Origin of the sequence: Acinetobacter sp. PW68, from assembly GCF_020982655.1 — a bacterium.
GTDB classification, from domain to species: domain Bacteria; phylum Pseudomonadota; class Gammaproteobacteria; order Pseudomonadales; family Moraxellaceae; genus Acinetobacter; species Acinetobacter towneri_A.
Genome location: NZ_JAHZSX010000001.1, coordinates 980414 through 1036983, shown reverse-complemented (window position 1 = coordinate 1036983; position 56570 = coordinate 980414). Strand labels below are relative to the sequence as shown.

Here is a 56570-nt window from a genome sequence, read left to right as displayed (position 1 = left end):
CCAAGAGCATCTCCTATTTCGCCATAACCTTTCAAATATTGCAGCGGAAGAAGAGGTGCAAACAAAGGGATAAGCAGGCAAGCCGCACCACCAATGACTATGACCCAGAAAGCTATTTTGGTAACAGGAGAGTTATAGATATTCATTTTTACACCTTTTCAGAATTTTCTTTTCTGTACGCGCTAGGAGTTTTGCCAATTTTTTTCTTAAACAACTTTTGAAAGTGTTCATGTGCCGGATACCCAATGGCTTCACTCACTTCGGGAACAGACTTACCGGATTCTTTAAGCAGCTGCTTTGCTTTTTCAAGCCGACAATAGGTTAAATAATCAAGAGGTGTCATGCCTGACAGCTCCTTAAATTTGACGCTGTAGTTCGTACGCGACATCCCCGCAATCCCGGCGAGATCGTCAAGACCCCATTTTTTATCGAGACTATGATGAATAGCTTCCAAGGTTTTGCTGAGTTGCGGATTTTCGATCAGTTTGAAGAATCCAGCATTTTTATTGGATTTGTACATGTGGATTCTTAACGCTTGCACGAAGATAATTTCGGTCAGCTTTCTGACTAACGTGTTGCTTCCAGGAAGCCCTGATTTTGCTTCCTGATCTATAATACTTAAAAGCATGGCAAGCCAAGGCGAGTGGGAGTTATCAGCACTCTTGATATGCACGACATTTGGCAGCGAATTTAAGAATGGATGATCGGGTCCGCCATTAAAACAAAAATGTCCGCAAACGACGTTGGCTTTGAGCTTGCTCTGATCACCGTATTCCAAAACTTGAGCTTCGGTGAGGTTGGCTTTAGCTCTAAATTCGACCGCAGGCTCGGCCTTGATTTTTGGTGCACTGGCCATGGTGTGCTCCATCCCTTTGAAAAAGATCAAAATATCGCCCTGCTCCGCCAATGCTTTAAGTTTAAGTTTTGGCACCTCATACCAAAACTCGCCATGAGTCACGATGTGAAATCTCGCTAGATTCTCTTCCTGCGGGAGGCTGATGCCCCAGTCTCCCGCAAATGAGGTTCTATACCAGTAGCTGCTAGTAAGCTCTACCTTATCTAAAATTTCACTGAGAACATCCATATATAGCTCCTACGTAAACTGTCCAATAGGTCATGTTATACGAACTATTGAACATATTATATCTATTTTACATGCTGTAAAGTCAGTCTAGAGATGGATCCGGAAATTTGAACAACTCCTATAAGTGATATTCTGCTCCTCAAATGATGTTATAAACATCAATATATGGAGTATTTTATGGCACGTAGACCAAGAAGAAATCATTCAAACGACTTTAAAGCTAAGGTAGCACTTGCTGCGATCAAAGCAGAAAAAACACTTGCTGAATTGAGTTCTGAGTTTGATGTTCATCAAAACCAAATTATTGACTGGAAAAATCAATTGATCTCAGCTTCCTCGCAAGCTTTCGATCAATCAAAAGCTCCATCAGAACCCCCCATTGATCTTAAAAAGTTACATGCAAAAATCGGTGAGCAGGCATTAGAAATTGATTTTTTAGAAGGTGTGTTGAAGAAACTGGGCCGCTTCAACCACAAAAGTTAATCGATCACTCACTTCAGATTTCAGTATCTAAACAGGCTAAGTTACTGAAAGTCTCTCGTGGTTGTTATTACTATGGCCCAAAACCTGTGAGTGAATCAGATCTGAAGCTGATGCGCTGTATGGATGAGTTACATATGCAATACCCTTTTGCAGGTAGCCGTATGATGCGTGATTTATTGAATCGTCAAGGACATCATATAGGACGACGTCATACACGTACTTTAATGAAGAAAATGGGCATTAATGCGTTATATCGTAAACCAAATCTAAGTCAGGCCAATCAAGCTCACCGTAAATATCCATATCTGCTCAAAGGATTGGCTATTCAGCGCAGTAATCAAGTGTGGTGTACGGATATAACGTATATCCCTATGGCAAAAGGCTTTGTTTATTTATGTGCTGTGATTGATTGGCATAGCCGCAAGGTACTTGCGCATAGGGTATCGATTAGTATGGAGGTGGATTTTTGTATTTCGGCTTTAAATGAAGCGATTGAAAAATATGGATCACCTGAAATATTTAATACAGACCAGGGCAGTCAGTTCACCAGTGATGCATTTATTGATGTATTGAAATCAAATGGCATTCAAATCAGTATGGATGGTAAAGGTCGATGGATTGATAATGTGATGGTTGAACGATTATGGCGGAGCGTTAAATATGAAGAGGTGTATCTCAAAGCTTATAGCAGTGTCACAGATGCGAAAAAGCAATTGAGTGCATATTTTGAGTTTTATAATCTGAAACGACCTCATTCGAGTCTAGACAAATTGACACCAAATGAGTTTTACTATGATCAGCTACCCCAACAAAACAAGGTGGCTTAACTAGAGCGGAATATCACTTATAAATACGCTTTTAGTTGTTCAAACAAGTGGGACCACCTCTGTCTAATCAGTAAGTGGATGAAAACTAAGGAGGCTTTATGAAACTAGATTATGTGATCGTTGCCGGAGGGTGTTTTTGGGGTCTCGAAGACCTCCTTAGGAGTCTGGACGGTGTGACGTCAACGAAGGTGGGCTACTCTGGCGGAGATTTTGATGATCCTACCTACGCCGATATTATAACAGGGAAAACGGGGCACGCCGAAGCGGTTCGCGTGGAATACGACCAAGACGAAATATCTCTCGAAGAGATTCTACATTACTTTTTCAAAATCCATGATCCGACTACGAAGAATCGCCAAGGAAATGATGTTGGCACTTCGTATCGCTCGGCAGCGTTCTATCGTGACGATGCACAGAAAGCGATTATCGAAAACGTGATTGATGAGGTCAATGAGATCGGTCGCTTCGAGAATCCCGTGGTCACGACGGTAGCCTTGGAAAAAGAGTTTTATGACGCTGAGGAGTATCACCAAAACTATTTGAAGAAGAATCCCCACGGGTACACGTGCCATTTTGAGAGAGATTAAACCATGAATCAAACGAAAGAGGAAAAATGAAAGAACTTAAGAACGTTGTCATCTACACAAAAGACCATTGTCCGTTTAGTAAACGCGTGAAGGAGTACTTAACTTCTGAAAAAGTTGATTTTAAACAAATTCGCGTGGATGACGATCCCAAGACTTATGATGAGTTGAAGAAAAAAACCAACCTTCAAACTGTTCCGCAAGTTTTTGTGGATGGAAAATTCATTGGTAGCGCGACTGACTTCTTCGCGTGGATTGATAGCTAAAGAACAAACCCAAAAATAAAGGAGCAAATTTATGTTCAACTGGGAAAGCATTAACAACTATCTCGATAACGGCACTCCCGCTCCTCCTAGAAAAGTAGAAAAGAGCGAGGAAGAGTGGAAAAAAATTCTGACGCCCGCTCAATTTAATGTCATGCGGAAGAAAGGCACCGAGCGCCCTCACACTGGGGAACTCTGTTCATTTTATGAGGCAGGACGGTATGCCTGCGCGGGCTGCGACACTGAACTGTTTGATTCGAACGTTAAGTTTGATTCGGGAACAGGTTGGCCGAGTTTTTCTGAGCCCGTCGCCGACAACGTAATTCAATATGAACTGGACACGACTTACGGACGAAGAATCGAAGTGCTATGCAATGTGTGCGAAGCCCACTTAGGGCACGTTTTTCCAGATGGTCCTGAGCCCTCTGGGGCTCGATTCTGCATCAACTCGGAGTCGTTGAAGTTTGTAGAGTAATTTTAGAAAATGGAGGGGGTCGTGGGGATTAAGCTGTTCGGTCATAAGGACTGCCACAAAACCAAGATTTACCAGTCGTACTTGAAAGAAAAAGGAATCGAGTTTGATTTTTTAGATGTTCACGAAGACGACGCGGCAGCTGATGAACTGCGATCCCTTTATACTACTGGAAAGTTAAATTTCCCGACAATACTGGTTGGGACAAAGAAGCTGAGAAACCCCAAGTTCAAGGATCTCGACAAGTGGTTGGAAGCTTCGATGAAATAACGAGATCTTTTTTTTGAGGATTGTAATTAGCTTAGTAAGGAGTCAGATCAATGATTATAGCAGTTTTCCGCAGTCGTGTTGCCAAGGAGCACGGTGGGGAGTTTGAAAGAAGATACGCCGAGATGTCCGCGCTTGTCGAAGCCATTCCTGGTTACGGAAGCCATGAGCGGTTTTCTTCTCCTAACGGTGAAGATGTTCTAATTGTCGAGTTCCTTACCAGAGAAGCTTTCGATGCTTGGGATAAGCATCCCGAACACAAAAAAGCCAAGATGCTTGGCAAAGACTACATTTTTGAATCGTACGACGTGAAGGTCGGAGAACTTTTTGAACGGCACACAAAGCCGGAGGTGAAATTATGAAAACGAGAAACGTTTATATCGTAGGTGGAGCTCGGATTCCATTTATGAAATCTATGACCGCATATCGAGACGTCTCAAGTGAAGAACTAATGACGGCGAGCCTAAAGAGTTTAGTTGATAGATATAACTTGGAAGGAAAAACTGTGGGCGATGTAGCCTTAGGAGCTGTCATGCACAGCTCGGCTAACTGGAATTTGGCTCGTGAAGTCGTTCAATCCTCCGGTTTGCATCCAAACACTCCGGCATATAACGTGCAACGTGCTTGCGGAACGAGCTTGGAAAATACGATTCAGATTGCTCACAAAATTTCTAGCCACCAAATTGAAAGTGGCATTGCGGGCGGTGTTGATAGCAACAGCGATTTGCCCATTATGGTTAGTCGAACTTTCGCAAGAAAATTGATTGCGTTGAATTCTGCCAGAACGCTTGGTGAGAAAGTAAAAATCATTTTAGGAATTAAACCTAGCGATCTAAAGCCAGTGTTGCCCGCAGTGGTTGAGCCACGCACCGGAAAATCAATGGGTGAGCATTGCGAACTCATGGTTAAAGAGTGGAATATTTCTCGCCAAGAGCAAGATGAGTTAGCGCTGGCAAGTCACAGAAATGCAGCTCAAGCATATAAAGATGGGTTTTATGATGATCTCGTCTTTCCATTCCAAGGAAATAAGACCGATGGAATTTTGCGTGCTGATACAACTTTGGAAAAATTGTCGAAGTTAAAACCTGTTTTTGATAAATCAGAAAAAGGGACTTTGACGGCGGGAAATTCAAGCTCGCTCACAGATGGCTCATCCACCGTTCTTTTGGCTTCCGAAGAAGAGGCTAAAAAGAATAATTGGCCGCTGTTGGCCAAGATTGTGGATTCTCATACTTCTGCCGTGGATTACGTCGCTGGCGAAGGTTTGCTCATGGCTCCAACTGTGGCGGTCAGTGAATTATTGAAGCGAAACGGCTTAAAGCTTCAGGATTTTGATTTTTACGAAATTCACGAGGCGTTCGCTGGACAAGTGCTCTGCACGATGAAGGCGTGGGAGTCTGCTGAATACTGCAAAACACGTTTGGGACGATCAGAGCCTCTCGGAAAAATTGACCGCTCGAAGCTAAATGTCCGTGGAAGTAGCATTGCCCTTGGGCATCCGTTTGCGGCTACTGGCGCTAAGATCGTCGGAGTTTTAGCAAAGATACTGCACTCAGCTGGTCCTGGAAAACGTGGCCTTATCGTCGTTTGCACGGCGGGAGGAATGGGAGTGGCTACAATTCTTGAAAGTTAGGAGAAAAATATGTCGGATCTAAAAATGAATAAAGAAGACGGTGTTGAAAGCTATGAATTTGCAACCCCTGAAGCAATCGAAGAAGCATTGAAAATCGGGAAGCTTAGTCAAACGGTTTTCGGCATGGGTTGCTTTTGGGGACCGGATTCTAATTTTGGAGGGACGCAGGGAGTAGTGCAAACACGTGTTGGCTACGCTGGAGCATCAACTCTGGATCCGAGTTACCGCAACATCAACGGACACGCCGAAGTCGTCAGAGTGATCTACGATAAAGACCAAATCAGCTACAGGGAACTTCTTGGAAGTTTTGAATCATGGTCTGTTCATGGTAGAAAGCAGGGCCAGTATCGCCAGATACTTTTTGTTTTTGATCTGGAGCAAAAACAAGTAGCTGAAGAACTGATTCAAGCGATTGGAAAGGAGAAATCTCCCGAGGTGATTGAGGCCGGAGAACAAAATGGTTATTTTTGGCCCGCCGAAGATTACCATCAAAAGCATCGTCTTCGCAGAAACAAACAGCTTGTAAGTCTTGCAGAAGTAGATTTCGGTCCTCGCTGGGATGAACATCTGTATTTTACTAAATTAAATAGTACCGATAGAAAAGGCTTCAGTCTCTCAAGCTGGCTAAAAAAGTTGTCTCCGGAAATGCAGAAAGCTTACCGAATCGGTTAATCTGAAATTGCAGCTGGCTAAAGAACTCTATTTTCTATATGTAAAGAATGTGACGATCTCCTTCACATGGAGTCCAAGAGAGCATAAAAAATCTGTGTAAGTCGCATTACCCATGTATTTGAAAGGAATAAATAATGCCAATATCAGACCAGCTTATCGACCGAAGCAAGACCTCAGTTTTTATGAGGTCTTGAGATCAGCGCAGCATGAACAGATCTCTTACAGTGTGGCGAACACACTGGTTTGATTGCGGCCTTGGGTTTTAGCTTTGTATAACATCTGATCGGCGACTTCGAGCAACTGCTTTTTGTCGTCAAATAAATCAGCGCTGGCCAAACCTATGCTGACCGTTAATTGTCGTAATAACCACTCATGGTTAGCCACTACCAGCCTTAACTTTTCCAGTGTTTTATTTGCGGACGCTGTGTCTGTGCCTGGCAGGATCAGCACAAACTCTTCACCACCATAACGGGCGAAAAAGTCATAGTTCCTGCTATGGCGCTGAAACAGAGCCGCGACTTGACTCAGTGCCTCATCTCCTGCGGCATGACCATAGCTGTCGTTAAAACTCTTAAAGTGATCAATATCAATCAATGCCAGTACAAAAGATTGTCCTGTTCTTTGCCAGCGAGCAAATTCAGCTTCAAACTTGAGGTCAAAAGCTCTTCTGTTGTTCACCCCTGTCAGCGCATCCGTCATGCTGGTATTATGTAATTGTTCGCCGACTTTTTTCAGCTCCAGTATGGCGATCACTTGTCTGGACAGAGCCTGCAAAGAGCTTATCTGCCGCTGGTTCAGCTGCTTAGGAACATGATCATAGACACAAATAGTACCAATCACTGCACCTTCGGGATCAATCAGCGGCGAGCCAGCATAAAATCGGTAGCCAGGTCCTGAAATCACCATAGCATTGGTACTGAATCTGTGATCTAAAGTAGCGTCAGGGACCACCATTACCGCATCAGGTGTTTCCATTGCATACACGCAAAAGGACTCTTTAATTAATACAGAGGTACGCGAAATACCAACTTTTGCAATTAGATTCAGCTTTGTGTCATCGGTTCGCGTCACCATAGCCACTGGTGCATCACAGATATAACACGCCAGTTCAGTGATATCCCGCAGGTTCTGATCTGCTTCAGCAGGTGCTTTTAGTGTGGTTTCTGCACTAGCTGTTTGAGCTAAACTAAAGGTCATGTACTTCTCCGTTTTTCTACTGCATTTTTCAAAGATCCTGCATAGAAAAATGAATTAAATCGTTGATTTAACTCTAGCATAGATCTGTCAGACTTGAAGTTATCTCTGTAGCAATGGTATTGTTTTGTACAATATTCGCCTGCTTGATTTGAGTTTTAGCTGTATTTATAAACTTTTGGCTTTTCCGGTCGCAGGCTCTATAATTTGCTCGTTTAAATCCAACTCTTCGTCTAACGTCATCTATTTAGTGTGCATGCGGCCTCCGGAGCATTTTCCGTGGCTTATTTTACCGAAGCATCGGGATTGCTAAATAGAGCTGAACGCTGTAATGCGCTTTCGAACTGAGCTTTCCGTAACTTCGGCATTAGTTCATGTACCTTGCTTACTGGATGTTGGTTGACGCGCAGCAGCACGTCCGTCAGATAATCGTAAACGTTAATAGCAGTGTTGACCTTGCTTTGAATGACGCCAACATGCTTAGCACCAAGCTCCGTTCAGCAGAATCACAGCCAGTTTTTCAGTTATCCCAAGTGTCACTCTCAGATTAAAGGCCGCCATACCGGATGTAGTGCCAACAAGAAAACTAAAACACAACTTCGCTGATCATCGCTGAGTGTTTATAAATCGTCTCCCATCACCGGTATCGATAAGCAGATAAGCCTGGTTATGCCATTAGCAGTTCTTGAAGCATTCCTGCTTTCAATGTCGTCAACGTGATCACGATTTGAGTTGAGATAACGACTCTGTTGCTGAAGACTCTCAGTTAATTGCCACTCACCAGATTCAAGAACAGCACCCGCTAACTCGGCACATACTGTTGCAAAACCATAAAGCGCTTGATTATCGCGGGTAAAACGCAGCGGCATCGTCTGGCCTTTTACAAGAAGGGACCATTCCAAAACTCTGTACTTACCTTTTAATCGGTTACTGACAAAAATAGTTATACTTGTACCGCTGGCGCCAACAACTAAAAAGCTCGTGATAGCTAGTCCTATCAGAGACCATAACTCTGGTTTCCCACTTAGTAACAGTGGATTAGGCAAATGACTCCTCAAAACGAGATCAGCACCAAGGGTCAGCGCTGTTTTATACACTGCTTGTTCTAATAATGGAGTTGCATTGACCAGTGACGCAACAGCATCACAACTATAAGGTTCTAGAACTGCCGTAGCTCTCAACCATTCTGTTTCATGGGCAATCGCCAACAAATTTGACCAAATTCGAACCAGTGCCGCTATATGAATGGAGTTTTCATCAGTCAGGACGGTTTGATTAAGCTGCTTATCCAGTTCCTGATGCCAGTATTGGTATTGGCTTGTCAAAAGTACAAACAACTCAGATTGAAGCAACTTATTATTAGTTACCGGTCTTATCCTATTTGACATCTCATTGAATAGTTGTATAAATTTTTTGTCTGCTTGTTGCTCACGCTTTAGCAGATCTTGCTGTTGTTGAAGCATCTGTAAATCGTATTCAATGGCCTGCTTAAAAAGTGTGAGTAAGGAACAGTGTTGTGATGCCCGATCTGGGCTTGAAAAGTCCAACATACACAAAGTACCGAAAGTTTTTCCGCTAGGCCAAAGCAATGGCAGGCCATAGTAATAACTAAAGCCTGCTGCAAATGTTGGGTTATTGTTTTCATATCGGGTACCGATTGCATTTTCAACTAGTAATGGCTGGTTACTGGAAATGACTTGGGAACAATAAGTGTTAAGTGCCAATGGAACAGGTTCACCGCAATAAAAAGTTGGTACTGACACACTGCCAACAGCCTGACAAATTTCGTTTTTATCTAATCGATTAATCAGCACACAAGGCACTTCCGCGACTTGAGCCATCGAGTTTACAATGCCTTGCCAGCGCTCTAGGAGCAGAGCGGTTTCTATGCTCAAATCTACTGCCATTTGTTCCCTCAGTATTTAAATAGTCCCCTTTTGCATCATTCGATCTTGTTTATCTCAGAGTATCAAACAGGAAACAAAGTGATTGATGTCAATCAGGGAATTAGCAGCATTGATGCATTAAGCGGCGCACATACACTCTAAGTAAAGTGCTTAAGTCTGATTATGGCAAGAAATTGTTACTTTGTCAGGGATAGTCAACACTTTATTAGCGAGAGACTTGCTTGGCTGACATTTAAGACAAATCGCGAGATTCCAAATCTGCCACCAACAGTCGGAACTGAGTAACTCACTTGAGCTTTAAAAAGTAAAGCATTGAAATATTTATGGTATTTATACATCCTACCTAGCTCACAGCAGAGTTTAGCATCGTGCATTAATATGACCTTACACTAAAAATACGTACTAGTTGACGTCTATCAAACTCGTTTACGAGATAGTGTAGTGGTCGACAAATTTTGGCCACATCGTTATTGCCTAATAACCGATGCTCTCTTTAAATGCGAAATGAGTAGTGCACGCATTTTTAGCCTTTTGGCAAAACGTTGATGTCTCGAAATTTTCAAGCGCTGTGCCTTGTTTATTTTCAGAAACGTCTGCTTTCAGTGAGTTCCTGATGCTCGGGCGCTCTAAATTATGGGTATAGACAATCTGATTTGCCCTATATTTGCAGTTTTTCGTGAACCCTTAATTTCACAACTCTTTTAATCTGATATCCAAAGTCTGCATCCATACATAGCCCCTACGTAAACTGTCTAATAAGTCATGTTATACGAACTATTGAACATATTATATCTATTTTACATGCTGTAAAGTCAGTCTAATCAGTAAGTGGATGAAAACTAAGGAGGCTTTATGAAACTAGATTATGTGATCGTTGCCGGAGGGTGTTTTTGGGGTCTCGAAGACCTCCTTAGAAATCAGGACGGCGTGACGTCAACGAAGGTGTGTAGTGGCACTGAAATGGCGACTGCGCAAGACGTGAAGATGAGCTGTCTGATAGCAACGGATTATCAAGCAGAACCTTCTTAAATACAATTTATTCCACGCCAATACAGCGTGCTGTCTTTCAAATCACTAGGAGAAATTTATGTCACGTTTGAACACCCCTACCACAATCGACGCCGCGCCTACTGCTACCCATACCTCACTCAAGGCTGTGGAAAAACAACTGGGCCGCGTTCCTAACATGTTCCGCGTCGTTGCCAACAGCCCTGCTGCGCTGACTGGCTACCTGCAATTGAGCGCAGCATCAGCACAGGGCGGCTTGGGTACAGCGACTCTTGAGCGTATTGCCCTAGCCGTCGCTGAGATCAACGGCTGCGATTATTGCCTTGCTGCCCATTCCTTCCTAGGCCGTAAGGTGGCCAAGCTTGATGATGCTGAACTCACTGCCAACCGCAGCGGTGCATCAAATGACCCTAAGGCCGACGCAGCCGTGCGTTTTGCTGCCGCCGTAGTCCGCCAGCGCGGGCAAGTCAGCAATGACCAGGTCCAAGCGGTGCTGAACGCTGGCTACAGTGATGCACATGTAGTGGATATTCTGTTGGCTGTTGCCCTGAACACTTTCACTAACTACGTTAACGAAGTGACACAGACCGAGGTCGACTTCCCGGCCGTTCAACCACTAGGCATTGATGTCTAATCCATTGGTGCTCAACTACAGCAATTACCTAAGTTAGGTTCGACTCGAGTAAACATATAGTTTTTCTCAAGAGTCATATCATTTTAGTGGGCTACATAGAGTGAGTCCACATGGCTAAAAATAATTGGAGATATAAGATGACTATTCCCGAAATTGAAAATGGTGTCCAGACTACCAATACCCTTAGTAATAATCTCGGTGCAAAAATCACTAAGTTTGGTATAGGTGGCATCTACGTTGCCATGACGATAATATATTTGTGGTTTGGTGGCATGAAATTCACTAGCTACGAAGCAAACGGTATACATGGTTTTGTTAGTAATAGCCCTCTGCTTTCGTGGATGTATAGCTTCCTCAGCATTCAAGGATTCTCAAATTTTCTGGGTGTGCTTGAAATTTCAGTTGGCCTGTTAATCGCTGCACGAGTTTTCTCCCCTAAGCTCGCAATCTTGGGCGGTGTACTTTCAACCGGACTCTTTTTTACGACATTGTCGTTCATGCTGACTACACCCGGTGTTTTTGAGGCATCTCTTGGGTTTCCTGCGATCTCTGTGGTTCCTGGCCAGTTTTTGCTAAAAGATTTAGTCTTGTTTGTCGTGTCTATATTTATCGTAGGTACATCACTTACAGCACTGGAGCACAAAAACAAATAAGCCTCACCCGAAACAACTATAAGTTAGATGGCTCCTAAACACATTAGAGAGCCTTTATTTTTATCTTTTAAGTGCTTCAAGTACGTGCCTTACTAGAGGCTGTTGATCTTTGAGTGAAAAATGAACGGCATAGCAACAAGGTATAATGGTTTCGCCAAAAATCAAAAATACCACCGAGAACGGACGTTGCTATGCCAAGGACAATGCTAACAGATAACGCCTAGGAAGCCCTAAAGCAAATACTTAAAGAGACAGGGCGTGTTTACAATAAATATGAACACCGAAATACACTGGAAGGCATACTTTATCGTATGCGCACAGGCATTCAGTGGCGAGATTTGCCTGAAAGATTCGGTCGTTGGAACTCTGTATTTAAGCGCTTTAACCTTTGGTCAAAGAAAGGTGTGTTACAAAAATGGTTTCAAAGCATATCGTCCGATAATGATCCAGAATGGTTGTTTATTGATGGAAGTATTGTCAAAGCGCATCAAGACAGTAGCGGAGCCGCAAGCAGTTCAGATGAAGCGATAGGAAAAAGTCGGGGTGGGAGTTCTACAAAAATTCATCTCGCTGTAGATAGCGGTGGGCTTCCCGTTTATTTTGAAATATCGGGTGGTCAGATAAATGACATTGGTTATGTGAAAAAAACCGATGCAGAAACCCAGGTACTGTTTGAATTTATCGCGCATCGATATGAAAGCGGTAGCCTGATCATCACAGCCAATCACCCGTTTAGTGCATGGGATCAGATCTTCCCAGACAGCATGATGACGGTAGCGGCCATAGATCGGCTGATCCACCACGCGACAATTATAGAATTAGAAGGAGAAAGCTATCGAAAACAACATCAGTTAAAACAAGCTGGAAGTAGGAAAAATGAGAAAACCTAACCGGCCATCATAATTGACGCGAACCGGCCAAGATAGTTGACGCCGAACAATCGACTCTGCCTATACAGACAGGCTTATGACATTAAACACTCCCAACACGTGATTTTAGACCTAAAAACACATACGGTGATTCTACTAAGGAAAAGTTTAAAGTTTTGGAAAGGCAAGTGAACGAAATATATAGAGAGGAATAAATTATTGAAATGGTCAAGCGTCTAGTGATAAGCATTTGGAAAAAGTGGTCTATGGCATCAACGGCGATAACTTGGTCGAAACCGAGATGCATTGCATCAAATTATTAGGCGATAAACTCAGCACAAGGAATTTTGACAGTCAGATCAATGAGATTAATGCACGTATAGCCGTCTTAAATAAATTTACAGAATTAGATCGCCCCCATACCCACGTTTTCACTTGAATTTGAGTAATTACAGTAAATTCTATCTTTAAAGTCTTTATACAACAAAGCCTGTTAAAAATAATGTTGATTTAAGCTGCTTACCATTTGCTTACCAGAATCTAAAAACAAAAAAACCACTTAGGATTAATGCACCTAAGTGGTTGTTTTATATGGTGGGCCCAGACAGACTTGAACTGTCGACCAACGGATTATGAGTCCGCTGCTCTAACCGACTGAGCTATAGGCCCTAAAATTGAATTTGTTATAATTCAACAAGTTCAAGCGCAAAGAATACTAGCGAAGTTTTGTTAAAAAAACAAGCTATTTTCAGAAATTGCGGTATAGATAATCATCAGACAAATTTGATTATTATTGAAATAAAAAAATACACCTTCACTTTCCGAAAATTTGCCCGATGAAATTTTAAACGCTTCTCTTTACTCACTTCCAAAAACAACTCAAACATTGACCAGATTAATATCACCTACGGCAACGCAATAAGATAGAAACATTATTTAGCTTATTGAAAGATCAATACAATTTAGTAACGAGTAAAGCACGTAGTATTCATGGATTTCTTAGTGGAATATATGCTTCGTTATGTGCATATCAATTAACCCATCGGAATAAGCCAATAATTCAAATTATGGAATCATCGGCTTAAGCAGGATTCCGATTAATTAAAAAAGAGCTTTTTAAAGGGCCGCTTAAACCCATTTTGGAAAAAATCGGCGGCATTCCAGTCGACCGTAAATCTAGCAAAGATATAGTTTCGCAAATGATTGAACTTTTTGATCAAAATGAACATTTCAATTTGGTCATCGCACCCGAAGCAACTCGCGCAAAAACAGGTGAAGCCCGCAAGCCAATTCGTACAGGTTTTTGGCATATTGCCAAAGCAGCCAATGAGCCTATCGTTTTAATGTATGCCAACTCACAAACCAAACAAGGTGGGATTTTTGGCAAAATCTATCCGACAGATTTAGATCACGATATGGCACTTATCCAACAATTATATAAAGAACAAGTGGGCTTAGATATTGTCATTCCTGAGCCAAAAACAACTCAAAGCAACACTTAAAAAACCTAAAACTCTGCCCTTTATCTAAAAAAAGGGCTTATGTTAGAATGGGCGCAATTTTGATAGGCATACTGCCAATCTGTAAGGAGCATAGTTCGCATGGCGGGTCATTCCAAGTGGGCCAACATTAAGCATCGTAAAGCCAAACAAGATGCTAGTCGTGGTAAGTTGTTTACCAAATTTATTCGTGAATTAACAACTGCTGCAAAGCTCGGCGGTCCAGATGCGGCAAGTAACCCTCGTTTACGTGCTGTTGTGGAAAAAGCACTTTCAGTTAACATGACACGTGACGTCATTAACCGTGCCATCCAGCGTGGTGCAGGCGGTGAAGATAACGACGATCTTAAAGAAGTAACCTATGAAGGTTATGGTGTAGGTGGTGTTGCGGTTATTGTAGAAACCATGACAGACAACTTAAACCGCACCGTGCCAGATGTACGTCACTGTTTCTCTAAAACTGACGGTAACTTAGGCACCAATGGTTCTGTAGCATTCCTATTCACCAAACGTGGTGAAATTTCATTTGAAGATTCATCTTTAGAAGATCAAGTGATGGAAGTGGCTTTAGAAGCTGGCGCAGAAGATATTGAAGTGTCTGAAGATGGTATTTTGGTTATTACTACGCCAGAAGCTTTTGGTATAGTTCAAGATGCGCTAACAGCAGCAGGTTTGAAATCTGACAATGCTGAAGTGGTTATGAGTCCATCGACCAAAGCAGAAATTACAGACATCGACCAAGCAAAAAAAATCATGAAAATGATTGATATGCTTGAAGATTTAGACGATGTTCAAAACGTTTACACCAACGTTGAATTCTCCGATGAGGTTTTAGCACAATTAGACGCATAATCTGTCTAACTGTACTTCCTAAAAACGCACGTTATCGTGCGTTTTTAATAGATCACACAAAATAATTCTAATAAATTAAACTTTATTTAATAAACCATGACAGTTTAAAACATCATATTCTTTAATCACAAAGCTAGAATGCAAACCTGCCACATGCTCAATTTTACCAATCCTTTTTAGTAAAATTTCACTGTAATTTTCCATATCTCGTGCCACAACCTCTACAATAAAATCTGCAGCCTGTCCTGTCACCAAAAATGCGCGTATCACTTCAGGAATACTTTCTAATTCTTCCAAAAATTTGGCAAAAATATCAGTATCGTGTTTGCTCAAAGATACCTGCAACAACACATGTAAACTAAAACCCAGTTTTTGATAATTAATTTCACGCTTTAAACCTGAAATAATTTTATGATCGATCAGACTTTTAATACGTCGATGCACTGAACTTACCGACAAATTAACCCGCTCGGAAAGCTCATTCAAATTGACATCTTCATAGCTTAAAATTTCTAAAATATGCTTATCGTAACGATCCAATTCCATTTTAAGCACTCAATTTAATCAGATAAAAATTAAACACATACCGCCATTATACTTGAATTGTTTTGCAGACTAAGCATTTTTAATGAAAATTCTTTCCATGAGTAAAGCAAAATCTTTATGTTTTAGAAATAACCGCTGATCGCTAGAGCAACTACATTGACAAAGGGGATTTCATTGAACCTATTGTTTTGAAAGATTTAAATTCTCAACAATCCAATCAATAACGGCTTCGTTCATAAATTGTCACAATCATAGCCGTCTATTTTTTGCAAGTTTAAGAAATGTATTAAAAACAGAGGCGCTCAACAATAAGCACAATACGCTGCCAAACTCAGTACAGAATTTTAATTAGAATCACTAAAATTCTTTGTTCTAATTCTTGGCTCTAGGGTTTTAGCCATCAGTATACAAAAATAGGCGCAGATTGCACGTAGGTTTATTAAGGCAATAACATTCAAATACCGCGCCAATCTACACGTGCATTACGCTCAGTTTGATAAATACGAGAAACATATTGTCCTAAAGGCAAATCCAGCAAATACTTTTTATAATCTTTAAATTCTTCAGAAATGACTTCATCGTGTTCTTTTTCCCACGGCGTACCTGAAATTTCTAAAATAGGTGCAAGCATCGAACACACTGAAATATCGGCTAAACCTAAACGCTCACCTACAAAATAACGTCCATAATTATCAATCAAATGTTGATTTAAAATGACAATTAATTCATCCATCCGCTGTTTAGATTCTGCGACTTTATCTTGATCAAGTTGATAACCCTTAGATACCAAAGCTTTAATAATTGGCTTGGAATATTTAGAAAATTGACGCAAATAGCCTTTTTCACCAATTAAAATTTCCAGAGGTTCTTCACTTTCAGATAGTGTATGCGCCAAACCCCAACGACGCACATGCTGCCCCAATTCATCAGCCAAAGTATTTATGGCTAAGGCATGTTTATATTGCTCAGCATCACTGCGTAACAAGGCATGTTCGGGATAAATATCGTCCAAATATAACGCAATTTGAGTCGAATCTGCTATCCAACGCTCTTGATCACGTAAAATAGGTAATTTATTTTGCCCTGTTTTTAATTGGGCAAAAGCGCGATGCACACCTGGAATTAAGTTTTGCGCTTCATAATATAACTCTTTATGATCCAATAACCAGCGAGCTTTCTCACAAAAATGAGACAAAGGAAACTGGTATAAGATGCGCATAAAATCTCCATATTTAAATTTTGATATCCAAAGCAGTATCAATACTGTGCTTGTCATACTTTAGTCATAGCTTCTTATAATTACAATGTAATTTTTATTCAAAATTCAGGCGAGACAGTCAACACTACAAAATCAATTCCTGCTAGAAATTCAACAAACAACGCCAAGCACGTTGGATTGGAGAAACATCTGTTCGATGACCTGACTTTATCTGCCCTTTCATGTAAAATCGTGCCTAATTTTAAATAACACGTTGTGAGTTATTCATGGGTTTTAATTGTGGTATTGTGGGCCTGCCAAACGTTGGTAAATCTACGCTTTTTAATGCTTTAACCAAAGCTGCAATTGCAGCGGAAAACTTCCCGTTTTGTACCATTGAGCCAAATACAGGCATTGTACCTGTGCCAGATTCGCGCTTGGACAAATTGGCAGAAATCGTAAATCCACAACGTGTAGTACCCACCACGATGGAATTTGTGGATATTGCAGGTTTGGTTGCAGGTGCATCTAAAGGTGAAGGTTTAGGTAACCAATTCCTTGCCAACATTCGTGAAACCGATGCAATTGCGCATGTGGTTCGTTGCTTTGAAGATGAAAACGTGATTCACGTAAATGGTAAAATTGACCCATTAGATGACATTGCAACCATCAATACCGAACTTGCTTTGGCCGATTTAGAAACGGTAAGCAAAGCCATTACACGCTTAGCAAAATCTGCCAAAGGTGGCGATAAAGAAGCCGTAGCGACCAAAGCCGTTTTAGAAAAAATTCAACCTTTACTAGATGATGGCAAGCCTGCACGTGCAGCCAATTTAGATGACGATGAACGCAAATTGGTTCGTGGTTTTGGTTTATTAACCTTAAAACCAACCATGTATATTGCCAACGTGGCTGAAGATGGCTTTGAAAACAACCCGCACTTAGATGCAGTTAAAAAACTTGCTGCAGAAGAAAATGCGATTGTGGTTCCTTTATGCAACCAAATTGAAGCCGAAATTTCATTGCTTGAAGATGAAGACCGTGCAGAGTTCTTAGAAGCTCTTGGTATGGAAGAACCAGGTCTGAACGTAGTGATTCGTGCAGGTTATGCGCTGTTAGGTCTGCAAACTTACTTTACTGCAGGCGTACAAGAAGTCCGTGCTTGGACAGTGAAAGTAGGTGCAACTGCACCACAAGCAGCAGGCGTAATTCACACTGACTTTGAAAAAGGCTTTATCCGCGCAGAATGTATTGCTTATGAAGATTTCGTACAATATAACGGCGAAGCAGGTGCAAAAGATGCAGGTAAATGGCGCTTAGAAGGTAAAACTTATATCGTTCAAGACGGTGATGTTTTACACTTCCGCTTTAATGTTTAATTTTTTTATTGCTTAGTTTTAGAACAATGCTTGCAGCAAAGCATTGATTCAACAACAAACCTCGATGTAAGCATCGAGGTTTTTTTATGGGCGATTCTGCATCAGATCAGTGCAAAGCAACCTCAACTAAAACTGTACCACATTACCCTTTTGTTTCGGGTCGGTATTGCCCAACTCAGGGTGTGCCAAAGCATCAGCACATTGTTTTTTATCACGTTCATAATCAGCTTGTTTTTGCGCAAGACTGCTTGAACTGTCAATCGTCGCACGCGCCCAAATTTCCAAGCTAGTCAGGGCTTTACGACACAGCGCATATTTCCCTTCAGTTACAGAGTCGGTCATTTTGACATTAATACGCCAGTCGGTACTTAATTTACGGGCAGGTTTGCGGACTTTATCTTCAATTAAATTACGCTGTTTACGATACACGTACGGCTCAACTTCATTCATCAATTCCCACGCGGCTTGCGCATATACAGTCGCATCATTGGTGAGTTTTGGCGCAGGCTTGATTTCTACTGTTTTTTTCGGGTTGTTGTCATTGCTACACCCTTGCAATAACAGGCTACTGCATAACATTGAAGCAAGCAGGATTACAGGTGTTTTCAATTTCAACATATCGGTTCGCCCATACAAACAATTCGGCATCATGCTAATGAATTCAAGTATAATACACAATCTTCATTTGACCCATCGTTCAACTTTCTCCCACAAGGTGTGTCGTGTCCGTACACAATATTCAAACTGCGCCCGCAGCAAGTTTTTGGCAAGGTGCAAAAGATAGTCAGGCGATTATTTTCACCTATCTACCTGTTTCTTTTGCTTTTGGTGTTTCTGCTACTCAATTCGGCTTTAGCGCATGGGAAGCCTTATTTTTATCTTGCTCGATGTATGCAGGTGCAAGTCAATTTTTAGTCGTTGCATTATTAGGCAGTGGAACCTCAATTTGGATGACCGCCTTAACGGTAATCGCCTTGGATATTCGACATTTACTTTACGGCCCTGCCTTACAAAACCTGATTCAAGATCGTTTAAACCTCAAAAAAACCGCAATTTGGTCATGGGGTCTGACTGATGAAGTCTTTGCCTCAGGCATGATTAAACTGTCACAACGCCGTCAGGAATGGTCTGAATCATGGATGCTTGGACTGAGTTTATTTAGTTGGTTGTCTTGGGCATTGGGCTCATTGTTAGGCGGATTATTTGCTGACCAAGTCACTAAAATGCCACAGTTTTTGCAAGCGGCACTCGACTTTTTATTACCCGCGTTATTCCTTAGCTTCTTACTGGCCGCTTTTGAAAAGAAACAAACCTTTGTTGTGGGAATCACCATTTTAGTGTCTGCCGTGGCTTGTTATTTTATTGACTTATCTGCTGCAATTTTTATTGGGATTTCTTCAGGTATTTTGGCGGGATTATTTAAACACTATGTATTAAAACAGCCCGACCCTGAACATACAGGAGCAAAATCATGAGTTTGGAAATTATTTTGGTCGGGATTGTGGTCGGTATCGCAAATTTCGCCTCACGTTTTGGGCCATTTTTTGTGATTCAAAAGTTTCAACAAGGCTCACGGCAACGTGGTGCGTTATGGCTCAAAATCGCTTTGAGCAGTATTGGCATTGCCGCAATTAGCTCTATGCTCGTAGTTGCAACCTTGCCACCTTTGCTTGAAACACCCAATAAAAGTTTTGCGATGTTAATTGGCTTTTTAGCACTCACAAGTTTGTATTTTAAGTTTAAGAAAATCGTACCTGCCACACTTACCGCAGCCATCACCTATGGTTTAATTTATACCTATGTGCCATTTTCATTCTAATGTGTCTATGGCTTAGAGCTTAAATCGCCCAAATGATCTATTTCAAGATTCACTCTTAACTACTTTAAAGCACTGAATGCAATATAAGTAGATGACAAAATCATGATTTTGTTGCAAACAGGGCTTAACTCATTGAACAGTTCTGCTATGCTAAAAGCCCACTTTAGCAAGGACGATTCACATGAGCGTGACCATTGGTACTCCCCTTCAATCTTCTGCTTTTAAAGTTTTGCTATTGGGTTCAGGGGAACTCGGTAAAGAGGTGGTAATTTCACTGCAACGCTTAGGCGTAGAAGTACATGCTGCCGATCGCTACGACCATGCACCAGCCATGCAAGTCGCACATTATGCTTATACTTTAAACATGGCAGATGCCACAGAATTAAAACAATTGATTGAAAAAATTCAACCCAATTTAATTGTGCCTGAAATTGAGGCCATTGCGACATCCGTTTTACTTGAAATTGAAGCGCAAAATATTGCAACCGTCATTCCATCTGCCAAAGCAGTAAATTTGACCATGAACCGTGAAGGTATTCGTCGTTTAGCTGCCGAAGAATTAGGTTTACCAACATCAGCTTATCGCTTTGCCAATTCACTCGAATCTTTCCGTGCTGCGTGTGATGACATTGGTTATCCCAACTTTGTAAAACCTGTGATGTCTTCCTCAGGCAAAGGACAATCGCGTGTGACCTGTTTTGATGAAGTTGATACCGCTTGGGAATATGCTCAAACAGGCGGACGCGTCAATCAAGGCACAGTAATTGTGGAATCACAAATTGACTTCGATTTTGAAATTACCTTATTAACCGTACGTTCTAAAAACGCAGAAACTGGTGCGATCGAAACTTCATATTGCGAGCCAATTGGTCACCGTCAAGATGCAGGCGACTATGTAGAAAGCTGGCAACCTCAAGCTATGAGTGATGCTGCCTTGACTGAAGCCAAACGAATTGCACACAAAGTGACTACTGCATTAGGTGGTTGCGGTATTTTTGGTGTAGAACTATTTGTGAAAGGCGATAAAGTCTGGTTCAGTGAAGTATCTCCACGTCCACACGACACAGGTTTGGTGACATTGGCATCACAATTCCAAAGTGAATTTGAATTACATGCCCGCGCAATTTTAGGCTTACCTGTCAATACCACACGCCATAGCGTTGCAGCCAGTGCAGTGATTTATGCAGGTGTTGATGCAACAAATCTTTCATTTTCTGGCTTGAATCTTGCATTAGCACATCCCGATACAGATTTACGTTTATTTGGCAAGCCTCAAGGTTTTGAACGTCGTCGTATGGGTGTTGCGACTGCGCGTGCAGAAACCACAGAGAAAGCGCGTGAGCTAGCTCAGCATACTGCGGAGACTGTTCGCGTACATTTAAACGAAAATCAAAATTAAGCTCGTCATTGCATAACGGAATTGTCCATGATCATTACATTACCCTTGCTGAATTATGTAAAAAGCAACCATGACATTCAGGCCATTAACCAATGGCGCACCGATGTCGAAAATCAGCTACAACAATGTTTTGAAAATGGACAATCCATTCGTGAAGTGATTTTGGCGCGTTCTAACCTGATTGATGAAGCGCTCACCTTTTTATGGCAACATGCCGAATTAGACAAAACCGATTTAAGCCTATTTGCGGTGGGTGGCTATGGACGCAAAGAAATGCTCCCTTATTCCGATGTCGATATTATGGTGTTGTCGGAAGATGCAATCACAGCAGAACAAGAACAACTTATTTCGACTTTTATTTCGTCTTTATGGGATGTTGGCAATTTCAAACCTGCCATCAGCGTACGGACTATTCAAGACTGTGTGATTCAGGCAACCAGTGATTTGACTGTTGCAACCGCCTTGATTGAAGCACGTTTAATTACGGGAAATCAACAACTTACCAAATGGCCGCGTCGTATTGTTTCGCAAACTTGGACAGATAAAACATTCTTTGATGCCAAAATGGAGGAACAAAGCAAACGTTACGCGCAGCACAATGACACCGAAAGTAATTTAGAACCCGATATTAAAAATGCTCCCGGCGGTATTCGTGACATCAATCAGATTGGCTGGATTGCCAAACGCCATTTTCGGGTCAATCGTATTTACGACTTGGTACATTTAGGTTTTATTTCAGAGTTTGAATTAGGTGTACTCGAAGAAGCTGAAAGCTTTTTATGGGAAATACGTCATCATCTCCACCGTTTGACCAAACGTGATGAAAACCGTTTATTGTTTGATTATCAAAGAGATATTGCAGCAACTTTTGGCTATGTTCGAGAGGAAGGTAAACCACAAAACTACCCAATTGAACAATTTATGAAACGTTATTATCGCTCTGCACAGCAAGTTTCAACTTTAAATGAAATGTTGCTGGCCTACTTTAATGAGTCGGTCATTACCCCGCGTTTGCCTAATTATGAACGTAATATTGAAGAAATTAATGAAAATTTTAAACTGGTCGATGGCAAACTTGCCGTGCAGCACCACAAAATTTTCTCAGAAAAACCAAGTGCAATTTTAGAAATTTTCTATTTACTGGCCAATCGACCTGAAATTGAAGGAATTCGTGCACGAACACTGCGCTTACTAACACTTGCAGCCAAGCGAATTGACCAAAGTTTCCGTGATGATCCCACCCATCAAGCGCTGTTTATGGCAATTTTGCGCTCACCACACCGTTTGTATAATACCTTGGTGACTATGAAACGCTTAGGCGTTTTGGGCAATTACATCCCTGCTTTTGGACAAATTACAGGCTTAATGCAATATGACTTATTCCATATTTATACAGTCGATGCCCACACTCTACTATTGCTGCGCAATTTAAGCCGCTTCAAAGAACCTGAATTTGCGAAAGATTTTCCTGTGGTCAGCTCGGTATTTCAACGTCTCGCCCGTCGTGACATTATTTATTTGGCTGCGATTTTTCATGATATTGCCAAAGGTCGTCGCGGTGATCATAGTGAGCTTGGTGCGGTAGATGCGATCGAGTTTTGCCGTAAACATGGTTTTACCGAGCGTGAATGTAACCTTGTGGCATGGTTGGTAAAAAACCACTTATTGATGTCAGTTACAGCACAGAAAAAAGACATTTCCGACCCCGATGTGGTCAAAGAATTTGCCGAAAAAATGGGAGATATGGAGCATTTAGATTATCTCTATACCTTAACCGTTGCTGATATTAACGCGACTAATCCAACACTTTGGAACTCATGGCGCGCATCCTTAATGCGCCAACTTTACACACAAGCGCGTGATGTCATTCGTTCAGGGCTTGGGCGTCCAGTCGATTATCAAATGCTGATTGAAGACACTAAATTTGCTGCCAGCGAATTACTGGTCAATGATTTTGAACTGAGTGCTGTTGAAAAAGTCTGGCAAGAACTGGGCGATGAATACTTTATTAAAGAATCTGCAGATGAAATTGCATGGCATACCCGCGCAATTTTGGAGCATGGTGATAATCCTGCACCATTAGTGCTCATGCGCGCGCACCGAAAATCAGCACAAGATGCGGTACAAATCTTTATTTACACTCAAGACCAACCCAACTTATTTGCCACGACTGTCGCCATTTTAGACCGCATGAACCTTGATGTTCAGGATGCACGAATTATTACTGCGACCAAAGCCTTTAGTTTGGATACTTATGTGGTTTTAGACCGTTTTGGCACACTCTTAACAGACCCTGAACGTGAAGAAATGGTGATTGAGGCTTTGGTCAATGCCTTGAGCCAGTCAGATAAATATCCAGGTCTGATGCAACGTCGTATTCCGCGTCAATTACGCCATTTTGACATTGAAAATACAGTAGAAGTGACGTTCAATGCAGCACTAAATCAAAATATGGTTGAAATTGCCACACTAGATCATCCTGGTTTACTCGCCAAAATTGGTGGCTTGTTTATGATGCAAGGCTTAGATATTCACTCCGCCAAAATTGCCACCTTGGGCGAACGTGCCGAAGATATTTTCTTTGTCACCAAAAAAGATGGCAAACCAATGAATAAATCTGAAGCAGATACCTTTGCAATCCGGCTCAAAGCTGCTTTAGATGAGGCCTCTAATCAGGTCTGTGGTCAACATTAACTTCAATTTACGGAACATCCATGAACTCAAGTTTGTCTTTATTACATCCTTACCCTTTTGAAAAGCTAAACAAACTATTTCAGGACGTACAACCTGCAAATTTGCCGTTAATTCCACTATCTATTGGCGAACCTAAACATCCTGCACCTGAATTTGTCAAACAAGCTATTATTGATAATTTTCAGCATTTATCGACGTATCCGAACAGCAAATGTCTGCCTGAATTACGTCACAGCATTACCAATTGGCTGACACAACGCTTTCATTTAAAGCAAGTTAATCCAGACACACAAGTTCTCCCCGTTTCAGGAACACGTGAAGCGATTTTTTCCTTCGTACAAGCCTTGATTCGACGTGAAGATGCACCTTATGTAGTGATGCCCAATCCATTTTATCAAATTTATGAAGGGGCAACTTTATTGGCAGGCGCTCAACCCTATTTCATCAATTGCACCGAAGACAATAATTACTTGGGTGATTTTGATGCCGTACCTGCAGAAGTCTGGGAGAAAACCGCATTATTGTTTGTCTGTACACCAGGAAATCCAACGGGTGCAGTCCTTTCAAAAGCACAATTTAAAAAGCTGATTGCCCTTTCAGATCAATATAATTTTGTCATTGCATCCGATGAATGTTATTCAGAATTATGGTTTGACCAAGCGCCTACAGGTTTACTGGAAGTCTGTGCCGAACTTGGACGCGATGACTACAAAAACTGTATCGTATTCCATTCTTTGTCTAAACGATCAAACTTACCTGGTATGCGCTCAGGCTTTGTTGCGGGCGATGCAAACTTTTTAAAACCTTATTTGCAATATCGTACCTATCATGGTGCGGCAATGCCTGTACAACACCAATTAGCCTCTATTGCAGCTTGGGATGATGAACAGCACGTTGAAGATAACCGTATGCTATATCGCGCCAAGTTTGAATTATTTCAAACGGAGCTTGGGCATTTATTGCCATTAAAAAAACCAGATGCAGGTTTTTATTACTGGCTCAAAGTCGATCATGATGAAAACTTTGCGAAAATGTTGATGGAAAAAGCGCATATTAAAGTGCTTCCAGGGCGATATTTATCTCGTGAAACTGCACAAGGTAACCCAGGTGAAAACCATGTTCGCTTAGCTTTGGTTGCAGATTTGGCACAATGTGAACAAGTAATTCAACGTCTTAAAGCAATTTTATAAGTTAATGATTTCAATTATATTTAAGGCGATCATCTTATCGCCTTAATTATCTTATTTGCACAAGCGCGAACCTTTATCGTAAAGCCTTTTCAATTTCCGCCTGTAAATCCTCAGGTTTGGTGGTCGGAGCAAAGCGGTTCAATACCTTGCCATCTTTACCAATTAAAAACTTAGTGAAATTCCATTTAATTCCATTACCCAAAATACCTTTACTGTTGTTGGTCAGGTAACGGAAAATCGCATGTGCTTCAGGACCTTTTACATCAATTTTATTAAACATTGGAAAACTGACACCATAGTTTTTTTGGCAGAAGCTCCCAATTTGCTCATTGGAGCCCGGATCTTGCCCACCAAACTGATTGCACGGGAAGCCCAATATTTCTAGCCCCTGATCTTTGTATTGTTGATATAACTTTTCTAAACCTGCAAATTGAGGCGTAAAACCACATTTACTGGCTGTATTTACAATCAACAAAACTTTCCCTTCATAATCACTAAAGGCTTTATTTTGTCCATCTAACAACTCGGCTTCAAATTGATAAATGTTAGTCATGGATAATTTTCCTCATCATTTTTTTCTTCTGTTTTGAGTTCTAAAGAAGCCGAATTGACACAATAGCGTAATCCCGTTGGCTGTGGGCCATCATTAAAAACATGCCCTAAATGTGCGTCACAATGATGACAAACAATCTCGGTACGCTGCATACCATGCGAGTCATCCTGATGCTCCTCAATCACCCCTGGCTGAAGGGGACGAAAGAAACTTGGCCAACCGCAACCGCTGTCATATTTTGTTTCTGATGAGAAAAGCGCTGTACCGCAACAACGACAGGTATAAATACCCTCTTGTTGAGTATTCCAATATCTCCCCGTAAAAGCAGGCTCTGTACCTTTTTGACGTGTAATCCGAAATTCCTCTGGTGATAACTCTCTTTGCCATTCTCGGTCTGTTTTATTGAGTTTTCCCATCACTAACTCCTTTAAATCTTTGACATTCAGTGTCATGCTTCAGTACTTCTATATTTACGCTAGAGCTTGCAAAATATCTAGCTAAATTTCAGCATAGATTGTGATATTTCAGTAATCTATAATTTATTTATCTTCTTATCATTGGATGCAACTATGTCCGTACTAGGTAACACGACACCACGCGAAATAAAAAAATCATCAAAACTTGAGCATGTATGCTACGACATTCGCGGACCTGTGTTACGAGCGGCCAATGAAATGGAAGAGGCCGGCCATAAAATTATTAAACTGAATATTGGCAACCCTGCCCCATTCGGTTTTGAAGCGCCACAGGAAATTATTAATGATGTTGCATTGAACTTACCCAATGCAATTGGTTATACCGACTCCAAAGGAATTTTCCCTGCACGTAAAGCAATTTGTCAATACTATCAGCAAAAAGGCATTTTCGATATGCATGTCAATGATGTGTATATTGGCAACGGCGTATCTGAACTGATTGTTATGGCAATGCAAGGCTTGCTGGACGATGGCGATGAAATGCTGGTGCCTATGCCTGACTACCCGCTTTGGACTGCAGCAGTAAATTTATCGGGCGGTACTGCCATTCATTACAAATGTGATGAAGAAAACTTTTGGTATCCAGACATTGCTGATATGGAAAGTAAAATCACGCCAAATACGCGTGGTATTGTCATTATTAACCCAAACAACCCAACGGGTGCGGTTTATCCACGTCATGTGTTGGAACAAATTGTAGCATTGGCAAAAAAATATGACTTAATTTTATTTGCCGATGAAATTTATGACAAAATTATTTATGACGGCATTGAGCATGTTGCAGTTGCGGCTTTAGCAGGTGATCAGCTCTGTATTTCATTCAATGGCTTGTCTAAATCGTATCGCATCGCAGGCTTCCGTTCGGGCTGGATGGCAATTACAGGCGATAAATCACGTGCTGCAGACTACATTGAAGGTTTAGACATGCTGGCGTCTATGCGTTTGTGCGCCAACCATCAGGCGCAATACGCGATTCAAACGGCATTGGGTGGTTATCAGTCTATCAATGACTTAATTCGTCCAGGTGGTCGTTTATACGAACAACGTAACATTGCATGGGAAATGCTGAACGACATTCCTGGTGTGTCTTGTGTCAAACCTGAAGGCGCAATGTATTGCTTTCCGAAACTTGATCCAAACGTCTATCCAATTGAAGATGACGAAAAGTTAATGCTCGATTTACTCAAAGCAGAAAAAGTTTTGTTGGTTCAAGGTACAGGTTTTAACTGGCCAACGCCTGATCATTTCCGTGTGGTGTTCTTGCCAGCAGAAAATGAATTACGTGAAGCAATGACACGTTTAGGTCGTTTCTTGGCAAAAATCCGCTAAGACTTCACCGAATCTCTGTTGTAAAATGCCGTGTTAAACACGGCATTTTTTTTGGATTTGATTTTTATCTCTATTTTATCTTTACACGTTTTATTCATCACCACACAGTTACACAGCAAAGCAATAACATGCTACTTTGGGAGACACTTTTACACACCAGTAAAAGCATGCTGTAATAGTCACAAACAATTAAGTTCCAGGAATCGAGCATGCACTACCAAGTCCATCTTATTGATGCGCAAAAGCCATCACAAAACTATATTTGGTTGCTTGAACATTGTGCCAGCAAACAAGTGGTGGTCGTTGACCCGACCGATGCCAAACCTGTTGAAAATTTTTGTCAAAATCATGGTTTAGATATTGCACAAATTTGGTTGACGCATTGGCATCAAGACCATATTGGCGGTGTGCCTGAACTCATTGCAAAACGCAATTTACCCGTTTATGGGCCACGTGAAGAATTAAGCAAAATTCCGTTTATCACACATCCATTACTAAACCAAGACCATTTTAATTTTCATGATTTACAGGTTGATGTTATTTCCGTTCCGGGACATACCTTGGGGCACATAGTGTATTTTATAGATGCGTTGGATGTATTGTTCTGTGGCGACACTTTATTTGCGATGGGCTGTGGGCGCGTTTTTGAAGGTACACATTTGCAAATGTATCAATCTTTAAACCGTTTGGCTGCCCTGCCTCCGCGTACTCAAGTATATTGCACACATGAATATACATTGGCAAATGCCAAATTTGCACTGCATGTAGAACCAGACAATGTTTCCATTCAAGAGCGTTATCAACAGATTGAAAGTTTACGCATGCTTAATCAACCCACTTTACCGAGCAGCATCGAACTAGAACTAGCAACCAATCCATTTTTAAGAGCCGAAAGTGTCGAAGAGTTTCAGAAATTACGTGAACTTAAAGATAACTTTTAAATTGACGAATAGTTAATGAAAGGTGTGATATTTCATTTGTTACAGCAGCTTTGTTGCACAAAGATTTCATAACTATATGATTTTAAAAGTTTTGATTGCTTTTTGATCCAAAATTAAATTTATTTAAATCAGATGCTTACATATTTATGCAACAAAGCCCCTCTATGTTAATGCTGAAAATAAATACAGTCTATACTTAAAAATTATTAACAAAATATTTCCAAGTCATCTTTAGGCAATACATTTAAGACCTTAGAATAAATTGCACCACCCTAATAAAAACAATCAATATCAATAACTTATAAATTGATAATTCTTTTCAAATATTCTATTTTCTTAAAAAAACTTTAGATTTCGCAAAATCAGTGAAAAAAAAATCAAAGATATACATTGCTGCCCTTTAAAAATTAAAGAAATATCCCTATTAATATTTAAATGAATGGATGGGAGTTCTCTCGTGAAAAAAGTTGTTAAAGCAAAAAATTTAATTGCGTTTCGTATTTGGTTAGAAAAATTAGGCTATTCAGTCAAAAATTTGGCGGATGGTCACGGTTTCACTTTTAGCTTTCAAAAAGAGTATGGTTTGGTTACGTGTGAACTTTCAGGTAACGCTTTAGCAATGAAATTAGGCGAGGAATTTGAAGACCATTTAAAAGCATAAATATTGATACAATACCGATAAGTATGCGATAACGGTTGAACTTGATAGGATGCAAAAATAAAAATTCAAATCGTATTTCATCAACATTTAAAGATGATCTTGCCCATAACCTGTTTGTGGGTTTTTTATGCTGAATTTTAAATCTTGAAATGTATCAAAGCTTTGTCAAAGAGATGCAAGGATTCAAAGCTAAAATAACAGGCAATAAAAAAGCAAGGTCATTGCCTTGCTCTTTAATGTATGGTGGGGACGGAGAGACTCGAACTCTCACACCTCGCGGCGCTGGAACCTAAATCCAGTGCGTCTACCAATTTCGCCACGTCCCCAACATTGGGTACCAACTCAGTTGTTGGATTTTGATTTGGCAGAGGATCAAGGATTCGAACCTTGACGAACGGTTTTGGAGACCGTCATGCTACCATTACACCAATCCTCTATAACTTAAAATCAAGCTGGCTTGATATTTAAGTGGTGGGGACGGAGAGACTCGAACTCTCACACCTCGCGGCGCTGGAACCTAAATCCAGTGCGTCTACCAATTTCGCCACGTCCCCGATGGCTGTGTATATTATAGAGATCACTTCCTGATGACAAGCCTTTTTTATAAAAAAGCGCAATGACTGTTTAAATATAAAACAAAAACCTATTTTTTGATTTTTTCTTCTGCATATTCAGCCACTAAGCAATAATTTCAACTCAGCAATACTCGACGCACGCTGTGAATAGGGCTTTGCTAACATGTGATTCAATAGTGGTAAAAATGCCTGTAGATGCGCAGGAAGTTGAATATGCAATCTTTGACAGTGCAAATACGCCCAATCATGGTAACTGTTTGCCTGTAAGCGTTGTTGCGTTAACCATTCATAAAAAATAATGCCTAAAGCATAAATATCACTTTGTGCAGTTTTAGGCTGCCCGTGAAATAACTCTGGCGCCATATAACGCGGTGTAGCGGTTATCTCCTGACATTGAATATCTGTAACTTTCTGTACTTGCTCAAAATCTAATAACTTGATTTGTCCATCTAACTGTACAAGATGTTCAGCTTTTAAGTCGGCATGAATCCAATCCAATTGATGCAATGCTTCTACTGCTTCAAAGACACGCCAAAATATGTGTTTAATCTCTTCTATATGCTCAGGTAAATTACCCATCGCAAGAGCGGCTTTTGCTTCAGGCAAAATCAAAGCACGTGAATAGACCTGTAAATAATGAAATGAAATGTCATGTGACTGAATATGAATGGGTACAGCATCTATCAATTGACATGGCAATAAAAAAGATAAATGTGATGATTGCGCGTACTGTTTATAAAAGTTCCATTCTTGTGCAAAGCCCTGCTCTACTGTTGCATGAACACCTGGTTGTTGGGCTTTAAGCCAATAAAACTGCCCTTGATCTTCAAAACGATAGATATGCCGACCATGTTGCAAACTTTTTGCTTTACTACGCAACTCGAACTGCGCAGAGTCTAACTGTTCAATATCCAAATTCAAAACATTAAACAACACTTACGCTAGGGCGAATTTCTGCTGCGACTTCATTAGATACTGCTCTTTGAGGTGCAGTTAGTAACTCTAAGCAATGTTGCAAAGTTTTACCAACACGTGCATGCGTTTCAATTGATGAAATTTTGGGCCAAGTCGCGCGTTCGCCCTCACGCTGCAAAATTTTAAACAATTGTGGTTTCGGGTTTTGCAGCATATATGTGTAATGGCGCAGGTTGTAGCTTCCTACAATATTCACATCACCATAATAGCGCTGATCGACAATGCCATAACCATGATCTAGCAAACGACGCACTGGCGGTACAGCACCTGCACGCTCACGTACAAAATCCATTACCCCACGGCTAATCACTTTGCCCTGACGACGAATAATCCGTTCTGGCCAACTCAGCATATCTTTGCGATAACGCTTAATATCATCCTGCATAAACGGCACTACATGTGGATTGACCTGACTGGCAATAGTGTAATTAATATTATATAAACGTGCCATTTTTTCCTGCGGGAAATCGCTACGCACACTGCCATCCACCCAGCGGGTTTTACCCATATACGGAGTGTGTTCACCATCATAGCGCTTGTTAGTTAAACGTACTGGTGGGAATAAAATTGGCACAGCACACGAGGCCAACACCGCACTCCAAACCAACAAATCTGGCGCAGTAAAGCTATTCATAATGCGTGAGTCTTGCGATGCATCATAAGGCGCAACCGCCACATTAATATGTAAACCTGATTTTTGAAAAGCTTCTTGAAATGTTGTATCGCCTAAGTTCTTGATGAGGAATTTTTTTAAATAATGCACATCGGCAATTCCCCCATTGCCTTTAATAATTTCCCGCATTTGTCTAAATTGAAATGCTTCGTGGAAAAATGACTCCCCCCCCAATATATGTTGTACTTCTTCAGGTTTTGAAATGCCTAACATTGCAGTCATTATTGCGCCTGCACTCGAACCCGATAGCACTTTAGGCATTAAATCTTGTTCAAACAATGCCTTACAAACACCTGTGTGAAATAAACCTAGCGTTGCACCACCAGAGAACATCAATGCAGGTTGTCCGTATGCCGTTTGGCATTGCTGAAAAAAATCTATTTTTTCTGATTTGGTGAAAGCCTGACATTCATCTGAAGCGACAAAAGCCAAACTTTTGCTGACCTCATCAACATAATCTTCAATAATTTTTTTTGTACCCACATAAGTTGCAGTGAACAACATTGGATGGGCAATATTGGCGATGTCAAAAGTTAAACCTTCACGCAATATATAAATTAAATCGCGACTGCGGTCGGTAGTGCGGTAGCGGCGTAATAAATTTAAACGATGCGAAATAATTTCCGCGTCAAAATATGGTGAACTGTTGTCATATTTCCATTCTTGTGCACCAGTTTCTTCATCTATACGAATGGCAATACTTTTCCATTCTTCATAAGATTCGGCATTTTGTATTTGGCGCTTGAGCTTTTTTATGCGATAGGCTTGATGCGGATTAACATCTTCGGTAAAACCTTTAAATAACATAGCCTTCCTCAATCCTTTAGTTTATTCGCAGCACTACGCTTGCCTATGCCTACTATACACAACAATATCTAAAAATTTGTCGTACGCGTCAATGACTCAACACACTTTGATTGTCAACTCTAGGTCAATTGCGCTAGTCTTAAAGTGTAGCAATATGATCTGAATTTTTTAAGCTGAATTATCATGGCAAACCTAGATTTACCCGACAACATTTTATTATCACTTTCGCATGTACTCCAACAACTACAGCAAAGTTTACCTGCTTTAAAACAAGAAACCGACTTTTCTGCTATTGCATTCAAATGGCAAGATCAACAATTGATGGCGATTCAACAACCAAGAAAAATAGATTTAGATGATTTAAAAGGGATCGAAAAGCAAAAAGAAAAAGTCATTCAAAACACATTGCAGTTTTTAAATGGCTTACCTGCAAATGATGTGTTACTTACAGGTTCTCGCGGTACGGGCAAATCATCTATTGTACGAGCCTTGCTGACTGAGTATGCCAATCAAGGATTACGTTTAATTGAAATTGAACGTGATGATTTGTCTGAATTACCAGAAATTCAAAAAATCATTCAGCATCGCCCTGAGAAATTTATTGTCTATTGCGATGATTTAGCTTTTAACGCAGAAGATGAAAATTATCGTACTTTAAAAAGTGTTTTAGATGGTTCATTACAATCAGGTTCCAGTAATTTTATTATCTATGCGACCAGTAACAGACGTCATCTGCTGCCTGAATTTATGCACGAAAACACACCTGTCACTCGTGTAGATGTACCACAATATACTGAATTGCATCCCCAAGAAGCGATTGAGGAAAAAATTTCATTGTCTGATCGCTTTGGTCTGTGGCTATCGTTTTATCCAATGGATCAAAATCTATATTTAGAAATTGTGGAGCATTATCTACAAAAGGCGGAGATGGAACTCACCGCTGAAGCGCGTGCCGAAGCTTTACGCTGGTGTCAGGCGCGTGGGCAGCGTTCTGGTCGTGCCGCTTATCAATTCTCGAAGCACTGGATTGGGTCTGCGCAGTTAAAATCTTTGTAAAATGTTTCAATTCATTCAATGCCCAATAAACTTAATTGGGCATTTTCTTATTAAATGGCATATCTAAAATATCAACTATCCGACTGAAAATGTGATGCTAATACCGTCCACTCTGGTAATTCAGCATAATGCTGATCTGCAACGATTGTGGGTATCCAAGCAGTTTTCGACTGAAGACAAAAATTTAATCGCCGCTCTGGTTGAAGATTATTTTCCAGTAGACCTAAAGGAATCCACATATAATCCGTTTTTCCCACTTGATTAGGTACAGGGGATCCACATTGAGTACAAAAAGATGAGGTAAAGCCACTGTCCTTCTTATAAGTATGGACAGTATTCTTAGCGGATTCCCAGTTAAAATTTTGCTGAAGAACTAAGGTTGCAGCATTTGCACCAGTACCACTCTGCTTTCGGCACAAACTGCAATGACAATGATAAATTGTATGAATTTTCTGTTGAATGGAAAAATTAACCTGTCCACATAAACAACGTCCCGTATACATCTTTTATTCTCACAACTTATTTTTAATTCGTAGTTTGGCATAGAGTTTAAATAAAGCCGAACACCTTCAACAAGATTTATCATGTTGATACAAATGAAAAAAGAGGCTTTTACACCTCTTTTCATCAACCCGCTTTATGCTTCGTTTGGATTACTTAATTCCGTCATCGGCCAACGTGGTGTAGTCGTTACAGATAAACCATCTTGTTGCCCTGCTTTTAAACGCTGATAACCCGCAAAAGCAATCATTGCACCATTGTCGGTACATAATGCAGGTTCTGCATAATAAACTGCTGCACGAATTTTAGCTAAATCCGCTTCTAAACGCTCACGTAAACGAGTATTTGCGCTCACACCACCAGCGATCACCAAGCGTTTTAAACCCGTTTGTTTTAAAGCTTTTACCGATTTTTTCACCAAAGTATCAACAATCGCTTCTTGGAAACTTGCCGCAATGTCTGCATCACGGTTTGCATCACCCAACTTTTTCATTTGTACTGAAACCGCAGTTTTTAAACCACTAAATGAAAATTCTAAGCCTTGGTGCAACATTGGACGTGGAAATTCAAAGGTTGTGGCATCGCCTTGTTCGGCTAATTTGGCAATATTTGGCCCACCCGGGTACGGTAAACCCATCATTTTAGCAACCTTGTCAAAAGCCTCGCCCGCAGCATCATCAATCGACTCACCTAACAATTCATATTGGCCAATGCCATAAGCTGCCATGAGCTGTGTATGTCCACCCGAAACCAATAAAGCGACAAACGGAAATTCTGGTGGTGTCGCAGACAACAATGGTGCAAGCATGTGCCCTTCCATGTGATGCACCCCAATTGCGGGTTTATTTAAGGCAAAAGCTAAAGTTCGCCCAAATAATGCACCTGTCATGAGTGCGCCCATTAGCCCCGGTCCACGTGTATACGCCACGGCATCAATTTCAGATTTTTTGACTTGACTCTGCTCAAGCAATTGATTGATTAAAGGAATAAGTTTACGCACATGGTCGCGTGATGCCAATTCAGGTACCACACCACCATATTCTGCATGCAATTTAATTTGGCTATACAGTACTTGCCCACGCAAACCTAACTCGCTGTCATACAGCGCAAGTCCTGTTTCATCACAAGATGTTTCTAAGCCTAAAACGATCATAAAATTGCCTATAACCTGTATCAATTCTATTGCGAAACCTATTATAGACTTGTGATATGAGATGTAAATGAGTAAAATACTGACCTTCACTTGTGATCGTGGGCAATTTCGCCCAGATCTTATCCATAACTTAATGAGGATTCTTCATGCCACAAGTTAAATTGAAAGAAGGCGAACCAGTAGACGTAGCTATCCGTCGTTTCAAACGTTCTTGCGAAAAAGCAGGTGTTTTAGCTGACGTACGTAAGCGTGAATTCTACGAAAAACCAACTCAAGAACGTAAGCGCAAAAAAGCGGCTGCTGTTAAACGCTACCAAAAGAAATTGGCGCGTGAATCAGTACGTACTACTCGCCTTTACTAATTAATTTGTGATTGCCTGTCTGGATTAAATGATGACGACTTTAAAAAACCAAATCACTGACGTTTTAAAAGCGACTATGCGCGCTAAAGAAATGGATAAGTTAACGGTAATTCGTAGTCTACAGGCAGCAATTAAGCAAATCGAAGTCGATGAGCGCAAAGAGCTTGACGATGCTCAGGTTCTTGCGGTCATTGAAAAGCAAATTAAACAACGTAAAGAATCGGTTAAAGCCTTTGAAGGCGCTGGCCGAGAAGATTTAGCTAGTAAGGAACAAGCCGAAATTGAGGTGTTATCTCAGTTTCTACCAGAAGCTATGACTGAGGAAGAACTTGATTCCATGATTGCGCAAACCATTCAAGCGCAACAAGCTACTAGCATGAAAGATATGGGTAAGGTGATGAACTCTCTGCGTCCGCTCATAGCCGGGCGCGCCGATCCTGCACAAGTATCTGCAAAAATTAAAGCTAAATTAAGCTAATTAGCTCATCCCAAATTTGTGTTTATCCAAATATCCATTTAAAAGTCAGATTAAACCTGTTTAATCTATCTTTCGCTAATACTATTCAGTAAAATGCTAAACAAGGATGAGATAACTATTACTCACCCTTAGACACTTTTGCTTTAACTTTTTACTTTAAATCGCAGTTCACTTGATACTTTTTCAGCAATTGCATTTCTTTAGATGTACTGACCTGCTGAATCACATCCTGTTTATTAATATTTTGATAACGACGATCCAAATAGGCACGGTTTTCATCAGCTGCCTGATATAAACGATCGACATAACGACTAACAATGCCGCAAAACTGCTGCTGTTGCTGCGAATTAAAACCCTGCTGTTGTGGGTTTAAACCCCGTAAAAACTGTCGAATATCTTGTTTATATTGCGTATTAATTTCTTCGACAGCCAACACATACTGCTCTGCGCTCGCAGCATAAACATTTGGCAAGCTCATCCCCAAAATAAGGCATAAATAAATATATTTTTTCATTTTCAATACAGGGTAATTTCAACTCAATTTCGAGTTCTATTTTAGCATTGTATATTCAGTGAATGACTATTCTCACGACTCAATTACCAAAAAGTTCGGTTTGTATTGCGCAAAAGCTTGCTCACATGGTTCGGGAACTTTGCCTTGTATCACAGTTCCTAAACGCAAACGAATAATATCGGGTAAATCTAGCCGATAAGAATAAATCGGGCTGCCACATTCCTGACAAAATACTCGTGCTTTATTGGGACTATGAAAATATTCTTTTAGATATTTCAAGCCACGCACCACTTCAAAATGTTCACGTGCAACTGGACTATTCCATCCCATAATACCACCTTGCGCACGGCGGCAATGCTGGCAAAAACATAATATTGTTTTTTCAATTTCGGCATGGTAACGGTAATACACCGCACCACATAAACATTGTCCCTCAATCATTCTTAAACTCCTTTTCTTTATTGTTATGCCACCGTTTATACGCCCGACTTATATTTTTAACTGTCGCTCTCTTTGCATTTCAGTCACACGGTTTTTTATATTTGCCGACATCGCCTGATTATCTTTGGCTAAGCGCTGGGCGTGCAGTAATGATTTAATCGCCTCTTCTTCCCAACCTGACCAATACTGCACTTCTGCACGATACCGTAACACATTTACCGTGCGTAATGCAGAACTTCGGTCTGCATTTGCCGCTTGCTGCATTAAATTCCAGGCCGATAAATCACGCGGATTTTTTTTCAAGAAATCCTTCAAAATACTTTCTGCCTGTGCGGTTTGATTTTGACGAATCAAAACCTCTGCCCATTTATAATTCAGTGCACGATTTTCAGGCATAATTCGCGCAGGTGAGCTAATTGTTTTGAGCGCCAAATCAATTTTATTTTGTCCTAAATAAATGTCAGTTTGAATAAGTGTAAATAAATTATGTAAACGATTGTGATTTTTAGCCTGATCTATGGTTTGCTGCGCCAAAACAAAATCGCCTTGCTGGCTATAAAAATAAGCCAAAGCCAACTGTGCAGCAAAATGGTTACGGGTTGCAAATGCTTTGAGCTGTTGTTCTGTCGCCTGCTGAGAAACCACCAAGCTATATAACTTTAAAATTTCAAAGTCTTCATCACGCAGCGAGGTTGGCACAGGTGGTAATTGATTGGCACGTAAACGCGCCTCACTCATCCGCTCTGAGGTTAAGGGATGGGTAAACCAAAAGTCTGGTAAGAAGCTGACTCGGCTGGTGGTACGATGCATCACCTCAAAAAAGTCTGCCATGCTCTGTGGGTTATAGCCTGCGCTATACATATATTGCATGCCTATACGGTCCGCTTCACGTTCCTGATTACGGCTATAGGTCAATTGCTGATCCATTAAAGCGGCTTGAGAACCTATCATCACTGCTGCGCCTGCATCACCATCTGCTTGTGAGGCAACCAATGCTCCAACCACAACTCCAGCCAGTGCCAACAAGCCCTGTCCTTTAAATACCTCTTGAGATCGGCTGTAATGACGTTGCGATACATGGGCAATTTCATGCGCCATTACACCAGCAACTTCATCCATATTACGGGCAGAATTAATGAGCCCTGTATTTAACGCAAATAAACCGCCTGGCACGGCAAAGGCATTAATTTGTGGATCATTGATAATGAGTAGCCCAATAGGCTGCCCCAGTTGAGTTTGGCTGAGTAAATGCGAAAACGTATTGATTAATTGATCTTCTAGCCACGGGTTTTGTGTGACAGGCATTTTACGCTGCACTTCCCGATAGACTTTTTCACCAATACTGCGTTCTTTTTGCTGATCAATTAAACCCACACCACTGCCAATTTCAGGCACATTAAATTGTGCTGTGGTGGTTAAATTGGCACTTTGGGTAGTCGCAATACTGGCAAAACTCAAACCGCAGATCAGTAATACACGTTTCAATGGATGATCTCAAATACATATCTTGCATAATGATTGACTATAACATTGAAAAATGAACGCATTTGCAATGATGTGTTATCAATTTTTATCCAGTCACTTGTAACTTTAGGGCGTATAGCAAGCAGGATTAACCACATATTGTGGACGACGTCCTTCCAGCGCATCAACCAAATTTTTATAAGCTAAATTTGCCATTTTTTTACGAGTTGCTGTAGTTGCAGAACCAATATGCGGCAAAGTGACGACATTGTCTAACTCAAATAATGGTGATTCTTGCAGGGGTTCTTTGTCATAGACATCCAAAGCTGCGGCAAAAATTTTGCCTGCTTGCAAGGTCTGGATTAGTGCCTGTTCATCAATGACCGAACCACGCGAAATATTGACCAAAATTGCATGTGACTGCATTAAATCCAGTTCACGCTGACCAATTAAGGCTTTAGAATCCACATTTAAATCGACTACCAGCACCACAAAATCAGACTGTTGTAGCAATTCATCCAGACTCAAATATTCCGCATTAAATGCTTGCGCCACTTCCATTTTTTCACGACGATTATGGTACACCACGTTCATATTAAAACCATGAAATGCACGACGCGCGATAGCAGCACCAATATGCCCTAAACCTACAATACCAATAGTTTTACCATAAATGTTCTGTCCAAACTGCGCTGCGCCAACAGTACTTTTCCATTGTCCTTGTTTAGTCCACCGATCTAAATATGGCACTTGTCGTGCTGCACTCATCAATAAGGTAAAGGCTAAATCGGCTGTAGTTTCAGTCAAGACATGCGGTGTATGGCAGAGGCTAATCTTTTGTTGGGTTAAATAATCTACATCATAGTTGTCATAACCGACACTAACACTCGAAATCACTTTGAGTTTGTTTGCAGTATGCAAGTTGCTTTGATTAAGCAAACGCCCTGCACCAATCATGCCATCGGCATCTTGCACATGCTCAAGCAACTGTTGATTCACATCACCCAATTTAGGGCTGACCTGCACCACCTGATAATCTTGCTCTAGCTTACTTAAAATTTCTGCATCAATTTGACTAAACACCACCACTTTTTTACGCATGATTATCCCTTTTCCGTGTATATAATTGCTTAAATAGGTAAATTTTTGAATATCAGAATCGACTTAGGCTTTGAGCTGTCACGATGTGGCTTGGATCGCATCCCACAGGCTTTTTTTCAACAGTGGCTGATCTAGCATTTCTTGCAAACTGGCTAAATGCAAACACTGTTCAGATTTAAAATGCGGTAAATGACCTAAAATCAGCATGTTTTTATCTGCGCTTAAAACATCAACAAAACCTTGTACATAATTTTCTACCCCCATGCCGTCTTGTAATACTTCTAAGGCAAAAGGCCATTGTAATACATGATATTCAGCCTGCAGCGCATGCTGAATATTACGCCACAATTGTTGCTGATTCTGACTCAATGCAGTGCTTTCTACCAAAACAACACAATGCGGTAACTGTAAAGCTTCAATGCTAAAAGCTTCGACCTGCAGTATGACACGCGCTTCAGGAATATCATCTGGCGCAACCACTTCCACTGCTGTATGTTGAGGAGATGGTTCTTGCGCAGGCTTTTCGAGAATAGTTGACTGTTGTTGTTTTGATTGCTGATTGACTGTAGCTAGAACAATAATTTCACTGTGTAATTCAGGGGCAGCTAAATCGCGCCAAAGCGATGATTGTGGCAAAGTTTGAGCCACAGCCGTTCTAGAAACCCAAATATCGATCCCCAAACTGGCTAAAATCTCACGCTGATGCCCCATCATGTTTATCATCACCTAGCTAATTTTTCGCTGCACATTTTCATCACAGAAGAATATACAAGATAGCACCTATTCTACCTAGAAAGGCTGCACAATGCTGTGCTTTCTTTCACCCAATCTGACCTATTCGTATTTTTCTCAAAATCTGCTTTAAACACACCTAATCAATCAGTGTCACACAATCATCAAACTGTTTTGTTTTTGCATTTGCTCGACAATTTCTTCGGTTTTAAAACCTAAACGCCAATAGAGCAACTCCAAAACATCCAATTCATCTTGGGTGATAATACGGTCATTCCACAAACAAATTTCAGCAATGCCTAACACCATCAGTCGATCACGCAGCAGCAAACCTGCCATATCATTTAAAATTTCTGATAAATCGATGGGTTCATCTGAGATTTCTTCATAAGCAATCAATTCATCTGCAGTTAAAATACGCTCTAAAATACGTTCTCGTACATCTAACTGATTGACGCTATTAATCTGCTGCACATGCAATAAAGCATCAATTAAACGTACAATTTGCGGTTTCACTTCATGTAATGCTGCAGGCGTATGTAAGGGCAGCAAATTTAATTCAAACTTAATTCGCTCTAGCAGCAAAGCATCTAATAAACCAATCTCACCATCTTCCTGAATGATTTTTGCCAGTTTGGTTAAAAACTGCCGCGCGATACTCAGCGGCATACCGCTAATATTTTTACATGCATCATGGAAAATAGAGATATGTACTCGCCCATCCAAATTTAATAATGCATCTACAATTGCACGGCTTACTTCTGCTTCAGCAGGAATAAATTCACGATATTGGCGAATCATCAAAATGGCGACAATCACTTCACGCGAACCCGTTGCCGTTTGTAAGGCACGCTGAATCAAATCTGGACGCGGCATGTTATTGCGAATTTCAGGCTTGAGAGGCTTCATTGCATCATTAATTGCAAAGCTAATTGGTGATAAGCGCAGCAAAGGTAAAGGTTGTGGAGAGCTCCACGGTGCATAATATTCCGCATTCATTTCTTCTAGTGAGCGAAATAGGCTAAATAAAGGTTGATTGCGTAAACGCTTCAGATTTTCCAACTGCAAATCTTGTACTAAAGTTGGATCAAGTTCAAAAATACGTGCTTCGATACTTGGATGAATATTCATCCAACTTTGCGGGCTGAGCGAATTGGCAAAACACATATGCGAGATAGATTCAGAATATTCACTATGAATTTGCGAACCCGCATGATGCACATAAATTCGCAGCAAAGTTTGAATATTGGCATTGTTTTGAATCAAGCGTTTGGTTTTTAAATCATTTTTAAAAGTACGTCCGCTTAAGCTAATGTATTTAATGAAGCGAGTAATCAACACTCCCAAACTACCCAATAACCAAATGCCACCACCCACAGCAACAAAAAAAGTTGCCAGTTTATGTGGCGGTGCATCACGATGCTGTCCAAAGCCAAGTTTGGCGATGCTACTGCCCCACTTACTCAACGTGGTTAGACTACTGTAGAGGATTTTAAGCTTAGTATTATCAATGGTTTCACCGCTCAAAATATGGTTAAACTCATGGCTAAGTAGTCCATATAGCTCTTGTTCATCCAAGTTTTGTAAAGCACCCCAAGTCAAAATAATCACAATATCTTTATGACTAAAACCTGCAGTTAAGGCATTTACCCCAATTTCATCGGGCAATACATATACGGTGGGTGCTTGAATTTGAAAAGTATCTGCCAATTGTTCGCTCAGTTTAAGTGCAGTACTTTCTTCTGGGGTACTTTCAAACTGGGTTAAACGACGTGCACCCAATTGTTTTGCCAAGGAGTGACCGCCTGAACGAAAAACATAAAATTCCAAAATGACGGATACCGTCATAATCAGCACTAAAACTGTAATCCAGTATGGGCTTAGACTGTGCCAATAGATGGACTGGCTTGAATCCACATAATAAACCAACAGACCCAAAACTATGTTTAAGATAAACAGGGTCAAAGCGACTGCAACCAAACATAAAATTGCAGACCAAATCATATTTTTGTTTTTAATCAAGTAACTACTCACAGACCTCAATGTAAACATCCTGAATTACATTGTATTTGAGCCACCATCATAAATGAAAAAAGCGGGAATTTCCCGCTTTTCTCAATGAGCTGATCAGAAAAAGAATTAACTCTCTTTCACACCAGTTAAGTCTACTGACGCAGCATCAATATTGACATCAATATAACCATCTTTGCCTTTTTTAGCGAAGTCGTTACGCTTTTGTTCAAGATCATTCAGGTAAGCTTCATCAATTCCGCCAGCCACATACACACCATCAAATACTGAACAATCAAATTCAGTCAAATGCGGTACTTTATGGGTACGAACGGCTTGTTTTAAGTCTTCTAAATCTTGGAAAATTAGACGGTCTGCACCAATAATTTCACGAATTTCTTCGACATTACGATTAGACGCAATTAACTCATCTTTGGCTGGCATATCAATACCATACACATTTGGATATTTCACCATTGGCGCCGCCGAAGCAAAGAATACTTTTTTCGCACCTGCATCACGTGCCATTTGGATGATTTCGTTACAAGTCGTACCACGGACAATCGAGTCATCCACCAACAGTACATTTTTACCTTTAAACTCAAGCTCAACAGGGTTCAGTTTTTGGCGCACTGATTTTTTTCGCAATTGCTGACCTGGCATAATAAAGGTACGTCCGATATAGCGGTTTTTCATAAAACCTTCACGGAATTTAACCCCTAAAATATTTGCCAACTCTAAAGCCGAGGTACGGGATGTATCAGGAATGGGAATCACTACATCAATATCGTGCTGCTCGCCCCATTCTTTGGAAATTTTATGCGCCAGTTTTTCACCCATTTTTAAACGGGCTTTATACACAGAAATGCCATCAATGGTCGCATCTGGACGGGCAAAGTACACATATTCAAAAATACATGGACGATATTGAGGTTTAGCGGCACATTGCTGGATAAATAACTCACCAGCATCATTTATAAAAATTGCTTCACCCGGTGCGATATCACGCTCAACTTTAAAGCCCAGTGCAGTAATTGCCACAGATTCTGATGCAATAATATATTCCATACCCTGTTCAGTTTCACGTGAACCATAAATCAACGGGCGAATACCATTCGGGTCACGGAAGCCAACCAAGCCCTGACCTGTAATCATTGCAACGACACCATAGGCGCCCTTACAGCGCTCATGCACACGGCTGATCACATGAAAAATATCCTCAGGTGTCGGGTTTAATTTGCCAAGTTTTTGCAATTCATGTGCAAATACGTTCAATAACACTTCAGAATCAGAATCGGTGTTCATGTGACGTAAATCTGTTTTAAACAGATCTTCGTGAATTTCTTCGGCATTGGTCAAATTCCCATTGTGTGCCAAAGTAATCCCGTACGGCGAGTTCACATAAAATGGCTGTGCTTCGGCACTGCTTGAGGAACCAGCAGTTGGATAACGCACGTGCCCGATACCATAATTACCTTGCAATGCACGCATGTGACGCGTATGGAATACATCACGCACCATACCATTATCTTTACGCAAGAATAAACGCCCATTGTGGCAAGTTACGATCCCAGCTGCATCCTGTCCACGATGTTGTAACATCGTTAATGCATCAAACAACATTTGGTTGACAGGTAATTTACCAGCTATACCAACAACTCCACACATAGCAACCTCGCAGACCAGCTAGGGATTAATAAAAAGGATTATTCGTTGAGCCATCTGCACTAGAGCGATTTTCTTTTGCGTCAGATGAGATGTCGGAAGATGGCATGGCATCTTTCGACTTGATGTGCTGTAAAGCCCCATTGGCGGCGTCTTTAGATAGTTCGGTTGCCCACGGTGCATATGGCAACAAAATTTGCACAAATTTAGACTGTTTCCAATAAGGCGAGCTTTCTACCCAAGGAGCAATTCCTTGCATAGCAATAAGGACAATGAGCAAGCCTTTCAATGTACCAAATGCACCGCCTGCCAAACGATTTAATGGGCCAAGCTTCAAGCTCTTTAACACACCATTTAAAACAGCGGTAACAATCCAGGTCAGTACCACAATGACCAAGACAATAAATGCAAAGGCTGCAATTTTTTGTACCACAGGATCGCTGCTGAGAGCTGTCATCGAAGGTGCTAGGACAACTGCATATTTTGCCGCAACAATCAGGGCAAAAATCCATCCTACCAAGTTCGCAAAGGCTTTAATAAATCCTTGTCGCAAACCGTTCAACCCTCCAATCAGCAAGAGAATCAGAATAACGATATCAATGGTATTCATAAGTTACAAGGCGTTTACACAATCTTGAACCAGCTCAGGACCTGCATAGATTAAACCACTATACACCTGAACCAAGCTTGCACCTGCATTTTTTTTGGCAACAGCTTGTTCGCCCGATAAAATGCCACCTACACCAATTAAAGGAATTTCACCTTTCAGTGCTGCTGAAAATGCTGCCAAGCATGCGGTACTTTTCTCAAACACAGGCGCACCCGACAAACCACCTGCTTCATCGCCATGCGGCAAATTCTCCACGCCTTCACGAGACAAAGTGGTATTGGTCACAATCAGACCATCAATTTTGAATTGCAACAATTGTTTAGCAATAAACTGAATATCTTCTGGGTCTAAATCTGGAGCAACTTTTAATACCAACGGCACATAATGTTGATGTTCTTCTGCCAACTCCAACTGACGCCGTTTGAGGGTTTGCAATAATTCAGTCAGCGCATCACCACTTTGTAAACTACGCAAGTTTTTGGTATTCGGTGATGAAATATTTACAGTAATATAAGAGGCATAATTATAGACTTTTTCTAGACAAATCAGATAATCATCTACTGCATTTTCAACTGGTGTATCGGCATTTTTGCCAATATTAATCCCCAAAATGCCTTTAAATTTTGCCGCTTTGACGTTTTCAATCAGCTGATCGACCCCATCATTATTAAAACCCATACGATTAATAATGGCTTTGGCCTGTGGAATACGGAATAAACGTGGATGCGGATTGCCCGCTTGAGGACGTGGCGTAATGGTGCCAATTTCAATAAACCCAAAGCCCAAACCAGCTAAGGCATCAATATACGCACCATTTTTGTCTAGACCCGCTGCCAAACCTACTGGATTAGGGAATTCAATTCCCATACAAGTCAGAGGTTTCGCTACAGTCTTTTGACGCATCAAGCCCATTTTATGGCTCGATTTCAACAGTGATAGTGTCAGCTCATGTGCACGCTCTGGTGCTAAAGAAAATAACAGCGGGCGGGCTAGAGAATACAACATATCTGCAAAAGTCTACTGCTTTCTAAGTCGCCATATTATAGGCTTAGCCCGTTCAAAACGCTATGCTTGACATGAGTTTATTTTCCGAGTTTCGGATTTTATTTTTAGCCTTTACTGGACTGTCGCAGTTAATTTAATCTGCCCTGCTTCAGAAATTAATTCCATTTTTTCGATACTTAAACCCATTTGCGCCAATTGGGTTAAAAAATTTGCCAACACAGCATAATTGACATGACTCGCCACCAGTAGCATCTTGTCACCACTTTGCTGCGAAGCAACCGATAAACCCTGTTGCTGAGCCACACGCTGAATTTTATCGGCTGCACTGAGTTGTGCATCATTGGCAGGTTTCATGGTGACTGCATGACTTTGCATCACCACCACCAAATCTTTAAGATCATTCACCCGTTTTTGCTGTTTTTCGGCTGCGGCATGCATATACCACAACGCAGAACCCACAGCAGCAACGATCACAAAGATTGTGGTAAATACCACCAAAACACGTTCACGTGTATTTAAACGATCTAAATAATCTTGCACCAGTTCAATACGTTGATCGAACCAAGTTGACATTTTTTCAATGGCTTTCATTATTGTATTTTCACCAATCCTACTGCACCTGACGCGCTCGGCTGAATATTACCCAGCTCGACCTTAAAACCCTGCTGATTCAATTGCTGAGTGAGCGCTTGCAAGGTCGCTGCCGAGTTGGCATTCAATTCCATGTTCAACATATTGGCATCAAAACTCACACGATTAGCCACAATTTGATTTTGCATCAACACAGGGCCAACACGACTGAGCAATTGCAGCGCTTGAGTATCTGCATTTTTACTCATGCGTACCTGACTTTGAAACTGACTTTGAATATTTTGTTCGGTAATACGACTATTTGCACCAAACCAATATTGATATTGTTCTATGGCTTGAACCGCTGTTTGATCTGCTACTTTTTTAAGTTTGCTCCAACGCAGTGCATCATAGCTAAACTGTACAATTAAAATCCCAAGAAATACTGCTGCACAGGCTTTCCAATAACCTGAAACACCCGTGTCTTGCTTGGATTTTGGCAGCATATTGAATGGATGCTGTTTGGCTTTCACTAATGCAGGTACTACATAATGAAAGCTTTCTAATTGTTCTTGTGTTGCAAATGCTTCAATACTTTGCATTTGCTCTGCACTAAAGTTGGTGATTTTATAGTTTCGTTCTGCAGTTTGATAATCTAGATAAAGCGCCAGATCATCAACTGAATAACCTAAAAATTCACTTTCACGTACCAACAAGCGTCCGCAAATATTTCCAATCACCGTTTGCCCTACATCAGGTTGCGGCAAGATTAAAAAGTCAGGTAACAATGCACTGATTTTAACTGGCAACAAACTTAATACATGCAAATAGGTTTCAATACTATGCTTAGCAACTCCCAACACGGTTATTTGCTCAGGTGGCTGAAAATGATGAGCCACCTGCATCGCATCAATTGGCAATACGGTATATTCTTCTAATAAATACTTCACACCATCGGTACCCAATTGTTTATATTGAGCTTTAGGCAAAGTTTGTTGCATGATTTGCACATCACGGCTTGGGAAAAACACCACAGCATCTTTTCCTTGAAAAGCCTGCAATGCCTGAATCAAGGCATCAAGATTATCTGCCTGTGTCCAGTGTTCCCCATTTGACCATTGCCAAACCCCATTGGCTTCTGGCATCCATAAATACAGCATTATTATCGTTCTACCGTTGAATTATATTTAACTTTATACATTTATTTTATGCGTTTGGAATAAAACTTTTGATTTGGGTTGAAAGCCCCGCAGCAATTACTGCCTGCTCATAAATCCGTGCTTCTGCCAAATGATAGGGATGGAATGATTCTGAAGTCAAAATCTCTGCCATGTGCGCCACTACATTCATGTGACACACCACTGCAATTGACTCATACGGCAATTGTGACAACCATTCCACAGCAACTTTTGCATCATCTTCAGGTTTAATGGTATTGCAGACCACCACAGGCACATCTTTAAAATATTGCTGCAAATGTGCCAAAGTTTCTTGTGCACGCAGTAAAGGACTGACTACAAACACATCGGGCTGAATGATATTTTTTAAATAATCTGCCGTTTCTTGTGCTTGTATATGACCACGCTCAGTCAATGGACGCTGATGATCATTGCCCATAATCGCAGGAGCGGCTTCACCATGACGAACAAGAGTCAGTTGCATAGAATTTCCTTATACGATGATACACATTAAGTTGTGTCAATTTAACTCAAATTATACGCTCAGTATAACCTGAGAATATGACAATTCAGTTCACCAAACTGTCATATTTCAAGCAAGTTTTTATTTGCTGTGGCGCTGTTTTGATCGATGTAAAACTAAACTAGATGATGTGGCAAGACAAATTCCACATCACTACGATGTCCATTCTTCATTAAAGACAGTGCAATGTTCATGGGCGGCGCACCTTCAAAAATCACTTCATAAAGTGCACAAGTGATTGGCATATACACATCTAATTCATTCGAGCGCGCACGCACTTGCACGATGGTATTAATTCCTTCAGCTGTTTGCCCCAATTCTTCTGTGGCTTGTTGCAACGTTTTGCCTTTACCCAATGCATAACCTACTTGATAGTTACGACTCAATGGACTGCTACAGGTTGCAAACAAGTCACCAACACCCGACAAACCTAAAAAGGTCAATGGATTTGCGCCAAGTTTCACCGCAAAACGGCTCATTTCTGCCAATGCACGGGTTAAAATCATACTTTTAGTGTTTTCACCCACGTTATAGGCTGCAGCCATCCCCATTGCTACTGCATAAATATTTTTCAGTGCACCGCCTAATTCCACACCATTCACATCATCACTGGCAAAAACACGGAATAAGGCACTATGCAAAGCTTGCTGCACGGCATAACGCACCAACTCAGAATGACTGGCAATGACTGTACCTGCAGGCTGCCCCGCCACAATTTCTTTAGCAAGGTTCGGGCCAGACAATACGCCATACGGCACTTCTGGTAATTCTTCGCGGATAATATCGCTCATAAAACTAAAAGTTTTGGCTTCAATCCCCTTAGTTAAAGACACCACTGCTTGGGCACTAATAAAAGGCTTAATTTGACGCAACACACTACGGAACGAATGACTTGGAATAGCCACTAAAATAATGTCACGGTCACGGACTGCAGTTTCTAAGTCTGAAACAGCTCTTAAGTCTTGTTCCAACTGAAAATCTGGCAAATAACGTCGATTAATATGCGTTTCATTAATTTCTTTGGCAGTCGCTTCGTCACGAATCCAAATCATCGTGTCACAGCCATTACGGACTGCTGTATTGGCCATTGCGGTGCCAAAACTGCCACCACCCAATACTGTAATGCGTAACGCAGTTTTTCGATCTACAGCAACAGGTTCAACCAAATCGGTAAAGTTTACTTCTGACATTATTGTTATATCCTAAAAAATAGACTTATCCGTTCCAATAACGAACATAAGCTTGCGTATTTAACTCAGCGCGCGCAGCAATGGCTTTGGCTGCTGTTCCCACATAAATAATGCCTGAAATAAAATCATCTGCATTTAAGTTTAAAGCTTGTTTTAGCAAGTTCGACTCAACGACTGCCCCACTGCGCCACATACTGGCAAAACCCTGTGCCTGCAAAGACAATAAAAAGTTCTGTACCGCAGCACCTGTACTTAAAGTCTGCTCAAAACGTGGTACTTTTGGATGATCATGAAATTGCGTTAACGCCAACACCAAAAGTGGCGCACGAAACGGATGTTGTTTCACTCGCTCTAACTGAACTGCATCAGTTTCGCCCATATCTGTCAAAGCTTGAAAAAGTAACTCACCAAATGCTGCACGCTGTTCAGCAGTAATTACCACAAAGCGCGTAGGTTTTAAACGATGATGATCTGGCGCGGTTAAAGCGGCCTGAAATGCCATTTCAAGCTGCACAGCATTTGGTGCAGGTTCAACTAACTGCCCCATAGACTGGCGTTGATGAATATTCTGATGAACGATTTCTATCGCTGTATCCGTCATTAACTTATATAACTATTTCAAAAAGCTCAGTTAAGATTAGCATAAACTCAAAAAATTGCGCTATTTCCGTATGCTTATTTGCAAGATTCTGATTAGTATTCTGTATGTCTACACTTTTAAGATAACCCCGCACAAAACATCTAAAAATAAAGCTTTAACTCATTCATCTATAGCTTAAGAGCATAAAAATACATTATAGATTGGATTTGATGTGTATAAATGAATGACGAATTATCAACACAGCATATACAGTGTCTACATTTAAAAACGGCCAGATTATGTTGAACTAGATCAAATTATTATTTTCAATCTGCTCATTTGAATTGAAATATCATCAACTATCAATACGCGCGACAGCGTTTTAACCCTGAGGTAGATATGAAAAAAATAGTCACCTTTTCTAGCCTTGCCGTTTTTGCACTTTTAACAGCATGTGCCACCACACCGAATAATTCTCTTGCTATTCAAAAAGAAAACAACCTGTATGAAGTCACAGGTTTAGGTAAAAGTAATATTATTTCTAAAAACAATGCAATTACAGCTGCCAATAAAACCTGTGGTACGCGTGCCACTCCAGTCTTGGTCGATGAAAAAACATCTTATAACGGCGCACTCAAAGGTGTGGTAGATGAACAAACGGGACAAATGATTCAAGCAGCTGCAAATGTTTTAGGTACGATTGCAGGACGCAATACTGATATTGCTCGTGATGATGATTATCAAACTGTGCTGACCTTTAGATGTCAGGCAAAGTAAATACGACAAGACAACTCAACAACCCAATACAAAAAAAGTCGCTCCACTGAGAGCGACTTTTAAACTAAGAACAGCAAAATTTAAACTAAAAATAGCTTAAAAATTTAATGATTAGCAATAACCATCTAAACGCGTTAATGGCAATTTTTGACCAATCGCCTTTTCAATTTCTGGCAAATAGAATGCATCATCTTCAGACAAGAAGCTAATACTCACGCCACGTGTACCTGCACGACCAGTACGACCAATACGATGGACGTAATCATCAGACTGTTCAGGCAAAGTAAAATTCACTACATGCGACACACCATCGACGTGAATACCACGCCCTGCAACGTCAGTTGCAATCATGATGTTATGTTTACCATTTTTGAATTGATCAAGCATTTTTAAGCGTTTGTCTTGGGCAATCTCACCCGACAACATCACCACTTTATAGTCATCTCGCTTTAAATGATCATAAAGCTTACGCACCTGATCACGACGATTGGCAAAAATCATGACTTTTTCAATGGGCTCATCACGTAAAATTTCTTCAAGCAATTTATATTTATCGGTTTTAGCAACCATATATACCCGTTGCTCAACATCGGCATTGGTTTTCTTTTCAGGTTCAATTTCTACCGTGACGGGTTCAAATAACCATTGTTGAGCCAAATTTAATACATCATAACTAAAAGTTGCCGAGAACATTAACGTCTGACGCTGCTCTTTACGCGGTGAATAACGCACAATACGTTTTACCGCGGGAATAAAGCCCATATCTAGTAAACGGTCTGCTTCATCAATCACTAAAAATTCAATTTGATCGAGCCAAACTTCTTTTTGTTCTACAAAATCAATTAAGCGGCCTGGTGTTGCAACAATAATATCAACAAAGTTTTTATTGAGTTGTGATTTTTGCTTATCAAAATCTACACCACCCAACAAAGTCACCACATTTAAGTCGGTAAATTTGGTTAAATCTTTTGCGTCACTTTCAATTTGCAAAGCCAATTCACGTGTAGGTGCCAAAATCAAAGCACGCGGTTCACCACGATAACGCTGCCCTTGAATTGGGTTATTCAATAAATCGTTGATGACACTAATTAAAAAGGCAGCAGTTTTTCCTGTACCTGTTTGCGCACGACCAATGGCATCATGTCCAGCCAAAGTAAATTTTAAAACCTTTTGCTGAATTGGCGTCATTTCCTTGAAACCCAAAGCATCAATAGCCTGTTTCAATTGCGGATGTAAATTTAAGGTTTCAAAACCAGAAGACATAAATATATGCTCGAACTTATACAGACAAAAAACTGACCTATTATAAACAGAAATACAAATAAAAAACGCCCCAATCATGATTGGAGCGTTTTTTTAGAATAATCGAGAGATTAGTCTAGTGGCTGTACTTCTTCAGCTTGGAAGCCTTTTTGGCCTTTTACTACGCTGAATTCAACACGTTGGCCGTCACGAAGTGAACGGTGGCCGTCACCTTGGATCGCACGGAAGTGAACGAATACATCGTCGCCGCCATTGCGTTGGATAAAGCCAAAGCCTTTAGTGTCGTTGAACCATTTAACTACGCCTTGTTCACGAGCTGTCATAAGTTAATCCTCATTGATTAAAAAGAAGGACCACCCGGTGTTGCAAACAGCAGAGCAAACAAAGTTTAAAAATATTTTTATTTCTAAGCTTGTAATCATTCTGTATAACTATTAACAAAATCCCGGTTACATCCATTTGTAATAGGGCGACAAACAACGATTGTCTATCTAAAATCCTAAATACGCATCGAGCTTAACACGGGTTTATGACAATTAATAGATTTTTTTTGATTTATCTTGTTCAGTTTGAAACGATTTGAACAAATGGAAAATTTTGATTTCTGTTAAGTGACTTAGCACAATTTTGATCTATAAATTTTATTGCAAATATCTCACAAAATAAGCCAATTCTCTTGCCCTTATGCGCAGTAAGCCGCGCAATGAATAGCCCCGATGCTTCAGATGAAATTTATTTGGGATTTGTGAACGAATTTGCTAATATGATCATTCTGTTTTTTAAGGCGAAATTTTACTTCAATGCTGTGTGATGCCGAACAACCTATCATAGTGATTGATGCTATGGGACAACCTTGTCCTATGCCTTTATTGATGCTGAAACGTGCCCTTAAACATTCAGATTCTGCACGGTTTTTATTGAAGTCATCTGATCCGCACAGCCAGCAAGATGTGGCGCGTTATTGTCAGTTACATCAATACGGCTGTGAAGCAAGCCAGATTTCGGCAACAGAGTTTCATTATGTGATTGATGTTGCCAAGCCAAAATCATCGCAATAAGTGCATCTATTTGATTGTTCATTTGTTTTAATGACTTAATATTCGCCGCTTATCGCTATAAAGATTTACATATCTACACCAATTTTACTTATTTAAGTAGAATATTGGCATTAAGATAAAGACATCGGTTATTTTACCTACCCAATCCTATAAGGAGATCTCATGAGTGACAGCAGCAATCAGTTGATGCCCCTGTCATTATCTGCACCAGGGGTAAACCTCGGGGCTTATATTAGTACTGTTAACCAAATTCCTATTTTAACGGCTGAACAAGAAAAAGAGTTAGCCGAGCGTTATTATTACGATCAAGATTTAGACGCTGCCAAAATGTTGGTCATGTCGCACTTACGTTTTGTGGTGCATATTGCACGAAGTTATGCGGGCTATGGTTTACCGCAGGGCGATTTAATTCAGGAAGGCAACTTGGGCTTAATGAAAGCCGTGAAACGCTTTGACCCGAATATGGGCGTGCGTTTGGTGTCATTTGCCGTGCATTGGATTAAAGCTGAAATTCATGAATATGTTATTCGTAACTGGCGTATTGTTAAAATTGCCACCACCAAAGCACAGCGTAAATTGTTCTTTAATTTGCGTAGCCTCAAAAAATCGAGCAAAAAACTGACGCTTGAAGAAGCACAATCTATTGCCAATGACTTAAATGTGACTGCAGAACAAGTCTTGGAAATGGAAGGTCGTTTAACCGCTTATGACGCAGCTTTTGAAGCACAGGGCGATGATGACGATGAAGGTTCAACTTATGTTGCACCTGCATTGTATTTGGAAGATAACCGTTACGACCCTGCACGTTTGGTCGAAAACGAAGACTACGAAGAACAAAGCACTTCTGCTCTGCATGAAGCTATGGAGCAGTTGGATGATCGTTCACGTAATATTTTGCAGCGTCGCTGGTTAGATGATGATAAATCGACCCTGCATGAATTGGCAGCAGAATATAATGTTTCAGCAGAACGTATTCGTCAGCTCGAAAAAAATGCCATGGAAAAAATTAAAGTGGCAATGTCATCAAACTAAACTGACATTCTTCCAAATTAATGCAAGCACATCGAAAAATAAAATTGGGCAAACTGCCCTTTTTTATTGCCTTGGATTCGTACAACTGGCATACAGGCAGGCAATTCTCAGATTTTCCCAAGCTGAAAAATGTGCTAAGGTTAAGCGCAAAATTAAATAGGTCAATTTGCGTATGTGGATTGCAATTTCTGCCTTGAATTTAGCGGTTGCGGTGTTACTTGGTGCATTTGGTGCACATGGTTTAAAAGCCCGTGCGACTGAAATTCAATTGGGATGGTGGCAAACTGCAACAGATTATTTTTTCTATCATGCTCTTGGACTTTTGGCTTTAGGCATCTTGGCTAAAGTGATTCCACAACTTCCCATTAAAGCCAGTTTTATTCTGATTCAACTGGGTATTTTATTTTTCTGCGGTTCACTTTATATCATGGCATTGGACATTGTACGCGGTTTGGGCATGATTACCCCAATTGGTGGTGCGCTCATGATTGCGGGTTGGCTGACCTTAGCATGGCAAGCCATGAAACATACCAAATAAAGCCCAATCGTATTTTGTAATTTTAAGATGGATTCTCGGTCATGCAAATTTATCTGAACGGCGAAGCACAACAGACCACTCACACGACCCTTTTACAACTGATTCAGGCATTAGATTTAGAAGGCAAACGTTTTGCCGTAGAGCAAAACGAAAAAATTATTGCCAAAAGTAAACTTGCCGAAACCCCTATTTGCGATCAAGACCGCATTGAAATTATTCATGCCGTTGGTGGCGGCTAAACTCGGAGCACCCATGCAAGATACCTTTAAAATCGGTTCACGTACCTTTAATTCACGTTTATTGGTGGGTACGGGCAAATATAAAGATTTAACCGAAACAGATTTGGCGATTCAAGCCAGTGGCGCAGAAATTGTCACCGTTGCCATTCGTCGTGTAAACATTGGACAACATCCAAATCAACCCAACTTACTTTCCGTGATTCCACCAGAAAAATACACCATTTTGCCGAATACCGCGGGTTGTTTTGATGCCAACAGTGCCGTACGTACCTGCATGCTGGCGCGTGAATTGCTGGATGGTCACAACCTCGTCAAACTGGAAGTTTTGGGCGATGAAAAAACCCTATATCCCAATATCACCGAAACTTTGAAAGCTGCGCGTACGCTAATTGACGATGGTTTTGAAATCATGGTTTATACTTCAGATGACCCAATTGTGGCGCAAGAATTGGAAAGTATGGGCTGCGTGGCGATTATGCCATTGGGTAGCTTGATTGGTTCAGGCTTAGGGATTCTTAACCCGCATACCATTTCGATTATTAAAGAAAATGCCAAAGTACCTATATTGGTAGATGCAGGAGTAGGTACCGCTAGTGATGCTGCGATTGCCATGGAATTGGGGTGTGATGGTGTGCTCATGAATACTGCAATTGCAGCAGCACAAAACCCTGTACTCATGGCATCTGCGATGCGTAAAGCGGTGGAAGCAGGACGCGAAGCTTATCTAGCAGGACGTATGCCACGTAAACGTATGGCGAATGCTAGCTCACCTGAAACGGGTTATTTCTTTAAATAATCATAATAAAGTTGCACGGTCTTTTCCAAGTCCAGCAACTCAAATAAAAAAGACGTTCAGTATTAACTCAACGTCTTTTTTATTAGCTGATTCTGGCAAATAAAAGCTAATTAAGGAATCAAGCCTTCATCACGCATCGCAATTTGTACCGACTGCCGCGCAGCGACTTTATTACGGATTTCAACTACATGACTATAAGGGGTTAAATCATGCTCAATATGGTTTGACCAATTGGTGATGACAAACAAATATGCATCGGCTGGGCCGAAGTTATCATCCACCAAATATTCATGGTCTGATGACTCAATTTCTTGATCAATATATGTCAACAAACGATCAATTTCTGCATACGCTTTTTCTTTGGCTTCTGCATCTAATGGTCCAGCAAAAAATACCGCATAAGCATCATGTAATTCTGAGTTTAAATAACCTAACCATTCCAAAACTTTAGCACGACCTAAACCCGATGGCGGAATTAAGTCTTGCTTAGGGTCTTGCTGCGCTAAAAATGGCAATATTGCTACGTTTTCCGTCAAAATCAAACCCGGGTTAATTTCTAAAGCAGGTACATAGCCTTTAGGGTTAATTTCGTAATAATCGACACCCTTTTCTGTTTTATGGGTTTTTAAATCCACACGTTCAATATCAAAATCGACATTCACTTCATTTAAAATAATATGTGCTGCTAAAGAACATGCGCCTGGTGAATAATAAAGCTTCATATTTGATCCTTGTTATATAACTATCTCTTTTCTAAATCGCCTGTCACGAACTTGCAAGTGATTGAACCTATGAATTGCAAAAAACGTAAATGTCTTAAAAAGCCCTTACGCTTTGACTATCCTGCAAAATTCAGGCTTTTTCAAGTCTGTTTTAGCTGCTTTTTTTATCTCAAGATGTTTTATCATACAGCCCTTTAAAGTTTCATGAAATTGAGATAGTGATTAGCCTGAAAAAAGAAGAGTGGTTTTCCAATATCCGTACCAATGTTTTGGCGGGTTTAGTGGTGGGTTTGGCATTAATTCCTGAATCAATTGCCTTTTCTGCTATTGCAGGCGTCGATCCGCAAGTCGGCTTATATGCCTCATTCTGTATTGCGGTCACGATTGCATTTTTTGGTGGGCGTACTGCCATGATTTCTGCCGCGACAGGCGCCATGGCATTGCTTATGATTACCCTTGTTAAAGAACATGGTTTGCAATATTTATTGGCAGCCACTGTGCTCACAGGGTTGATTCAGGTTGTGGCAGGCTATTTTAAAGTTGCCAAACTGATGCGTTTTGTTTCGCAGTCGGTAGTTTATGGCTTTGTAAATGCTTTGGCGATTTTAATTTTTGTGGCGCAACTGCCTGAATTATCAAAAATGGATGGCTTAGGTTATTTGTTTGTAGGATTAGGCTTGGCGGTGATCTATCTATTTCCTTACCTCCCTAAAATTGGCAAAAGCATTCCCTCACCTTTGGTCTGCATTATTGTACTAAGTGTGGTTGCTTTATTACTTGGTTCAGATATGCGCACCGTAAGCGATTTGGGACAATTTCCTGATACGCTGCCTATTTTTCTAATACCTGACATTCCGCTAAATTTTGAAACTTTATCGATTATTTTCCCTTATGCC

The 56570-nt window shown here is 40.8% G+C and carries 62 protein-coding genes, 4 tRNA genes and 3 pseudogenes (2 of these 69 running past the window's edge); 35 read left to right on the top strand and 34 right to left on the bottom strand.

Annotation, left to right across the window (positions count from 1 at the left end; translation table 11 throughout):
* Together K1T76_RS04955 and K1T76_RS04950 are read right to left on the bottom strand one after the other, a co-directional pair.
* Positions 1 to 146, bottom strand: the 5' end (the start) of a protein-coding gene (locus K1T76_RS04955) for a hypothetical protein (RefSeq protein ID WP_004911216.1). It extends 595 nt beyond the left edge of the window; 146 of the gene's 741 nt are visible here — the first part of the coding sequence; its start codon is at positions 144 to 146; its stop codon lies beyond the left edge, outside the window.
* Positions 147 to 148: 2 nt separating this feature from the next.
* Positions 149 to 1084 carry an AraC family transcriptional regulator gene (locus tag K1T76_RS04950; protein ID WP_004911218.1) on the bottom strand — a complete coding sequence of 312 codons (936 nt, stop codon included), beginning with the start codon at positions 1082 to 1084 and terminating at the stop codon, positions 149 to 151.
* Positions 1085 to 1261: 177 nt separating this feature from the next.
* Here K1T76_RS04950 and K1T76_RS04945 point away from each other — a divergent pair.
* The 8 genes from K1T76_RS04945 (at position 1262) to K1T76_RS04910 (ending at position 6285) form a co-directional block, all read left to right on the top strand.
* Positions 1262 to 2394 (top strand): IS3 family transposase gene (locus tag K1T76_RS04945; RefSeq protein WP_230244399.1). Its coding sequence is split into 2 segments (ribosomal slippage): positions 1262 to 1514 and positions 1514 to 2394, totalling 1134 coding nucleotides; the frame shifts between segments, so codons are not numbered across the junction.
* A gap of 98 nt (positions 2395 to 2492) precedes the next feature.
* The gene (gene msrA / locus K1T76_RS04940) at positions 2493 to 2981 is read left to right on the top strand and encodes a peptide-methionine (S)-S-oxide reductase MsrA (protein WP_000762837.1); all 489 of its coding nucleotides are present in this window, start codon (positions 2493 to 2495) and stop codon (positions 2979 to 2981) included.
* A 26-nt stretch (positions 2982 to 3007) separates the two neighbouring features.
* Positions 3008 to 3244: a glutaredoxin gene (locus K1T76_RS04935; protein WP_009499586.1), complete on the top strand. Its 237-nt coding sequence runs from the start codon at positions 3008 to 3010 to the stop codon at positions 3242 to 3244.
* Positions 3245 to 3275: 31 nt separating this feature from the next.
* Positions 3276 to 3716, top strand: coding sequence for a peptide-methionine (R)-S-oxide reductase MsrB (gene msrB, locus K1T76_RS04930; protein ID WP_000483554.1), 441 nt, complete (start codon positions 3276 to 3278; stop codon positions 3714 to 3716).
* Between the two features lie 21 nt (positions 3717 to 3737).
* Positions 3738 to 3983: a glutaredoxin family protein gene (locus K1T76_RS04925; RefSeq protein WP_025467194.1), complete on the top strand. Its 246-nt coding sequence runs from the start codon at positions 3738 to 3740 to the stop codon at positions 3981 to 3983.
* A 50-nt stretch (positions 3984 to 4033) separates the two neighbouring features.
* The gene (locus K1T76_RS04920) at positions 4034 to 4342 is read left to right on the top strand and encodes an antibiotic biosynthesis monooxygenase family protein (protein ID WP_136695379.1); all 309 of its coding nucleotides are present in this window, start codon (positions 4034 to 4036) and stop codon (positions 4340 to 4342) included.
* Positions 4339 to 5613 carry an acetyl-CoA C-acetyltransferase gene (locus tag K1T76_RS04915; protein WP_000857678.1) on the top strand — a complete coding sequence of 425 codons (1275 nt, stop codon included), beginning with the start codon at positions 4339 to 4341 and terminating at the stop codon, positions 5611 to 5613. The genes K1T76_RS04920 and K1T76_RS04915 overlap by 4 nt, the downstream gene beginning before the upstream one ends.
* 9 nt (positions 5614 to 5622) lie before the next feature.
* Positions 5623 to 6285: a peptide-methionine (S)-S-oxide reductase MsrA gene (locus K1T76_RS04910; RefSeq protein ID WP_001281573.1), complete on the top strand. Its 663-nt coding sequence runs from the start codon at positions 5623 to 5625 to the stop codon at positions 6283 to 6285.
* 219 nt (positions 6286 to 6504) lie between these two features.
* Here K1T76_RS04910 and K1T76_RS04905 read toward each other — a convergent pair whose 3' ends face one another.
* Positions 6505 to 7482, bottom strand: coding sequence for a sensor domain-containing diguanylate cyclase (locus tag K1T76_RS04905; RefSeq protein WP_002119794.1), 978 nt, complete (start codon positions 7480 to 7482; stop codon positions 6505 to 6507).
* 617 nt (positions 7483 to 8099) lie between these two features.
* Positions 8100 to 9386 carry a GAF domain-containing protein gene (locus K1T76_RS04895; RefSeq protein ID WP_000257537.1) on the bottom strand — a complete coding sequence of 429 codons (1287 nt, stop codon included), beginning with the start codon at positions 9384 to 9386 and terminating at the stop codon, positions 8100 to 8102.
* Between the two features lie 852 nt (positions 9387 to 10238).
* Between K1T76_RS04895 and K1T76_RS04890 the strand changes: the two genes are divergently transcribed.
* The 5 genes and pseudogenes from K1T76_RS04890 to K1T76_RS04870 form a co-directional block, all read left to right on the top strand.
* Entirely contained in the window at positions 10239 to 10415 is a 177-nt protein-coding gene (locus tag K1T76_RS04890) for a peptide-methionine (S)-S-oxide reductase (RefSeq protein WP_005006244.1), read from the top strand.
* 58 nt (positions 10416 to 10473) lie between these two features.
* Entirely contained in the window at positions 10474 to 11028 is a 555-nt protein-coding gene (locus K1T76_RS04885; RefSeq protein WP_000088799.1) for a carboxymuconolactone decarboxylase family protein, read from the top strand.
* Positions 11029 to 11165: 137 nt separating this feature from the next.
* Positions 11166 to 11681 (top strand): YkgB family protein, encoded by a 516-nt coding sequence (locus K1T76_RS04880; protein ID WP_038349914.1) that lies wholly within the window; start codon positions 11166 to 11168, stop codon positions 11679 to 11681.
* Between the two features lie 239 nt (positions 11682 to 11920).
* Positions 11921 to 12571, top strand: coding sequence for an IS5 family transposase (locus K1T76_RS04875; RefSeq protein WP_198114842.1), 651 nt, complete (start codon positions 11921 to 11923; stop codon positions 12569 to 12571).
* Positions 12572 to 12620: 49 nt separating this feature from the next.
* Positions 12621 to 12989 (top strand): annotated as a pseudogene (locus tag K1T76_RS04870) (IS5/IS1182 family transposase); the annotation flags it as partial.
* Positions 12990 to 13142: 153 nt separating this feature from the next.
* On the opposite strand, the gene K1T76_RS04865 reads toward K1T76_RS04870, so the two are convergent.
* Positions 13143 to 13219, bottom strand: a tRNA-Ile gene (locus K1T76_RS04865).
* A 230-nt stretch (positions 13220 to 13449) separates the two neighbouring features.
* On the opposite strand from K1T76_RS04865, the pseudogene K1T76_RS04860 reads away from it, so the two are divergent.
* The 3 genes and pseudogenes from K1T76_RS04860 to K1T76_RS04850 all read left to right on the top strand — a co-directional run.
* A pseudogene (locus K1T76_RS04860) lies at positions 13450 to 13635 on the top strand (IS982 family transposase); the annotation flags it as partial.
* A gap of 12 nt (positions 13636 to 13647) precedes the next feature.
* Positions 13648 to 14052: pseudogene (locus K1T76_RS04855) on the top strand (1-acyl-sn-glycerol-3-phosphate acyltransferase); the annotation flags it as partial.
* 99 nt (positions 14053 to 14151) lie between these two features.
* Entirely contained in the window at positions 14152 to 14901 is a 750-nt protein-coding gene (locus K1T76_RS04850; RefSeq protein ID WP_070155957.1) for a YebC/PmpR family DNA-binding transcriptional regulator, read from the top strand.
* A gap of 75 nt (positions 14902 to 14976) precedes the next feature.
* On the opposite strand, the gene K1T76_RS04845 is transcribed toward K1T76_RS04850, so the two are convergent.
* Both K1T76_RS04845 and K1T76_RS04840 read right to left on the bottom strand, forming a co-directional pair.
* Positions 14977 to 15447, bottom strand: a complete 471-nt coding sequence (locus K1T76_RS04845) for an Lrp/AsnC family transcriptional regulator (RefSeq protein ID WP_019836237.1) — start codon at positions 15445 to 15447, stop codon at positions 14977 to 14979.
* Positions 15448 to 15901: 454 nt separating this feature from the next.
* Entirely contained in the window at positions 15902 to 16666 is a 765-nt protein-coding gene (locus K1T76_RS04840; RefSeq protein ID WP_230244395.1) for a glutathione S-transferase family protein, read from the bottom strand.
* 266 nt (positions 16667 to 16932) lie between these two features.
* Here K1T76_RS04840 and ychF point away from each other — a divergent pair, with 266 nt between their 5' ends.
* A complete protein-coding gene (gene ychF / locus K1T76_RS04835; RefSeq protein WP_230244393.1) occupies positions 16933 to 18024 on the top strand; it encodes a redox-regulated ATPase YchF in 1092 nt (363 codons plus the stop codon).
* 126 nt (positions 18025 to 18150) lie between these two features.
* Here ychF and K1T76_RS04830 read toward each other — a convergent pair whose 3' ends face one another.
* Complete coding sequence (locus K1T76_RS04830) at positions 18151 to 18642, bottom strand: hypothetical protein (RefSeq protein ID WP_230244385.1); 492 nt, start codon at positions 18640 to 18642, stop codon at positions 18151 to 18153.
* Between the two features lie 119 nt (positions 18643 to 18761).
* Here K1T76_RS04830 and K1T76_RS04825 point away from each other — a divergent pair, with 119 nt between their 5' ends.
* The 5 genes from K1T76_RS04825 to dapC all read left to right on the top strand — a co-directional run bounded on the left by K1T76_RS04825 (position 18762) and on the right by dapC (position 25126).
* Positions 18762 to 19499 carry an AzlC family ABC transporter permease gene (locus K1T76_RS04825; protein ID WP_230245622.1) on the top strand — a complete coding sequence of 246 codons (738 nt, stop codon included), beginning with the start codon at positions 18762 to 18764 and terminating at the stop codon, positions 19497 to 19499.
* Positions 19496 to 19843 (top strand): L-valine transporter subunit YgaH, encoded by a 348-nt coding sequence (gene ygaH, locus K1T76_RS04820; protein WP_230244378.1) that lies wholly within the window; start codon positions 19496 to 19498, stop codon positions 19841 to 19843. The genes K1T76_RS04825 and ygaH overlap by 4 nt, the downstream gene beginning before the upstream one ends.
* A 181-nt stretch (positions 19844 to 20024) precedes the next feature.
* Positions 20025 to 21242, top strand: coding sequence for a formate-dependent phosphoribosylglycinamide formyltransferase (purT, locus tag K1T76_RS04815; protein WP_230244376.1), 1218 nt, complete (start codon positions 20025 to 20027; stop codon positions 21240 to 21242).
* Between the two features lie 27 nt (positions 21243 to 21269).
* Entirely contained in the window at positions 21270 to 23936 is a 2667-nt protein-coding gene (gene glnD, locus K1T76_RS04810) for a [protein-PII] uridylyltransferase (RefSeq protein WP_230244374.1), read from the top strand.
* Between the two features lie 20 nt (positions 23937 to 23956).
* The gene (gene dapC / locus K1T76_RS04805) at positions 23957 to 25126 is read left to right on the top strand and encodes a succinyldiaminopimelate transaminase (protein WP_230244372.1); all 1170 of its coding nucleotides are present in this window, start codon (positions 23957 to 23959) and stop codon (positions 25124 to 25126) included.
* 73 nt (positions 25127 to 25199) lie between these two features.
* Here the strand turns inward: dapC and K1T76_RS04800 are convergent, their stop codons facing one another.
* Both K1T76_RS04800 and msrB (K1T76_RS04795) read right to left on the bottom strand, forming a co-directional pair.
* Positions 25200 to 25679 carry a glutathione peroxidase gene (locus K1T76_RS04800; protein WP_070155973.1) on the bottom strand — a complete coding sequence of 160 codons (480 nt, stop codon included), beginning with the start codon at positions 25677 to 25679 and terminating at the stop codon, positions 25200 to 25202.
* Positions 25676 to 26095, bottom strand: coding sequence for a peptide-methionine (R)-S-oxide reductase MsrB (gene msrB, locus K1T76_RS04795; protein WP_070155976.1), 420 nt, complete (start codon positions 26093 to 26095; stop codon positions 25676 to 25678). Before msrB (K1T76_RS04795) ends, K1T76_RS04800 begins: the two co-directional genes overlap by 4 nt.
* A 153-nt stretch (positions 26096 to 26248) precedes the next feature.
* Here msrB (K1T76_RS04795) and K1T76_RS04790 point away from each other — a divergent pair, with 153 nt between their 5' ends.
* The 3 genes from K1T76_RS04790 to K1T76_RS04780 all read left to right on the top strand — a co-directional run bounded on the left by K1T76_RS04790 (position 26249) and on the right by K1T76_RS04780 (position 29086).
* Complete coding sequence (locus K1T76_RS04790) at positions 26249 to 27484, top strand: pyridoxal phosphate-dependent aminotransferase (protein WP_004971448.1); 1236 nt, start codon at positions 26249 to 26251, stop codon at positions 27482 to 27484.
* 209 nt (positions 27485 to 27693) lie between these two features.
* A complete protein-coding gene (gene gloB, locus K1T76_RS04785; protein ID WP_070155980.1) occupies positions 27694 to 28425 on the top strand; it encodes a hydroxyacylglutathione hydrolase in 732 nt (243 codons plus the stop codon).
* A 457-nt stretch (positions 28426 to 28882) separates the two neighbouring features.
* Positions 28883 to 29086 (top strand): hypothetical protein, encoded by a 204-nt coding sequence (locus K1T76_RS04780; RefSeq protein ID WP_004971452.1) that lies wholly within the window; start codon positions 28883 to 28885, stop codon positions 29084 to 29086.
* 241 nt (positions 29087 to 29327) lie between these two features.
* Here K1T76_RS04780 and K1T76_RS04775 read toward each other — a convergent pair.
* The 5 genes from K1T76_RS04775 to K1T76_RS04755 form a co-directional block, all read right to left on the bottom strand.
* Positions 29328 to 29412, bottom strand: a tRNA-Leu gene (locus K1T76_RS04775).
* A 36-nt stretch (positions 29413 to 29448) separates the two neighbouring features.
* Positions 29449 to 29522, bottom strand: a tRNA-Trp gene (locus K1T76_RS04770).
* 33 nt (positions 29523 to 29555) lie between these two features.
* Positions 29556 to 29640, bottom strand: a tRNA-Leu gene (locus tag K1T76_RS04765).
* Between the two features lie 117 nt (positions 29641 to 29757).
* A complete protein-coding gene (locus K1T76_RS04760) occupies positions 29758 to 30582 on the bottom strand; it encodes a serine/threonine protein kinase (protein ID WP_230244370.1) in 825 nt (274 codons plus the stop codon).
* 4 nt (positions 30583 to 30586) lie between these two features.
* Complete coding sequence (locus K1T76_RS04755) at positions 30587 to 32116, bottom strand: DUF3336 domain-containing protein (RefSeq protein WP_230244368.1); 1530 nt, start codon at positions 32114 to 32116, stop codon at positions 30587 to 30589.
* Positions 32117 to 32299: 183 nt separating this feature from the next.
* Here K1T76_RS04755 and K1T76_RS04750 point away from each other — a divergent pair, with 183 nt between their 5' ends.
* Entirely contained in the window at positions 32300 to 33172 is an 873-nt protein-coding gene (locus tag K1T76_RS04750) for an ATP-binding protein (RefSeq protein WP_070155984.1), read from the top strand.
* Positions 33173 to 33243: 71 nt separating this feature from the next.
* Here the strand turns inward: K1T76_RS04750 and K1T76_RS04745 are convergent, their stop codons facing one another.
* Together K1T76_RS04745 and tsaD are read right to left on the bottom strand one after the other, a co-directional pair.
* Positions 33244 to 33675 (bottom strand): GFA family protein, encoded by a 432-nt coding sequence (locus tag K1T76_RS04745; protein ID WP_230244366.1) that lies wholly within the window; start codon positions 33673 to 33675, stop codon positions 33244 to 33246.
* Between the two features lie 134 nt (positions 33676 to 33809).
* Positions 33810 to 34826, bottom strand: a complete 1017-nt coding sequence (gene tsaD, locus K1T76_RS04740; RefSeq protein ID WP_230244364.1) for a tRNA (adenosine(37)-N6)-threonylcarbamoyltransferase complex transferase subunit TsaD — start codon at positions 34824 to 34826, stop codon at positions 33810 to 33812.
* Positions 34827 to 34972: 146 nt separating this feature from the next.
* Here tsaD and rpsU point away from each other — a divergent pair, with 146 nt between their 5' ends.
* Positions 34973 to 35188 carry a 30S ribosomal protein S21 gene (rpsU, locus tag K1T76_RS04735; protein ID WP_001136722.1) on the top strand — a complete coding sequence of 72 codons (216 nt, stop codon included), beginning with the start codon at positions 34973 to 34975 and terminating at the stop codon, positions 35186 to 35188.
* A 31-nt stretch (positions 35189 to 35219) separates the two neighbouring features.
* Positions 35220 to 35666 (top strand): GatB/YqeY domain-containing protein, encoded by a 447-nt coding sequence (locus tag K1T76_RS04730; RefSeq protein WP_104851814.1) that lies wholly within the window; start codon positions 35220 to 35222, stop codon positions 35664 to 35666.
* Between the two features lie 151 nt (positions 35667 to 35817).
* Here the strand turns inward: K1T76_RS04730 and K1T76_RS04725 are convergent, their stop codons facing one another.
* The 14 genes from K1T76_RS04725 to K1T76_RS04660 form a co-directional block, all read right to left on the bottom strand.
* A complete protein-coding gene (locus K1T76_RS04725) occupies positions 35818 to 36180 on the bottom strand; it encodes a hypothetical protein (RefSeq protein WP_230244362.1) in 363 nt (120 codons plus the stop codon).
* Positions 36181 to 36252: 72 nt separating this feature from the next.
* Positions 36253 to 36621 (bottom strand): GFA family protein, encoded by a 369-nt coding sequence (locus K1T76_RS04720; RefSeq protein WP_230244360.1) that lies wholly within the window; start codon positions 36619 to 36621, stop codon positions 36253 to 36255.
* Between the two features lie 48 nt (positions 36622 to 36669).
* Complete coding sequence (locus K1T76_RS04715; protein WP_435653745.1) at positions 36670 to 38106, bottom strand: M48 family metalloprotease; 1437 nt, start codon at positions 38104 to 38106, stop codon at positions 36670 to 36672.
* 105 nt (positions 38107 to 38211) lie between these two features.
* Entirely contained in the window at positions 38212 to 39186 is a 975-nt protein-coding gene (locus tag K1T76_RS04710; RefSeq protein ID WP_070155997.1) for a 2-hydroxyacid dehydrogenase, read from the bottom strand.
* Between the two features lie 78 nt (positions 39187 to 39264).
* Positions 39265 to 39900 (bottom strand): hypothetical protein, encoded by a 636-nt coding sequence (locus K1T76_RS04705; protein WP_230244358.1) that lies wholly within the window; start codon positions 39898 to 39900, stop codon positions 39265 to 39267.
* A 171-nt stretch (positions 39901 to 40071) separates the two neighbouring features.
* Positions 40072 to 41961, bottom strand: a complete 1890-nt coding sequence (locus K1T76_RS04700; RefSeq protein ID WP_230245620.1) for a M48 family metallopeptidase — start codon at positions 41959 to 41961, stop codon at positions 40072 to 40074.
* 96 nt (positions 41962 to 42057) lie between these two features.
* Positions 42058 to 43596: an amidophosphoribosyltransferase gene (gene purF, locus K1T76_RS04695; protein ID WP_230244349.1), complete on the bottom strand. Its 1539-nt coding sequence runs from the start codon at positions 43594 to 43596 to the stop codon at positions 42058 to 42060.
* Positions 43597 to 43621: 25 nt separating this feature from the next.
* Positions 43622 to 44203, bottom strand: a complete 582-nt coding sequence (locus K1T76_RS04690) for a CvpA family protein (protein WP_230244347.1) — start codon at positions 44201 to 44203, stop codon at positions 43622 to 43624.
* 3 nt (positions 44204 to 44206) lie between these two features.
* A complete protein-coding gene (locus K1T76_RS04685) occupies positions 44207 to 45208 on the bottom strand; it encodes a quinone-dependent dihydroorotate dehydrogenase (RefSeq protein WP_230244345.1) in 1002 nt (333 codons plus the stop codon).
* A 111-nt stretch (positions 45209 to 45319) separates the two neighbouring features.
* Positions 45320 to 45799 (bottom strand): type II secretion system protein GspM, encoded by a 480-nt coding sequence (gspM, locus tag K1T76_RS04680; protein ID WP_230244343.1) that lies wholly within the window; start codon positions 45797 to 45799, stop codon positions 45320 to 45322.
* Complete coding sequence (gspL, locus tag K1T76_RS04675; protein WP_230244341.1) at positions 45799 to 46938, bottom strand: type II secretion system protein GspL; 1140 nt, start codon at positions 46936 to 46938, stop codon at positions 45799 to 45801. The genes gspM and gspL overlap by 1 nt, the downstream gene beginning before the upstream one ends.
* A 46-nt stretch (positions 46939 to 46984) precedes the next feature.
* Entirely contained in the window at positions 46985 to 47440 is a 456-nt protein-coding gene (locus tag K1T76_RS04670) for a SixA phosphatase family protein (RefSeq protein WP_004971483.1), read from the bottom strand.
* 155 nt (positions 47441 to 47595) lie between these two features.
* Complete coding sequence (locus K1T76_RS04665; protein ID WP_230244340.1) at positions 47596 to 48669, bottom strand: NAD(P)H-dependent glycerol-3-phosphate dehydrogenase; 1074 nt, start codon at positions 48667 to 48669, stop codon at positions 47596 to 47598.
* A 25-nt stretch (positions 48670 to 48694) separates the two neighbouring features.
* Positions 48695 to 49270, bottom strand: coding sequence for a nitroreductase family protein (locus tag K1T76_RS04660; RefSeq protein ID WP_230244338.1), 576 nt, complete (start codon positions 49268 to 49270; stop codon positions 48695 to 48697).
* A gap of 378 nt (positions 49271 to 49648) precedes the next feature.
* On the opposite strand from K1T76_RS04660, the gene K1T76_RS04655 reads away from it, so the two are divergent.
* Positions 49649 to 50026 carry a hypothetical protein gene (locus tag K1T76_RS04655; protein ID WP_230244336.1) on the top strand — a complete coding sequence of 126 codons (378 nt, stop codon included), beginning with the start codon at positions 49649 to 49651 and terminating at the stop codon, positions 50024 to 50026.
* 111 nt (positions 50027 to 50137) lie between these two features.
* Here K1T76_RS04655 and rhlB read toward each other — a convergent pair whose 3' ends face one another.
* Both rhlB and K1T76_RS04645 read right to left on the bottom strand, forming a co-directional pair.
* Entirely contained in the window at positions 50138 to 51289 is a 1152-nt protein-coding gene (rhlB, locus tag K1T76_RS04650; protein ID WP_230244334.1) for an ATP-dependent RNA helicase RhlB, read from the bottom strand.
* A 110-nt stretch (positions 51290 to 51399) separates the two neighbouring features.
* The gene (locus K1T76_RS04645; RefSeq protein ID WP_004648643.1) at positions 51400 to 51612 is read right to left on the bottom strand and encodes a cold-shock protein; all 213 of its coding nucleotides are present in this window, start codon (positions 51610 to 51612) and stop codon (positions 51400 to 51402) included.
* 477 nt (positions 51613 to 52089) lie between these two features.
* On the opposite strand from K1T76_RS04645, the gene K1T76_RS04640 reads away from it, so the two are divergent.
* From K1T76_RS04640 to K1T76_RS04620, 5 genes are all read left to right on the top strand, one after another.
* The gene (locus K1T76_RS04640; RefSeq protein WP_004971495.1) at positions 52090 to 52347 is read left to right on the top strand and encodes a sulfurtransferase TusA family protein; all 258 of its coding nucleotides are present in this window, start codon (positions 52090 to 52092) and stop codon (positions 52345 to 52347) included.
* 162 nt (positions 52348 to 52509) lie between these two features.
* Entirely contained in the window at positions 52510 to 53379 is an 870-nt protein-coding gene (gene rpoH, locus K1T76_RS04635; protein ID WP_004971496.1) for an RNA polymerase sigma factor RpoH, read from the top strand.
* Positions 53380 to 53551: 172 nt separating this feature from the next.
* Positions 53552 to 53917: a DUF423 domain-containing protein gene (locus tag K1T76_RS04630; protein ID WP_230244332.1), complete on the top strand. Its 366-nt coding sequence runs from the start codon at positions 53552 to 53554 to the stop codon at positions 53915 to 53917.
* 41 nt (positions 53918 to 53958) lie between these two features.
* A complete protein-coding gene (thiS, locus tag K1T76_RS04625; protein ID WP_004971499.1) occupies positions 53959 to 54156 on the top strand; it encodes a sulfur carrier protein ThiS in 198 nt (65 codons plus the stop codon).
* A 13-nt stretch (positions 54157 to 54169) separates the two neighbouring features.
* Complete coding sequence (locus K1T76_RS04620) at positions 54170 to 54952, top strand: thiazole synthase (protein WP_230244330.1); 783 nt, start codon at positions 54170 to 54172, stop codon at positions 54950 to 54952.
* 110 nt (positions 54953 to 55062) lie between these two features.
* Here K1T76_RS04620 and K1T76_RS04615 read toward each other — a convergent pair whose 3' ends face one another.
* Positions 55063 to 55674 (bottom strand): glutathione binding-like protein, encoded by a 612-nt coding sequence (locus tag K1T76_RS04615; protein WP_230244323.1) that lies wholly within the window; start codon positions 55672 to 55674, stop codon positions 55063 to 55065.
* Positions 55675 to 55892: 218 nt separating this feature from the next.
* Here K1T76_RS04615 and K1T76_RS04610 point away from each other — a divergent pair, with 218 nt between their 5' ends.
* Positions 55893 to 56570, top strand: the start of a protein-coding gene (locus tag K1T76_RS04610; protein WP_230244316.1) for a SulP family inorganic anion transporter. It continues 774 nt past the right edge of the window; 678 of the gene's 1452 nt are visible here — the first part of the coding sequence; the start codon lies at positions 55893 to 55895; its stop codon lies off the right edge, out of view.

Excerpts from the sequence above, each read along its gene's own strand:
- K1T76_RS04830 (WP_230244385.1), bottom strand. The coding sequence starts at position 18,642 with ATGTTGAAATTGAAAACACCTGTAATCCTGCTTGCTTCAATGTTATGC.
- K1T76_RS04730 (WP_104851814.1), top strand. The coding sequence starts at position 35,220 with ATGACGACTTTAAAAAACCAAATCACTGACGTTTTAAAAGCGACTATG.
- K1T76_RS04920 (WP_136695379.1), top strand. The coding sequence starts at position 4,034 with ATGATTATAGCAGTTTTCCGCAGTCGTGTTGCCAAGGAGCACGGTGGG.
- K1T76_RS04665 (WP_230244340.1), bottom strand. The coding sequence starts at position 48,669 with ATGTCAGAAGTAAACTTTACCGATTTGGTTGAACCTGTTGCTGTAGAT.
- K1T76_RS04935 (WP_009499586.1), top strand. The coding sequence starts at position 3,008 with ATGAAAGAACTTAAGAACGTTGTCATCTACACAAAAGACCATTGTCCG.
- K1T76_RS04800 (WP_070155973.1), bottom strand. The coding sequence starts at position 25,679 with ATGACTAACATTTATCAATTTGAAGCCGAGTTGTTAGATGGACAAAAT.
- rpsU (WP_001136722.1), top strand. The coding sequence starts at position 34,973 with ATGCCACAAGTTAAATTGAAAGAAGGCGAACCAGTAGACGTAGCTATC.
- gspM (WP_230244343.1), bottom strand. The coding sequence starts at position 45,799 with ATGAAAGCCATTGAAAAAATGTCAACTTGGTTCGATCAACGTATTGAA.
- msrB (WP_070155976.1), bottom strand. The coding sequence starts at position 26,095 with ATGGGAAAACTCAATAAAACAGACCGAGAATGGCAAAGAGAGTTATCA.
- gspL (WP_230244341.1), bottom strand. The coding sequence starts at position 46,938 with ATGCTGTATTTATGGATGCCAGAAGCCAATGGGGTTTGGCAATGGTCA.
- purT (WP_230244376.1), top strand. The coding sequence starts at position 20,025 with ATGAGCGTGACCATTGGTACTCCCCTTCAATCTTCTGCTTTTAAAGTT.
- K1T76_RS04755 (WP_230244368.1), bottom strand. The coding sequence starts at position 32,116 with ATGTTATTTAAAGGTTTTACCGAAGATGTTAATCCGCATCAAGCCTAT.
- ygaH (WP_230244378.1), top strand. The coding sequence starts at position 19,496 with ATGAGTTTGGAAATTATTTTGGTCGGGATTGTGGTCGGTATCGCAAAT.
- thiS (WP_004971499.1), top strand. The coding sequence starts at position 53,959 with ATGCAAATTTATCTGAACGGCGAAGCACAACAGACCACTCACACGACC.
- msrB (WP_000483554.1), top strand. The coding sequence starts at position 3,276 with ATGTTCAACTGGGAAAGCATTAACAACTATCTCGATAACGGCACTCCC.
- dapC (WP_230244372.1), top strand. The coding sequence starts at position 23,957 with ATGAACTCAAGTTTGTCTTTATTACATCCTTACCCTTTTGAAAAGCTA.
- rhlB (WP_230244334.1), bottom strand. The coding sequence starts at position 51,289 with ATGTCTTCTGGTTTTGAAACCTTAAATTTACATCCGCAATTGAAACAG.
- K1T76_RS04745 (WP_230244366.1), bottom strand. The coding sequence starts at position 33,675 with ATGTATACGGGACGTTGTTTATGTGGACAGGTTAATTTTTCCATTCAA.
- glnD (WP_230244374.1), top strand. The coding sequence starts at position 21,270 with ATGATCATTACATTACCCTTGCTGAATTATGTAAAAAGCAACCATGAC.
- msrA (WP_000762837.1), top strand. The coding sequence starts at position 2,493 with ATGAAACTAGATTATGTGATCGTTGCCGGAGGGTGTTTTTGGGGTCTC.
- K1T76_RS04950 (WP_004911218.1), bottom strand. The coding sequence starts at position 1,084 with ATGGATGTTCTCAGTGAAATTTTAGATAAGGTAGAGCTTACTAGCAGC.
- K1T76_RS04790 (WP_004971448.1), top strand. The coding sequence starts at position 26,249 with ATGTCCGTACTAGGTAACACGACACCACGCGAAATAAAAAAATCATCA.
- K1T76_RS04750 (WP_070155984.1), top strand. The coding sequence starts at position 32,300 with ATGGCAAACCTAGATTTACCCGACAACATTTTATTATCACTTTCGCAT.
- K1T76_RS04885 (WP_000088799.1), top strand. The coding sequence starts at position 10,474 with ATGTCACGTTTGAACACCCCTACCACAATCGACGCCGCGCCTACTGCT.
- K1T76_RS04720 (WP_230244360.1), bottom strand. The coding sequence starts at position 36,621 with ATGATTGAGGGACAATGTTTATGTGGTGCGGTGTATTACCGTTACCAT.
- K1T76_RS04895 (WP_000257537.1), bottom strand. The coding sequence starts at position 9,386 with ATGGCAGTAGATTTGAGCATAGAAACCGCTCTGCTCCTAGAGCGCTGG.
- K1T76_RS04640 (WP_004971495.1), top strand. The coding sequence starts at position 52,090 with ATGCTGTGTGATGCCGAACAACCTATCATAGTGATTGATGCTATGGGA.
- K1T76_RS04645 (WP_004648643.1), bottom strand. The coding sequence starts at position 51,612 with ATGACAGCTCGTGAACAAGGCGTAGTTAAATGGTTCAACGACACTAAA.
- rpoH (WP_004971496.1), top strand. The coding sequence starts at position 52,510 with ATGAGTGACAGCAGCAATCAGTTGATGCCCCTGTCATTATCTGCACCA.
- K1T76_RS04890 (WP_005006244.1), top strand. The coding sequence starts at position 10,239 with ATGAAACTAGATTATGTGATCGTTGCCGGAGGGTGTTTTTGGGGTCTC.
- K1T76_RS04670 (WP_004971483.1), bottom strand. The coding sequence starts at position 47,440 with ATGCAACTGACTCTTGTTCGTCATGGTGAAGCCGCTCCTGCGATTATG.
- K1T76_RS04905 (WP_002119794.1), bottom strand. The coding sequence starts at position 7,482 with ATGACCTTTAGTTTAGCTCAAACAGCTAGTGCAGAAACCACACTAAAA.
- purF (WP_230244349.1), bottom strand. The coding sequence starts at position 43,596 with ATGTGTGGAGTTGTTGGTATAGCTGGTAAATTACCTGTCAACCAAATG.
- gloB (WP_070155980.1), top strand. The coding sequence starts at position 27,694 with ATGCACTACCAAGTCCATCTTATTGATGCGCAAAAGCCATCACAAAAC.
- K1T76_RS04915 (WP_000857678.1), top strand. The coding sequence starts at position 4,339 with ATGAAAACGAGAAACGTTTATATCGTAGGTGGAGCTCGGATTCCATTT.
- K1T76_RS04725 (WP_230244362.1), bottom strand. The coding sequence starts at position 36,180 with ATGAAAAAATATATTTATTTATGCCTTATTTTGGGGATGAGCTTGCCA.
- K1T76_RS04850 (WP_070155957.1), top strand. The coding sequence starts at position 14,152 with ATGGCGGGTCATTCCAAGTGGGCCAACATTAAGCATCGTAAAGCCAAA.
- ychF (WP_230244393.1), top strand. The coding sequence starts at position 16,933 with ATGGGTTTTAATTGTGGTATTGTGGGCCTGCCAAACGTTGGTAAATCT.
- K1T76_RS04845 (WP_019836237.1), bottom strand. The coding sequence starts at position 15,447 with ATGGAATTGGATCGTTACGATAAGCATATTTTAGAAATTTTAAGCTAT.
- K1T76_RS04660 (WP_230244338.1), bottom strand. The coding sequence starts at position 49,270 with ATGACGGATACAGCGATAGAAATCGTTCATCAGAATATTCATCAACGC.
- K1T76_RS04840 (WP_230244395.1), bottom strand. The coding sequence starts at position 16,666 with ATGCGCATCTTATACCAGTTTCCTTTGTCTCATTTTTGTGAGAAAGCT.
- tsaD (WP_230244364.1), bottom strand. The coding sequence starts at position 34,826 with ATGATCGTTTTAGGCTTAGAAACATCTTGTGATGAAACAGGACTTGCG.
- K1T76_RS04630 (WP_230244332.1), top strand. The coding sequence starts at position 53,552 with ATGTGGATTGCAATTTCTGCCTTGAATTTAGCGGTTGCGGTGTTACTT.
- K1T76_RS04685 (WP_230244345.1), bottom strand. The coding sequence starts at position 45,208 with ATGTTGTATTCTCTAGCCCGCCCGCTGTTATTTTCTTTAGCACCAGAG.
- K1T76_RS04615 (WP_230244323.1), bottom strand. The coding sequence starts at position 55,674 with ATGAAGCTTTATTATTCACCAGGCGCATGTTCTTTAGCAGCACATATT.
- K1T76_RS04710 (WP_070155997.1), bottom strand. The coding sequence starts at position 39,186 with ATGCGTAAAAAAGTGGTGGTGTTTAGTCAAATTGATGCAGAAATTTTA.
- K1T76_RS04655 (WP_230244336.1), top strand. The coding sequence starts at position 49,649 with ATGAAAAAAATAGTCACCTTTTCTAGCCTTGCCGTTTTTGCACTTTTA.
- K1T76_RS04690 (WP_230244347.1), bottom strand. The coding sequence starts at position 44,203 with ATGAATACCATTGATATCGTTATTCTGATTCTCTTGCTGATTGGAGGG.
- K1T76_RS04705 (WP_230244358.1), bottom strand. The coding sequence starts at position 39,900 with ATGATGGGGCATCAGCGTGAGATTTTAGCCAGTTTGGGGATCGATATT.
- K1T76_RS04620 (WP_230244330.1), top strand. The coding sequence starts at position 54,170 with ATGCAAGATACCTTTAAAATCGGTTCACGTACCTTTAATTCACGTTTA.
- K1T76_RS04880 (WP_038349914.1), top strand. The coding sequence starts at position 11,166 with ATGACTATTCCCGAAATTGAAAATGGTGTCCAGACTACCAATACCCTT.
- K1T76_RS04910 (WP_001281573.1), top strand. The coding sequence starts at position 5,623 with ATGTCGGATCTAAAAATGAATAAAGAAGACGGTGTTGAAAGCTATGAA.